The following is a 57,671-nucleotide window of genomic DNA, read 5'->3' on the forward strand; positions in this document are numbered from 1 at the left end:
TCGTTTGCGCATCAAACGCACCATAGTAATCGCCGACACCCGCATGGTCACGACCGACAATCAGATGGCTACAGCCATAGTTTTGACGGAATAGTGCATGTAGTAACGCTTCACGTGGGCCAGCATAGCGCATATCCAACGGATAGCCTGCTTGGATAACAGTATCTTGTCTAAAGTAGTTATCAATTAACGTTTTAATAGCTTCTTGACGGACTTCTGCTGGGATATCGCCAGGTTTCAATGCGCCTAATAATGAATGAATCAATACACCATCACAGATTTCAATCGCAATCTTGGCCAGATATTCATGTGAGCGGTGCATTGGATTACGCGTTTGGAATGCCGCCACTGTTTTCCAGCCTTTAGCATCCAAAATTGCGCGCGTTTCTGCTGGCGTTTTGTAGATTTCTGGATATAACGTTGGGAACTCACCTTCGCTAAGTACTTCAACACTACCGGCAATATTGATGGCTTCTTGGCTCAATACTTGCTGTACGCCCGGATGCTCTGAATCCGTGGTCGTGAATACTTGCTGACACTCATGTTCTTTATCGATGGTATAAGTCTCTTCTACCGTCAAGATACCCATGACTTCACCATCTTGAGCGACCAATGCTACTTTGTCACCTTGACTCAAACTATCCGCAGTTTCTTTTGGCGCAGACAAAGTGATAGGAATTGGCCAAAACAAGCCAGCGTTTTCACCGCTTTGCAGACGCATGTTGTCTACTACGCCCTGCCAGTCCGCTTGGTTCATAAAACCATTTAACGGAGTAAAACCACCGATACCAAACATGATTAAATCACCGCGCTCACGTGAGCTTAGAGTGATGGTCGGTAATGTGCTGGCAAGCTCTAATGCTTGATCGCGTGCTGCACCGTTTAATAATAGTGGCTTAAGCTCTGCACTACCGTGTGGAGGAACCAGCTTTGATTTGAATTGGGATTGGGTTTGGCTTTGAGTTTGAGACATATAGTTATTAAAACCTCTTATAAAAAGAATGGTTGGAAGAGATGAGCAAAAATGCAAAAGCGATTAAATGTACAAAACTGAGAAGAAAGCCGTCGCTAGATAATAAGTAGCGTACTAGCGACTGGGCATTAAATTTGATACGCATAGGCTACCTAACTTTCGTTATGAAAATTTATGCTGTGTTTGGATATGGATATGTCTGAAAGGAATTTATGTTTCTGGGTACAAGCTTATATGATGTATAGCTGAATTATTTACATTGCGAACGGCAATAAAACCTATTACACACGCAAATCATTTTCGTCGCTGATTTTAAGATTAAAAACAAAACTGAGATTACGTCATGTATCAATATAATTACGCTGACCAGACTTTGGTAGAGGAACGAGTTGCCCAATTTCGCGACCAAACCGAGCGGTTTTTGGCAGGTGAGCTGCCAGAAGAGCAGTACTTACCACTGCGATTGCAAAACGGCTTGTATATCCAGCGTTATGCGCCTATGCTCCGTATCGCCATTCCTTACGGCTTGCTTGCCAGCTATCAGCTACGCAAACTGGCCGAGATTACTCGCAAGTATGATAAAGGCTATGGGCACATGACCACCCGTACCAATATTCAGCTGAACTGGCCAAAGCTAGAAGATGTGCCAGATATTTTGGCTGAATTAGCCTCAGTACAGATGCATGCCATCCAAACCTCAGGCAACTGTATTCGTAACACCACAACGGATCCTTATGCGGGTATCCATAAAGAAGAAATTGCTGATCCACGTCCTTATTGTGAGATTATCCGTCAGTGGTCAACCTTTCATCCTGAGTTTGCTTTTTTACCACGTAAATTTAAAATTGCAGTGATCGGTACCGAAGCGGATCGTGCGGCAACGCAAGTACATGATGTGGGTCTGCACGTCGTTACCAATGACGCAGGCGAGCTTGGCTTTGAAGTGATCGTTGGTGGTGGCCTCGGGCGTACCCCTATTATCGGCAAAACGATTCGCAAGTTCTTACCTCGTGAGCATTTACTCAGTTATCTAGATGCCATTTTGCGTGTTTATAACTTGCATGGTCGTCGTGACAATAAATACAAAGCCCGTATCAAGATTTTGGTCGACAGCTTAGGCGGCGATCAGTTTGCCAAACTGGTAGAAGCTGAGTGGGAGGCGCACACCAAAGACGGTCCGCTGACCTTGACGGATGGCAATTTTGACACCGCTGCCAGCTATTTCAGCATGCCTGATTATCAGTCATTTGATGCGCTCGCAGTACAATCAGAGTTGCAAGCACAATTGGCAGACAATAAAGATTTCGCTGATTGGTATAAGCAAAACACCGTGGCACATAAGGTGGACGGTTACCGTGCGGTCGTGATCTCTTTAAAAGCCGGACTGGTGGACGGTCGTTATGTGCCATCAGGTGACTTGAGTGATGCACAAATGGATGCGCTTGCCGATTTGTCTGATCGTTATAGCTTTGGTGAATTGCGCGGTACGTATCAGCAAAATCTGGTATTCGCTGATGTGCAAACCAATGAGCTTTATGAATTGTGGCAGCAGCTATCAGAATTGCATTTAGCGCGCGCAAACATCAACACCCTAACGGATATGATTGTCTGCCCAGGTTGGGACTACTGCTCGCTTGCCAATGCAACGACGCATAACATCGCTGAACAAATCGAAAAGCAGTTTGATGATTTAGATTACTTGTATGATCTTGGTGATATTCGCCTAAACATGTCAGGCTGCATGAATGCTTGCGCCCATCATCACACAGGTGATATCGGCATCTTGGGTGTGGACAAAAAAGGCGAGCACTGGTATCAGATTAGCCTTGGCGGTAACTCTAGTAATGACGCCAAATTGGGCAAAATCTTAGGAAAAGCGGTGCCAGCGGATGATGTGGCCAGCACGCTACAAACCATTTTAGATGTGTATCTCGATATACGCGGCACTAACGAACAAGATGTTGAGGGTTTTGGTGACGTGATTGACCGCGTTGGTATCGCCCCCTTTAAGGAGAAGGTCTATGGCTAATCATCATGTGCTTGATAGCCATGGCGCAGACATCAGTGGCGAAGATACTTGGCAAGCGCTAGCGACAGCGCAGCTGCCTGACGGTATCGCGTTATCAAGCCTGACCTTGCTTGAGCTGTTACACAAACAAGAAAAAGTTGATGTACTTGTCCCACTAGCAGATTTATTAAATGCTGATGGCAAACTGGCAAACGGTTTGCTAGAGCAAGTATTGGATATCCTCAAGCAGCACAGCAGCCGATTGGGTGTGTGGATCACATCCAACACCGATGCTGATGATCTGCCTGATGTAAAAGACTTTTTATTGACGCAAGACTTGATCGTCATTCATGTCCCAAGTTTTGTAGACGGTCGCGGTTTTAGTTTTGCACAGACCCTGCGTCAGCTTGGTTATGAAGGTGATATTCGCATGGCAGGCGCGTTTGGTCGTGATCAAATCGCTTATTTGCTGCGCGCTGGTGCGACCAGCTTTGTACTCAATGAGCATGATGCTAAATCTGATATTAGCCAAGCCTTCACTGCCCTAGCCAGTAGCTATGATGGTCGAGACGCTTCAGCATTACCGATGTTCTCAAAAAACTGATTTTATTATTCACTATCAAATCGCTATTTTTATATTAACAATTATTAAGGAATGTATTATGAGCCAATTACACCCAAACCTAGATATCGACCAAGCAAACCAAGATTTGCAAGGTAAATCACCTGAGCAAATCGTTGAGTGGGCATTGACGCAAGCCAAAAACCCAATCATCACCACCAACTTCCGTCCTTATGAGTCAGCGATCTTGCATTTGGTTGCCAAGCAGCGCCCTGACATCACGGTATTGTGGGTAGATTCAGGCTATAACACCGATGCGACCTATCAGTTTGCCAACAAATTGATTCGTGATCTTGATCTCAACGTCGTGACGTATATTCCAAAACAAACCGCTGCCCATCGTGACGCCACCATGAATGGCATCCCAGGCATTGACAACCCGCAACATGGCGAGTTCACTGAACAAGTGAAACTTGAGCCATTCCGCCGCGCCCTTGCTGAGCTAAAACCAGATGTGTGGTTCAATGCTATTCGTAAAGACCAAACTGAGTTCCGCCAAGGTCTTGATGTACTTAGCTTATCAAAAGACGGCGTACTAAAGGTAGCGCCATTGTTTGAAAAAACAGATGCTGATCTAGACGTGTACTTAGATGAGCACAACTTGCCAAACGAGCATGACTACTTTGATCCAACGAAAGTAGAAGAAAGCCGTGAGTGTGGCTTGCATACTCAGCTGTAATTTCAGCTGTTTATGAATTTAAAAAGCCCTTTCTTTTATTTAAGAAAGGGCTTTTTTCAGTTTTTCATTGGACTTAAAACTTTTTTTCTACACGTTTACCTTGTCTATTAATATAGAACCATTCACCATCTTTTTTGACATAGGCGGTACCATCTTTAAAAGGATCAGTAAATGGAATGTCATCATAGTCTAATTCAATTGCTACATCACCATTTTTGTCAATAAATCCATGCTTACCGTTATCATAGACAAGTGCTAATCCGTTAATGAAGGGGAAGACCATTGCATAGTCTAGCTCTTTGACTACTTGATTCGACCTATTAATGATCATAAACTTATCATCATTATTAACGACGGCTAAACCACCTGAAAACCAAGTCACACTATAATATTCAATGGGTATCACGATATTATTTAGCCTATCTATAAATCCGAACTTTTCATTTTTTTCAACCGCTGCTAGGCCTTCTGTAAAGGAAATAGTAGAATCATATTCATAAGGAATAACTAACTTATTATTAATATCAATGTATCCATACTTCCCTTCGTTCTCAACTGCAGATAAACCCTCATTAAAACCCATTAAATCATCGTACATTATCGGAATAATTATCTGTCCCTGTTTATCAATGACTCCTCTTCTATTATCTACCACAACCACAGCTAAACCATCTTCAAATGGATAAGTAAGGCTGTATTTGAGAGGTATAACAACTTCACCCTGCATATTAATGTATCCGGATAAGTTGTCCTTATGAACACTTGCTAGACCTTCTACAAAAGCAATTGGAAAGTCATACTGTGTTGGTATTTTTATCACACCTTGCTTATCGATGAATCCATACTTACTACCTTTTATTACGGGCGCGAGTTCACCATCAAACTCACAGTGTTCATCAAATACAACCCCATTTGGTAACTTATAACCTTCAGCCAACGCGCATTCTGCTAGTACATCTGAACTAACTAGCAACCCTAAAATCAGTCCGAAAAAGACAGTACTTGATTTTTTTAGTCTATTAAACGTATTGTTTTGACTCATTATGATGCCTTCATAATTGTTCTGAATTAAAAAATATAAAATTATGCCCTTCTAAACCTCTAGTACGCCTATCATATCTCATAAAATCTATTCCCTTTCTCACAAAAAACCATCATTAACATGACAAAAACGAATATACTAATGCCAATTCACTAGGTGAGAGTGTGCCTGTGATACCTCATAATGGCGACATTCCTTATATCTTTTCTACCTTTTATAATAAACAATTAAATATATGGTGACATTATGAACACCTTCCCGCTATTTTTTAAATTAGAAGACCGTAAAGTGCTTATCGTGGGCGGCGGCGAAGTGGCACTGCGTAAAGCGGACTTGCTCAGCCGTGCAGGCGCCTGTATCACTATACTTGCACCCGATATCAGCCACGAGCTACAAGCCTTACTCACTGACAGCAAACATGAATTTATCTATGAGAACTATAATAAAACCTATATGTCAGGCGCACGGGTAATCATTGCCGCGACTGACGATGAGACGCTGAACCACCAAATTCATGCAGATGCGACTGAGCTAAACATTCCAGTCAATGTGGTCGATACCCCGCATTTATGTGACTTTATCTTTCCAGCCATTATCGATCGCAATCCCATTGTGATTGGTATCTCATCAAATGGTAAAGCGCCAGTATTGGCACGTCTATTACGGGCACGCCTTGAGACATTAATCCCGCAAGGCTATGGAAAATTAGCCAAGCTGGCAGGTGAATTCCGCAGTGAGGTAAAAGCCAAGATACCAACGCTTACTGGCCGTCGTCAGTTTTGGGAGCGCGCATTTGAAGGCCAAGTCAGTCAGCTAATGTTCGCCGGTAATGAAACTGAAGCGACTGCACAACTGCAAGCTGATTTGGATAGTACTGCCGCTGCTATCAGTAAGAAAAGCGACGATGTAAATGCGGTAAAAGAGTCAGACATGATTACTGCTACTCTATCTGATGAGTCAGAAAAAAGCTTACCAGCCGTTGGTGAAGTCTACATTGTGGGCGCAGGCCCTGGTGACCCAGAGCTGTTGACCTTTAAAGCACTGCGTCTAATGCAACAAGCAGATGTGGTGTTTTATGATGCTTTAGTCTCACCGCAGGTCTTAGACTTATGCCGCCGTGATGCTGACAAAGTATTCGTCGGTAAAAAACGCAGCAATCATACAGTTGCGCAATTAGGCATCAATGAGCTGCTCGTCAATCATGCCAAACAAGGTCGCCGTGTGGTGCGCTTAAAAGGTGGCGATCCATTTATCTTTGGACGTGGCGGCGAAGAGATAGAGAGCCTACGAGCACATAATGTACCTTACCAAGTCGTACCAGGCATTACTGCTGCCAATGCCGCTGCTAGCTATGCAGGCATTCCTTTAACTCACCGTGACCATTCACAATCAGTGCGTTTTGTGACGGGATTTTTGAAGGCTGGTGCACCCAACAGTAATTTTGAGAACTTTTTAAATACTGATGAGACAGTCGTATTTTACATGGGTCTGCACTCGCTGGCACGTTTGACTGAAGGCTTGGTTGACGCTGGTCGTAGTAGCAAAACGCCGATTGCTATCGTCTCTAATGCGAGTATGCCCAATCAGCAGGTATTGACAGGTACGCTTGCAACGATTGTTGCCAAACAAGAACAAGCACAATTGCCAACGCCTGCCCTCCTAATTATGGGCGACGTGGTCAGCTTGCATCATGATTTGGCTTGGTATAATTTACAAAATCAGCAGCACAGTCAAAATAGCGATGATATAGCTAAAAATTGGTTGCGTGAAGGGTCAAGAGGTGAAGCAGTAAAACAACCAATAGACCAACAAGCGCACGCCCTATCGATGGTCGCAAATCTTGCAACACAGCAAGGAGATGGTCTGGAGCAATTGATTGTTGACTAGCGCTTACTGCTAACCTGCAATAAGAATAAAACCCTACCAGTATATTATTGGTAGGGTTTTCTTTTGGCAACAGCGCAAATCTCAACGATTCTTGCTAGAATGAAGACTTTCTACTGCTCATACTTATAGTCTACTTATGCCCATATCTGATGCTAGCTTGCCTTCTTCTTTAACCACGCAAATGAAACCTTTGACCATATTGCATACCTCAGACTGGCACTTGGGGCGACGTCTGTATGGGCGTCTTCGTTATGAAGAGTTTGAGTCCTTCCTGCATTGGCTACAAGACACCATCAGCGCGCAAAAAGTAGATATATTGATTGTTGCGGGTGATATCTTCGACACCATGACCCCAAGCAATAAAGCCCAAGCGTTGTATTATGAGTTTTTGGGTAAGGTCTCGCGCTCCTGCTGTCAGCATGTGGTTATTGTCGCAGGCAATCACGATTCACCAACATTTTTAGACGCGCCAAGCAATGTGCTTAAATTTTTGAACGTACATGTAATTGGCACGGCTTGTGATGATTTGAATGATGAAGTATTAGTCTTGGGTGATGACGACAACAACCCCCATTGTATTATTGCCGCTGTGCCCTATCTGCGCGATCGGGATGTGCGTAGCAGTAGCGCTGGCGAGTCCGCGGATAGCAAAGACGCCAATGTTATCGCTGGTATTTGCGCGCATTATGACAATGTCGCAGACATTGCGAAGGCTGAGCAAGCCGACTTAATCAAAACGCATCAGCGATATATTCCTATCATCGCGACAGGACATCTATTCGCGTCTGGTGGCAAAACAACCGAGGATGATGGTGTACGCGAGCTATATGTCGGATCACTAGGTAAAATATCCGCCGATATGTTCAATGATGGTTTCGATTACGTGGCACTTGGGCATTTGCACGTGCCGCAGCGTGTTGGCGGTCGTGAGAGTATTCGCTATTCAGGCTCACCCATCGCGATGGGTTTTGGAGAGGCCAAACAGCAAAAGCAAGTATTGCTGGTACAGTTTGGTGCTGCAGAGCATTTTAATAACGACATTTTAGGGTTAAACGTCGCACCTGATAGTATTACTCCTCATGCTATCGATACAGCTGCTGACATTGAAGTCGCCCAAGTGAAAAAATCAGTAGATAAATTAGCAGAAAAAACCGCTAAAAAAGTGTCTAGTCAGGAACTGCCTTTCATGGATGACTTGTTTGGCTTTGATGAGCCATTAGAAGATGAGGAAGTTAAAAAATCTACTGTCGTAGAAAATACTCCTATTCAGCCTGAGCAATATAAAAGCATTCGAGAAACTTCTACTGACGCCGTGAATAGCAATAAAATTCTACATCGCGATGACGCTAATCAGATGCAAGTAGTATCCCTACCCATTCCAAAGTTCCAACAATTGGCGCAAATATCTGGTGACCTAACCACAATTGAACAAACCATTCAAGCGCTTACACAATCGGACTCTATTTGGCTAGAGATTGTCTATACAGGTGACGAAATCGTCAGTGATTTGCGTGAGCAAGTGCAAGCAATGGTAGAAGGGTTGCCATGTGAAGTGCTTAAGATAAAAAACACTCGTACTTATAATAAAGTGCTCAATCAGCAGCAAACATCTGAGAACTTGCAGGACTTAAATGAGATGGAAGTGTTTGAGCGCTGCTTGACGATAAATGATGTGGCTGATTCTCAAAAAGACTTATTGCGCGATGCCTATGGTCAGATACTTTATAACTTACGTCATGAAGACAAACAGGCAGAATAATAAAAGCGGCATATCATGACCACACTTCCTTATTTTTCTAAATTTTTCGCAGTTGCGGCTATTACTAATACTAAGACTAAGACTTATCCATGCGCCTAATCGAACTCAGACTAAAAAACCTCAACTCCCTAAAAGGTGAATGGCATATTGATTTTGCTGATACTGCCTTTACCAATGAAGGCATCTTTGCTATCACTGGGCAAACAGGTGCTGGCAAGACCACCATATTGGATGCTATTTGCTTAGCGCTATATGGTGAGACGCCAAGGATTAATAGTATCAGTAAGAGCAGTAATGAGGTGATGACGCGGCAGACGGCAGAGTGTTTCGCTGAAGTAGTGATTGATTTGAATGGTGATCAGTATCGCTGCCGCTGGGGACAGCGCCGTGCTTACAACAAAGCAGATGGCAATCTGCAAGATGCGACTCATGAAATTGCTAAGATAAACGTTGGTGACTCGTCAAAAGAGGATGCGCTGTTAGAGAGCACCTTAAAACATACCAAAAATAAGATCATTGAACTGACTCGGATGGATTTTCAGCAGTTCACTCGCTCTATATTGCTGGCTCAGGGTAGCTTTTCAGCATTTCTAAAGGCAAAGGCTGATGAACGCGCAGATATTTTAGAGAAAATCACTGGCACTGATATTTACGCTACCATCTCAACACAGGTTCATGATAAGAAACGTACCGAGGAAGAAATTCTTAATAAGCTGCAATACGGTTTAGACGGGTTGATGCTTTTAAATACCGATGAAGAAAGTCAGTTAAAATCGGACTTGCAGTCATATCAAAGTGCTCAAAGTGAACAGCAGCAGACCATTCAAGATTTGGCCGAAAAGATAAAGTGGCTAGATAGCGTCACAGAATCAAAAGAAAAACTGAATACTTATCAAAATGATCTAGCGCAGGCTCAGCAGGCTCAGCAAGACTTCATCCCTAGTGCCAAACGCTTAATCGCTGCTAATAAAGCGTTGGAGATTGATAGTCAGTTTGGTGAGTTATCATCTACCCGCAAGCACGTTAACGAATTAAGCCGAGAAAAAGCGCAGCTCGAATATGACTTACCTAAGCAGCAAGCACTCACAAAAAGCGCTCGCACACAGCTAGAGAAGCAACTAACACAGCGTCAAGATGCAGAAAACACAATGCAAATTGCACGGCCTAAAATTCAGAAAGCACGTGACCTCGACAACGAGATTGACCAGCAACGTCGCGCTTTAAACGATACACGTGTCAGACATGACACACTTCAGGCAGACGCTGAGCAACTGCTTGAAAATATTGCCGCGCAAAAAAGCATTGCCATAGATAAAGAAAACCAAAGCGCGCAATTGACCGAAAAACTTACCGGTACGGATAATTTAAGCTATTTAGACGGCGATATTGCCATTTTTGATGAAAAGTGCAGTCGCCTAAAAGCGGTAATATATCAAAATTCAGTGCTTTCGCAAGACAAGATACGCCAAACACGTGAATTAGAAGAATACAAAACCGCATTGGTAGTACAACAGCAACGCCAACAAGCACAAAGTGATAAAAATGAAGTCACCCAAAAGCAATTAATCGCACTAAAAAAAGCACAAAGCGAGCTGATTCAAGCGCAATCGGTCACACAGATGCGTGAGACACAAGAGCAGATAGACAGCACTAGCCAGCAGCTCGATCAGCTGCGCTTTCATGACCAGCAGCGCCGTGACCTTAACGCACAAGTGATACAAATCACCAGTCACATCGAGCAGCTAGAGAGTGAAATCAATGGCTATGAAAAGTTGATTACAACGAAAAAAGCAAGCCTCAAAAGTACGCAAGAAAAGCACCAAGACAAATTGAATCAGCTACAACTACAACAAAAGGTTGCGGCGCTAGAGAACTATATTGCCGATTTACAAGACGGTACACCTTGTCCTCTATGCGGTGCGCTTGAGCACCCTTACGCTCAAAATCACCCGCACCTTTTACCCGATGACGAAAACTCCCAATTAGCGCAGTATATTAGTGTTTTAGATGAACAAATTACCGAGCTGAATAAAAGCATCACTGCCCAGCAGATTGAGCAGGCAAGTAAACAAAGTACGCTTGCGAGTAAAAAAAATCAGCAAGCCGAACTCACTGCGCAAATACAGCAGCATGATACCGCCATAACAGAACTGCTGTATGTCATCAGCCAGCAGATGAATGATGAAAACTTAGCTAACAGTACTATTGCCAACTTGATACAACCGTTACTGGCGTTGGGTAGTGATAACGATATCGTGCCAGTGCTTACCGCCAGCAAAAACAAATTAGCGACATATAAAGACCGTATCAAAGATTCGTTAGCACTCTACGACAGACTTCTTGAAGATATGAGCCGTTTGCGTAAGACGCTAGAGACGGCGTCACAAGACCAGCAAGTACTAGCAAATGATATCACTGAGCAGAGATACAAAATCACCATTACCGAAAGTAATATAACGAGTATTGATAATAAAATCACAGAGAACTTTGCTGAACTACAAACGCTCATTACCGCCATTTTGCAGCGTATTGACCCTTATGCTGCCAGTAGCTATCCGACAGAGGCGCTGAGCACCTTGCAACATGCGCCCGTGAACCTACAGTTGTTATCGGCTAGCATTAAACAACAAAAAATTCTGAGCAATGCAGATTATGATAGTTATCTTGAAGAACTACGTCAGCAGCGCCGCGCCCTCGTACAGCTAAAAGACGCTTTCGCTGAAGATAAGGACAAACAGCAGACAATACAGACCGACCTTGAACGCATAAAAGCATATATTGAGAATAAAGAAGCACAGCTCAAAAAAGATACCGATTCGCTTAACAGTCTAATGCAAGCGAAGAATAAACAAATAGCTGCACTAACCCAGTTTCAAGACGAACGCGCAGAGGTTTTTGAGGCGGCCGACCTAGAAGCAGCTGATCGTACGCTTAGAGACACGCTAGAGCAAGCACAAGAGGCGCACAGTATTGCCCAACGACAACTGGATAAAGAGACGTATAATTTGCAACAACTCATAAAGCAGCAAGAAAACTTAGCCAATCGTATCGAAGCAGCTACGCAAACCTTAGAAACGCAACATACCGCATTTAATAACGCACTTGCCACCTCCAGCTTTGATGCGGAAGCAGAATTTTTGGCGGCGCGCCTGCCCATAGATGAGCGTAACGCACTTAGACAGCAGCAACAGCATATCGATTATGCCCTAAAGCAAGCGCAATCTTTATTGGATGCAACACAAAAAACACTTGCAGATAAACAAGCCAATCCGCTGACAGTAGACGATAGAGAAACGCTTACCCAACAGCAATCACAAGCCCAAGATGAATTTAACAAACGAATTGAGTCAATCGGTGCAATCAGTCAGCGTCTAAAGGACAATGAAGACAAAAAAACCACCCAACAGGCACAGCTTGATGCTATCACTGCTCAAAAGGACAAACTGCAAGTTTGGCAACAATTGCATAAATTGATTGGTTCATCTGATGGCAAAAAGTTCCGTACTTTTGCTCAAGGGCTAACCTTTGACCTTATGGTCACTCACGCCAATACGCAGCTGCAAAAAATGAGCGATCGCTATTTACTGGCTCGTGATGATAATAGTCCACTTGAGCTGAATGTCATTGATAATTATCAGGGCGGTGAAATTCGCAGCACTAAAAACCTCTCAGGCGGCGAAGGTTTTATCATTAGCCTAGCATTAGCACTAGGGCTATCACAGATGGCCAGCCAAAATATACGTGTGGATTCGCTATTTTTGGATGAAGGGTTTGGTACGTTGGATGAGGAATCTTTAGACATTGCACTTGATACGCTGACCAATCTACAGCAAGAAGGTAAATTAATCGGGGTGATATCCCATGTTCAGGCGCTAAAAGATCGCATTTTAACCCAAATAAAGGTCGAGAAGCTCTCGGGCGGATTTAGCCGAATTAGTGGCCAAGGGTGTCATAAAGTCGTCAGTGAAAAAGCATCATAAGTTAGGTTAATCACTGTACTACTTAATACATTCAATTAAACCATTTCGTTTAGACAATAAAAAACCACCGAACATGAAGAACGGTGGTTTTTTTATGAGACAGTTTCGGGTTGATATTACTTAGTAACTAAACCACTAAGCTCACTCATCAATACTGACAACGTTGAAAGACCGATTTGACCTTCTTCATCGTTGCTATGTAGCTCATCCAACTTATTCATCTCTGTGGTGACTGCTGCAAGCTGATCGACGTGTCTTGCTCTCCATTCACTAAATGCTTGCTTAGCATCTGGTTTGGACAGTACCGCATCCATCAATAAGCGCAAGCTGCGTGACAACTCGTTCACTAACGCATGGCGTGCACGGCGATCCCAATAATCTTGCTGTGGTAGGTTCGCAATATTTTCCATCATCCAGTCTAACTGTAATACTTGATAGGCTTCAAAGTATAAAGTTGCAATCTCATCAACAGGACGCTCGTATTGCTCAGCAAGCAATGCAGCATCGAGCGCATCGACATGGTACGGTAGCATCGCAAATAGCGTAGCATCATTATCAGACAGCTCTTTTTGCATCAAGCGTTTGGTATCTTCTTGCAGATATTGGGCAAACTGCTGCTCGATAAAGCCACTTGGCTTGGTCAGTTTTTCTACACTTTCACTAAAGCGGCTAATCATATCAGCGACTTGCAAGTTTTGACCAAAGGCGTTGATAAACCAGACCACACCGCGCTCAAGTGAATCACGTAGACGTAGCTCAAGGTTCAGCAGTAATGTGGCCTCAACTTGATTGTCTAATGCTTCAAGTGCTTTCCAAGCACGCGATACGTTGAATACATCACGGCTAATCGCATAACCACGTACGATAGTGGCTAGTGATTGATCGGTTTCCTCAAAAAGACGGAATAGCGCTTCAATACCTAAACGGTTGACCACACTGTTGGTCAAGTAAGTACTGATAATCTCGCGATGCAAACGATGCTCAGTCATCTCGTCAAAGAAGCGTGACGCAAGCTCATCTGGGAAGTACTTACGAAGCTCATTGATAAAGTACGGATAATCTGGTAAATCAGATAAGAGTAGATTGTCATAAACCCACATTTTACCATAAGCCAAGACCACTGCCAGTTCAGGATTGGTCAGACCAGTATCCGCTTTTTGGCGCTTCGCAATCTCTTCATCTGATGGTAGATACTCAATCGCACGATCCAGACGCCCTTCACTCTCTAGCATCTGAATAAAGCGCTGATGATCACTCAGGTTAGCTGCTGCACGGATATGGCTCAGCTCAATCGCTTGTGGTTGCAAGTAGTTTTGACGCAGTACCAATTCTGCTACGGTGTCAGTCATACTCTCAAGCAGCTCATTACGTTGCTTCAGTGTCATATCGCCTTGCTCGACCACTTTGCCAAGTAGGATTTTGATATTGACTTCATGGTCCGAGCAGTTCACACCGCCTGAGTTGTCGATTGCATCTGTATAGATACGTCCGCCCGTTTGAGCGTACTCGATACGACCTTGCTGGGTTAGACCTAAGTTACCACCTTCACCAACGACGGCTGCACGTAGCTCATTACCATCGATACGCAGCGAATCATTTGCACGGTCGCCCACATCAGCATGCGTTTCGTTTGCACTTTTGACATAAGTACCGATACCACCATTCCAGATAAGATCGACAGGTGCACGTAGTAACGCACTGATCAAATCATTCGGTGCAAGGCTGTCTTCACTGATATCGAAGAGCGACTTCATCTCAGGACTGATAGCGATGGTTTTGTCTTGGCGCGAGAAGATACCACCACCTTGACTAATCAATGATGCTTCATAATCTGCCCATGAGGAGCGTGGTAGCTCAAACAAGCGTGCGCGCTCAGCGTACGAGGCTGCCGTATCTGGATTAGGATCAATAAAGATATGCAAATGGTTAAAGGCAGCAACGAGCTTAGTATGCGTTGATAGCAGCATACCATTACCGAACACATCCCCACTCATGTCACCAATACCGACAACGGTAAAGTCATCACGGTTTTGGATGTCCATACCGCGCATACGGAAGTGACGTTTGACCGACTCCCAACCACCGCGAGCGGTGATACCCATTGCTTTATGGTCATAACCTACTGACCCACCTGATGCAAAGGCATCATCTAGCCAGAAGTTGTACTCTGCTGCTAGCGCGTTGGCTATATCAGAGAAAGTAGCTGTACCTTTGTCTGCTGCGACAACCAAGTACGGGTCGTCCTCATCATGACGTACCGTGTTGGCTGGCGGGACGATGTTGCCATCTACAATATTGTCTGTGACATCAAGCATGCCGCGTAAGAATGTCTGATAGCAAGCGATACCTTCTGCTTGGAACGCCTCACGACCATCAGCCATGCTCTTGGTTTTTACAATAAATCCGCCTTTAGAGCCTACAGGGACGATTACTGCGTTTTTGACCATCTGTGCTTTGACAAGGCCAAGTACTTCAGTACGGAAATCTTCCATACGATCTGACCAGCGCAGACCACCACGAGCGACTTTGCCGCCACGTAAATGTACAGCTTCGACGCGTGGTGAATACACAAATATCTCAAACATTGGCTTTGGTTTAGGCAAGTTTGGAATGTCTGCTGCCAAGAACTTAAATGACAGACGATCTTTGCGCTGACCATCACTATCGACTTGATAGAAGTTGGTACGTACCATCGCATTGATCAAATCTAAGTACCAGCGCAAGATACGATCTTCATCCAGGCTATCCACATCTGCTAACGCAGCGGTGATTTGCTCTTGAATGGTAGCAGCCTTTTCTTGACGTTCTTCTTCGCTATACTTAGGATTCATACGTGCGTCAAACAAACTACCTAACGCGACACTGATATCACTGTTTTTGACCACAGTTTGCTGAATATAAGCACTAGAGAATGGCGCACGTGCTTGCAGCATATAGCGAGACAATGCACGCAATACGACGACATCATAAGTATCGAGCTTAGTCGTTAATACCAATTCATTAAATGAATCGCTTTCAACACGACCTGCCCAGATTTGTTTTAGGCTGTCTTCGAACTGACCACGTACTACTTGCATATTGACCGTATCGACATGCTCTAGGGTCAGTTCATACTCTTGCATCCAGATAGGCTGCTCTGGCAAGTCAAACTCATAAGTCTGTGCTGAGATAACTGACACACCAAAGTTTTCAAGTATTGGTAATACTTTTGACAAGATAACCGGCTGCTCGCGACCGTATAGCTTTAGGTGGAGCTGGTTACGTGCATCGCCTGTCGACTGGTATAAGTGCCAAAGCATTGGTTGCTCTGCGGTCAGTCCTGCCAGACGCTTCGTGTCTTCGACTGCGGTACGAGCATCAAAACGCTCTTGGTAGGCAGCAGGAATATAGTTTAAGAAGCGACGATTTAAAGCATTGGCTTGTTGTTCGCCCACATTGTCGAGTAGCATTTTTTGATAATTATCATCCCATGATTGCATGAGTGCTGATAATTTGGCTTCAAGTGTAGCGATATTGACGTCATTTACTTGGCCAGGCACGGTACGTACGTGGACATGCACACGAGCATGCGCAGATTCGTTAAACTCAGTGGTAAACCCTGAAGACATACCGTTATAGGCATCTTTTAGGACGTTTTGTACTTTGATACGTAGCTCGGTATTGAACTTATCACGCGGGATATAGACCAAGCACGAAACAAAACGCTGATAATGGTCGATACGGCTAAATAGACGTAAGCTCTTTTTGTCTTGTAGTTGAGTAATGCCCGAAACAATTGGATATAGCTCTTCGACGCTGGCTTGGAACAAATCATCACGCGGTAAGGTGTTAATCACATGCATCATCTTGTGATGGGCATGACCGTCACGTGGCAAGTCTGCCATCGCCATAATCTTATTGGCTTTTTCTCGCAATAGCGGTATTTGCTGTACAGTCAGCTGATAGGCTTGTGACGTAAGCAAACCGATAAAGCGGTATTCACCAATTAGGTTGCCGTTATCATCGAACTTATGAATGCCCAAAAAGTCCATATATACCGAGCGATGTACAGGTGACACACGGCTTGATTTAGACAGCATTAACACGCGTGGCTCAGTCAATAATTGCTTTAAGCCTCTAGGCAACTGGCTAAAGCTTTCTGATAGCTTGTCTTTTTCAGAACCACGTAATAGCCCAAGTCCACTGTTACCAATCGCAAATAAATCCAAATCGGTCGGCTCAGAAGTCATTTCGATAGACTGACCACCTTCTAAGCGGTATTCACGATATCCTAAGAATATAAAGTGATCGTCTAAGATCCAATCTAAAAATGCTTGGATTTCTTGTTGTGAGTAGAACACTTCTGGTAGCGGCTTAGTCGAAAGCTCAGTTTTGATGTCGTTTAACTGCGCACGCATCTGTTTCCAGTCGCCAACGACCGTATCAAGCGTGTCAATTTTTGACATCAGCATTTTTTGCAGTGCTTCCAAGTCTTCGTTGTCTTGGTAAGCAATTTCACAATGAATCAATGACATATGTGAAGTGGCACTTTCATGTGCGCCTTCGATATGGGTGATATCACCATTGTCATCACGCTCAACACTGATAATGATGTTGTAAGTACGATGAACATCGATACCTTCAGCTTCTAGGCTCATCAAAATCGTATCAACTAAGAATGGTCTATCATAAGCTGCGATTTGAATGACAGTGTGCGAGCTGTGAAAGTGCTGCTCTTCTGCTGCTGGGTTTAGTACTGTCAGCTGCGGCTTGCTGCCGTTGTAAGCTTTGAGTAGTGTAAAGTGATGTAGCGCCATGCCCGCCAGGTCAGCATTACTAATCGCCTCTGCCGTTTCTTGATGCAGCGGCTGATAATAGCTATGAATAAAATGATCAAATAGTGATTTGTCTTTTTGTACATAACTGGTAGCAATATCGCTTATCTGGCTAATGCGCTCTTTTGCGATACTGAGGGAATTTGGCATTTCCTGCGTCCTTTTTTTATAGATTTGGTTTAACATTTATTTATTTAAGTTTATCGATTTAGATTGACTACTGTTACTGCATATTCATCATTGGTGCAACGGTGCAGTATTTCCATTCACGCGACTTATTTTATTTTTATAACAGTTAGAAACTTTCTCCTTTTTTGCTCTTATTTTTTAGTAATATGTAGCCATCAGAATTTAATACTACCAATATAGTGAAGTGTAACGCACATAAGGCGCGAGCTAAAGTGTACAACATCATTTCATGAATCAGCGATGTGTCGATAACCTTTACTAATGAGACAACGCGGTTTTAGACATCGATATGGATGATTCGGTGCTGGCAGGCGGATACTCATGGTAATTGAAGGCGTTTTTTTGTTAGAATATGCCAACATATTTAAGAGCGTACGACTCGCTCACTATTAACTTTAATGCTAAGGGCAAAAGGTATGATGAATATTTTGGTGGTTGGCTCAGGTGGTCGCGAACACGCATTGGCATGGCAATGTGCAAAAGATGACAATGTAAAAAATGTCTACATCGCTCCTGGCAATGCTGGCACCGCCCTTGAGCCTAAATGCCAAAACGTTACGCTAGAGTCTACCGACGCTGACGAGCATAGTGCTGTTATCGCCTTTTGTCAAAATAACGATATCGACATGGTAATTGTTGGTCCAGAAGCGCCTTTGGTTACGGGTATTGTTGATGCTTGTCGTGAAGCAGGTATCAAAGCATGGGGCCCAACAGCATACTGTGCACAGTTAGAAGGCTCAAAAACTTTTGCTAAAGAGTTCATGGAACAAAACAACATTCCAACCGCTGCTTATCAAGGTTTTACCGACGCAGTCGCTGCAAAAGCCTATGTCGATGAGCAAGGCGCGCCTATCGTTATCAAAGCAGATGGTCTTGCTGCAGGTAAAGGCGTCATCGTTGCTGAAACGATCGAACAAGCACATGAAGCTATCGACGATATGTTAGCGGATAATAAGTTTGGTGATGCTGGCAGCCGCGTGGTTATCGAGCAGTTCTTACAGGGTGAAGAAGCCAGCTTTATCTGTATGATTGATGGTGATAACATCTTGCCAATGGCAACCAGCCAAGATCACAAACGTGCTTTTGAAGGTGATACTGGTCCAAACACTGGCGGTATGGGTGCTTACTCCCCTGCTCCAGTTGTTACCAGCGATGTTCATAACAAAGTCATGCAGCAAGTGATTCAACCAGTAGTCGATGCCATGAAAAACGCAGGCCATCCTTATACTGGATTCTTATATGCTGGTCTTATGATTGATAAGGCAGGCGACCCGTATGTCATCGAGTTTAATTGCCGTTTTGGTGATCCAGAAACGCAGCCTATTTTAATGCGTTTACAGTCATCAATGGTCGATTTGGTCGCACAAGGTTTGGTAGGTCAATTACCTAGTGAAGCAAAATGGGATGCGCGCCCTGCTCTAGGTATCGTTGTCGCATCAAAAGGCTACCCTGAAACTTCATCTAAAGGTGATGTGATTGCTGGCTTGCCAGAACTAGATCCTAACAACGACGAAGCTGTTAAAGTTTTCCATGCTGGCACGGCATTTTCTAATGATAATGATAAAGAAGTCGTCACAAACGGCGGGCGCGTCTTATGTGTGACTGCGCTAGCAGATAGTATTTCTGATGCTCAGCAAGCAGCTTTAGCAGTCACCGCTGCTATTAGCTTCGATGGTGCGCAGTACCGCCGTGATATTGGTCATCATGCCATCACTCGCGAAAATGCTTAGCAGCTAAGGCATCCTAAGAGACATATTGAGTAACGTCTTGGGCAACATTTTAGATAATGCGAAGGTTTCGCTCAATATGTTTGATTAATAGTATTTCTGTATTTTATAGCTCTACATCACTATTTGACCTAGCATCATGCTAGGTCTTATTTTTTAGTATCTTTTTAATACTAATCTATTGGTTATAAATAGATTTTTCTAAGTTTTAATAACAAGTGACCTTGCTAAAAAATTCTAGCTATTTATCAATCATACTCAAACTAGTAAGCACCTATTTATCAATAGTTACCGCTAGATATTAGCTTACAAAGTAACTATCAATGGCCAGCTCAGGCTCATAAAACCAACGCGCTTTATATGATACAATTTTGTACCTGTGCATCACGTCTCCCTTGTATTGTAGGTTTCGAACCCGCAAATCAATACCAATTGGATGAATGATTATACTTATGGCAAATGATACGTCTAAACCTTTTAGCAACAAGCAATCAATCGATAGCCTAAAAACCTCAGGGTTTGATCGTCGTATGTCGATTGCAAAAACTTCTTTGAATATTGGTCGTCGTTGGGCGGGTAATAGCGTGTCTGGTATGTTCTTAAATAAAGAAGCACGTACTGCACGTAATCAGGCATTTATGGAAACTCAGGCAAATTATCTGGCATCAGAGTTAGGTAAATTGAAAGGTTCGGTCGTCAAGATTGGTCAAATGCTAGCGATTTATGGTGAGCATATACTGCCGCCAGAGATTACGCGTGCTTTGCAAACCCTTAATGATGACACGGCGACATTGACTTGGCCGACGATTGAGCAAACATTACGCCAGTTACTGGGCAACAAACTAAACGAGCTAGACATTGATCCTGTCCCCATCGGAACTGCTTCTCTTGCTCAAGTTCACCGTGCGACCGTACTCGCCACTGGCGAACAAGTTGTGTTAAAAATTCAGTATCCGGGTGTGGCAGACGCTATCAACTCTGACCTTGCCTTGTTCAAAAGATTGTTAAAAGTAAGTAATATCGTTCCCCAAACACGCGCACTCGACGCTTGGTTTGAGGAAATACGTGACCTACTCCATCACGAAGTCGATTATGAAGCGGAAGCGGCTACGACGGAGCGTTTTTACGAGCGTTTAATTGATGATCCGCGCTATATCGTGCCTAAGATTAATCGTACTTATTCTAAAAAACGCCTGCTATGTATGTCATACGAGCCTGGTATAACTGTAGTCTCAGAAGCATTACAATTATTACCTCATGAACGCCGAAATGCTATTGGTCAAGCAGCCATAGAAATCATGATGCAAGAGATTTTTGTATGGGGTGAGATGCAGACCGATCCCAACTTTGGTAATTACTTGGTGCGTGTGAGCGAAAACGAAGAAGATATCGATAGATTGGTTTTGCTAGATTTTGGAGCGATTCGTCAGTTTGATGGTAACTTATTAACGATTGCCCGTGGTCTACTACGCGCAGGATATCGCCATGATCAGCAAGCAATGAGCCTTGCTATGAAAGGATATGACTTTTTCGATAGCATGAGTAATAAAGTACGTTCAGATATTGCTTCGTTATTTTTGCTTGCTACCGAGCCTTTTAGTGACCCTGAGAAAAATGCTAATATCCCTAGTGAATGTTTGGATGAGCAGAATCGCTATATTTGGGCCAACAGTAAATTACATTCACGTCTATCTACTACGGCCACACGTGCAATGCAGTCCTTTGAATTTAATCTGCCACCAAAAGAATTCATGTTTATTAGCCGCAAGTTTATTGGTGCATATACTTTTTTGACTGTTTTAGATGCGCATACCAACTCTAACAGCCTCGTAAAACCTTATTTGTAAACCGTGCAAGTTTTGAGCCGTCCTTTAGTGACGGCTTTTTAATGTTTTAATTTTATTTGCTTAGGCTATTTTATATCTAATATTACTAACTTTACTGTGTATCACTGACATAAGCCTTATACTTACCTAGGCTATTATTTTTCGCTTATAGCACTTACTTGCCAATCGTCAAATCTTGTCTTATACCACTTTGGCTTACGAATACTTAGCTCCCAACACACCTCTTGTCGGGCAAGATATTTCACTTCGAAATGAGTGCGCTGACTGGTCGCTGGTACTCGAGAACGTGTTGATGGTAGACACCACACTTTAGTTGCTTGGTGTTCTGCATTGTCCATATAGGATTCAATATTGGTCACTAATATCACTTCTCCGCCCACCTGCAAGCGTGATAAGAGAAACTCAAAAAAAGGCATGTTCAGCCATTGCTGATTTGGATTGTGCTGTTCAGGATTGGGATAAAGAATGAAGATTTTAGCCAAGCTGTTTGGTTTGATTGCATGCACTGTCCATGCAGTCGCATCCGCATGAATCGCATCTAGGTTTGATAGATTTTGTAAAGTGGCTAATTTTGAGAATGCTTCAAATTTATTACGCGTGCGTTCAATGGCTATCAGATGCTTGTCAGGATTTTGTGCGGCAAAGCTAAGTGCATGCTTACCCTTCCCTGCCCCAATCTCTAGCATTAACGGTTTTTCATTTTTATTGTCATTAATAATATTTGGAATAATAAAGTCACGCGGTGCTGACAGTTTTTGTGGTTGAAAGGCACGCTCTTGCTGATGCGTGAGATCAATATTGTCGGTCATCTACTATCCTTAAAGCATTTGTCTTTTGTCATTATTCGGCCCCATGCTATTATATAGTCAATCCAATTGAATAGTAATACAGCGACAGCAAGTACGCCTCGTTTAGTCGTAATTTAAATGACGGATGCGTTTTCTGCTCGTGCCATATGCAACCAATACTAATAACATTTAGGACATTGCTCTTTTCTTATGACTGACTCTACTGCAAATACGCCCCCAAAGACCTACCCTTGCCCACGTTGCGGTACCCAGACGGCCTGGCAAGACAATAAATATAAGCCGTTTTGTAGCAGTCGCTGCAAGCTGATCGACTTAGGTGCTTGGGCAAACGAAGATTACACCTTACCTGCAGAAACCACGCCTTTTTCTGACGAGCTATAACCCACACTTTTACTCAATTATTATACCAAGGATGCTTTACATGTCTGCTACTTACCTGATGCCCACTTATAATCGTCAACCAATCAGCTTTACACGCGGTGCAGGCAGTTGGCTCTATACCAAAGATGACACGCCTTACTTAGATGCCTTAACTGGTATCGCGGTATGCGGCTTAGGACACTGTCATCCACAAGTCACTGACGCGATTCAGCAACAAGCAGGTACGTTAATTCATACGAGCAACTTGTTTGGCATTGATTGGCAAGAGCGTGCTGGAGAGATACTATGTACCGCCGCCCAAATGGACAGCGTGTTTTTTGCCAATAGCGGCGCCGAAGCCAATGAAGCTGCATTAAAACTGGCACGTTTATACGCGTACAAACAAGGTTTTAAACGTCCAAAAGTTATCGTAATGGAGCAATCGTTCCATGGTCGTACGTTATTATCTTTGTCAGCTACTGCAAATCCAAAAGCACGTGAAGGATTTTATACGCTAGATGAGGACTTTATTCGTGTGCCATTTGGCGATATCGCTGCCGTCAAACAAGCTGCTCAAGAACATGATGATATCTGCGCTATCTTTGTAGAGCCGATCCAAGGGGAAGGTGGCCTAAACACTGCAGCTAATGGCTTTACTTATCTTGAAGAGCTGCAAGCGGAATGTGACGCTCATAACTGGCTATTTATGCTGGATGAAGTACAAACAGGTAATGGCCGTACGGGTAGATATTTTGCTTATCAACACAGCAATGCTCGCCCTGATGTGTTGACGACAGCCAAAGGTCTAGGTAATGGTTTCCCAGTTGGTGCGTGCATGGTACGTGGCCGTGCCAATGGTCTGTTTGGCGCTGGTAGCCACGGCTCTACTTATGGTGGTACACCATTGGCCAGCCGTGTGGTACATAGCGTATATGACGTGCTAGCAAATAGTAATATCATGGAAAACGCAGTGACTGAGGGTTTATTCATTAGAGAAAGTATCGTTGATACATTTGGTCAACATGGCGTTAGCAGTCGCGGTGCAGGTATGATGATTGGTATCGCGCTACCTGAAGATATGGATTGTAACCAACTGGTAGATCGTGCCCGTGATGAGCAAAAGCTGATCATTAATGTGACGGGTGGTCATGTTGTACGTTTGCTGCCACCACTTAACATGAGCCGTGATGAAAGCACACAAGTTATTGAGCGTTTAATTAATTTATTAAAGCCATCATTTTAAAGCAGGCTTCAATATTAGTAATAGACAATAAAAAAGCCTATAGATGATTCATTATCTATAGGCTTTTTGCTAACTGCTAACTAAAAACGTTTCGTGCGTAGTGAGAACAACACTTAATTTGCATGGAAGTATTTTTTTAGTACTTCTAGACAACGAGTGATTTTGGCTGGCTGTTGGTCGCGATTTAAAGTGACCGCATATAGCACAAAGCTTGGTAACTGATAGCCAGTCAACACTTCTACCAGCTCACCACTCTCAAGCTCTTTTTTGACGTCCATTTCTAACATTCTAACCAAACCGTGACCTTCTTTAGCCAACGTCGTTGCCATGAATACGTTGTTGGTATAAATACGTGAGTTCATTTTGACACGCGTTTTTTTACCAGTTTCAGTCTGAATCATATCGATCTGATTGGCATCTTTCATGATCTCAATACAGATCAGTTGATGCTCAGCCAAATCTTTAGGCGTATTTAGCTTACTGTGCTGACGCAAATACTGAGGTGAAGCAACCAATAGTTGGCGTACATCGGTCAATGGATGACTGCTCAGACTAGAGTCATTAATCGATGGACTCATGCGAATAGCAATATCTATACGCTCATCAATCATATCAATATAATGATTGTCGGCTAGATAAGTGACACTAAGATCATCATGTGCCGCCATCCACGTAGAGAGTGCTGGCAGTATATGATTAACACCAAGCTCAGGAGTCGTCGATACACGCAAGCTACCTGCTAGCTCATCACGCAATTGATTAACTTTGATACGCCCTTGCTCTGCTGCACTGACGACATCTTTTGCCGCTTCGTAAAAGCTCTCACCAGCTTCTGTTAAGCTTAGCTTACGAGTTGAGCGATGTAGCAATACCACGCCAAGCTCGTTCTCTAACGAACGAATTTGCTGACTGACTGCACTGGTTGTAATACCTAGCTCACGTGCTGAGCCACTAAAAGAGCCATGTCCGACCACACTGGCGAACACAGCCATACCGCGTAAATTATCCAACATATTCTCACCTAAACGTCATTTCAGTTTTTAATATAACTTAACCATTATAACGACTTTACATTCATCTTATCGTTATCAAATGGTTCTCTCTTGTTTGATAAATATATTTTGACCCGTAATAAAAACAAAAATATCAAGGTGATATATTGCTATCACCTTGATATTTAATATAAAACTACGTTCAATATATAAATATACTTTTAGATATTTTGAGCAAACACTGCTCTAAAATCTTAATACAGCTGTACTTTACCCATTTTACCCTCACCACGTTCAGTTAAATACTGCATTACTGGTGTTTTTAGTAATTTCGTTTCAGCAACGGTTTTCGCTTGCTCTAAACGTTTTTTCTGTCGGCGCTCTGGGGTTTTATCTTCGGTCTGCATAATACTACTATCAATTTTCAAGTCAATGTCAGCTTGCGTAAATTGCTGTTGTAGCTTAGCTGCCAATTGCTGAAAAGTGACCTGCAAATGCTTACTATCAACACTGGTCAAAAACGTGGCTTTGCCATTGCATTGACCAGTCATTGTACCTTGTCGTGCCAGTGCTAGCTCATCTTGTGCCAATACCTCGCTTTCACGAGCAGTTTGCAACCAGTAGTCCCACTTTTCTGGGTTCCACTCGCCTGTCAGTTCTTGAGGTGGACAACGCAGCAATGTGCGTGGATCTTCATCAGAGTGTGCTGTTAACTGAGAATCATTTGCGCCAGGCTCAACAACTGGTTCAGGCTCAACAACTGGTTCAGGCTCAACAACTGGTTCAGGCTCAACAACTGGTTCAGGCTCAACAACTGGTTCAGGCTCAACAACTGGTTCAGGCTCAACAACTGGTTCAGGCTCAACAACTGGTTCAGGCTCAACAACTGGTTCAGGCTCAACAACTGGTTCAGGCTTAGCACTAGTCACTGACTGCGCTAAATTGTCATTATAATCAATACCGCTTTGCAGCTCATCGTGACTTGAAGTCTGATAGTCAACACTATAAAGCTCTGGCGGCGGTGCTGACGCTTCATTTGCAATAGCATCTGGAGCTGATGTCGAAGAAACTGGTTCTATAGCTGGTACTTTTGTAGCAGACCCATCACTATCATAAGTATTACTCAAGACTTCATCTACTGGCAATGGACGAAACGCCAGTAATCGTAAGGTGCACATCTCAAGCGCTTGCATCGGTGTACTTGCAAGCTTGACACCTTCACGGGCTTGTACAACAATCTCATAATACAGCTGCAAGACATCAGGGCTGATATGCTGAGCTAGCGTATAAATGTCTTTTGCTTGTGCCTCATTGACATTGAGAGCGACCTCAGGTAACAGCTGAGTCAACGCCAATTGATGTAATAGCTCAGCGAGCCCATCAAACATACTAGTCGCATCGACCATTTGCGCGCGCATTTGCTCAATATGAGCAGCAACCGCAGACTTATCATGATTATAAATATCTGTGATTAGACGCACTAAGTCAGCAGCATCAATAAGACCAAGCATTGCATTGACAGTAGCATCATCCAATGCGCCTTGGCCAAAAGCAATGGCTTGATCGGTCAATGATAGAGCATCACGTACAGAACCTTTGGCTGCACTTGCTAACTGCCAAATAGCTGGCTGAGTATAGCCTACCTGCTCTTTAGTCAAGATATTTGCCAAGTGCTCGCTAAGTAACGTTTGTGGTAATGGGCGTAGTACAAACTGCAAGCAGCGCGAAATAATCGTAATCGGTAACTTTTGTGGATCAGTCGTCGCTAATAAAAACTTCACATGCTCAGGTGGCTCTTCTAGCGTTTTAAGTAACGCGTTAAAGCTGTGCGTAGACAGCATATGTACTTCATCAATCAGATAGACCTTATAACGCCCTTGGCTTGGCGCATAAGGCACATTGTCTAACAGCTCACGCGTATCTTCGACCTTGGTACGAGAAGCGGCATCAATCTCAATAAGATCAATGAAACGCCCCTGATCAATAGCAACACAGTTATCACATACGCCGCAAGGGGTACTGGTAATACCTGTATCACAGTTCAAGCATTTAGATAAAATACGCGCAATCGTCGTCTTACCCACACCGCGTGTACCTGTAAACAGATAGGCGTGATGCAGACGATTGTAATCAATCGCATTAATCAACGCTTGAGACACATGCGTCTGCCCAATCAACTCATGAAAGTTTTTTGGTCGGTATTTGCGAGCTAAAACTTGATATTGCTGCGTCATAAGAAATGCCAATGTAAATAATACAAATATAAAGGAAGCGTCGGGTTAATGAATCATACTATGTTCAGATTATAACTGAGCTTGAAGTTGGGCCAGTCGGTCATATAAACGCTGAGTACTTTCATCAATCAATGAGCCTGCTTGATGAAATATATCTAGATAAACCTCAGTGTTTACACTGTCTTCACATGGCCGAAACTCTACGCCCAGTAAAAACAAATCGTCCATTACAGGCTCCTGTAACTGGACATTGGTATCTGACAATAAATCTTTATAAGAGAGCCGAACATTCTCTGCGCTCAGCGAACTGCTATCGTCTTGCGCATAAAACACCATGAGATAATGGCGTCCAAATACATGATAAGAATGCTCATGACGGACATAACCATTCCAGCGCGAGTCTTGATCCATGGTTCTATAAGCTAAGATTTTTTCTACTAGACACGCATAGGTATAGATTGACTCATCTACCAAAATATCAACCTGCTCATTTGGTAAAGGTCTACCCGCTTCATAATAACGCTCAAGAACACTGTTAAACAGCTTGAACCACATCCCAGTATTTTTTTGCATCTCAGCCATTAAGGCATCGGCATACACAGTCTGATTTGGCTCTACTGCTTTAAGTAAGCGTAATTCAACTTGCTCAATTAACTCGTTATCGATTAGCTGCTCTTGCACCCTAATCGCTCTTTGATGAAAGTCAGGTGATTGTAGAAACTGTTTAAGCAATGTTGATTCGTTTTGAAATGATGCAAAGCTAGACAGTTGACGACGATGGAAATCCAAAAAGGTTGTTAAATCACTTGGCGTCACTAACTGATTAAGGATATCAACGAAGTTTTGATGACTAAAGACTTGTAGGATACTTTGCTCATCATCCAAGTCTAAAACACAGTCTTCTGCAAAAAACCGACTGCCATATTCGTAGCCAACTGCATAAGATGAATGGCCCGATTGATCGTCTTGATGATTAATAGACAATGACGTTAAACCGATAAAATAAACCGCTTTATCAGTTGTCACGGTATTTCTATCTACAATTAGGCTATCGTTTTTTTGATAAATCTGAGCGTGGCGTTTGATAAGTTGGTTAACAACTTCTTTTCTCCACTCACGAACTCTAGGATTATCCACTTCTTGTCTATTCGCTTGCATCACAACCGTATTGACGAGCAGATAAATAGTAGCGCCAGAAAACTCAAAAACAAAATCATAACCCTGAAAATGATCAGAGTCAGTGATTTTGTCATCAGGCAACTCATACAATGATAAAAAACATTGCTGAATCATTTTTTGCCATGGCGCATGTGATGCTTGCTGAATATCCATAATACCTCTATAAACGATATTTCACAAAAAAGCTGATACCCATTCTGTGAAAATGAGCAAAAGCTTTTTATGCTGAGTTAAGTATCAGTTTGGATTTATAGCAAGCAAACCCACATTAGCTATCTTGTTTGCGGCGCATATGCGGGAACAAGATCACATCACGGATACTAGCAGAGTCGGTAAATAGCATTACTAGACGGTCAATACCAATACCCTCACCGGCTGTCGGTGGCAAACCATAAGACAATGCTTCGATATACTCTTCATCGAAATGCATGGCTTCATCATCGCCAGCGTCTTTTTCAGCGACCTGACCACGGAAACGCTCGGCTTGGTCTGCTGGATCATTAAGCTCACTGAAGCCATTGGCCAACTCACGACCACCAACGAACAGCTCAAAGCGATCGGTAATCTCAGGATTGTCATCACTACGGCGCGCTAGTGGTGAAGTCTCAGCTGGGTACTCAGTAATGAACGTTGGCTGACGCAGTTGATGCTCAGCCGTTTCTTCAAAAATAATTGTCTGTAGTTTACCCACACCAAACACATCTTTGACTTGCTGCTTAAGTGTCGTAGATGCATATTCTGCTAGGTATTCACGATCATTGATACGTGTCATATCAAAGTTTTCAGCATATTTTGCAATCGCATCAGACATTGACAGACGAGCAAATGGTGCTTTTAGGCTAATGGCTTCTTCTTGATACGTAAGCTCTGTTGTGCCCAACACATCTATTGCTAACTGATTAAACAGACGCTCAGTCAAATCCATTAAGTCATGATAATCAGCGTAGGCTTGATAGAACTCAATCATGGTAAATTCAGGGTTATGACGGGTTGAAACCCCTTCATTACGGAAACTACGGTTAATCTCAAATACTCTTTCGAACCCACCAACAACCAGACGCTTAAGATAAAGCTCAGGCGCGATACGTAGATATAAAGGCATGTCTAATGCATTATGATGTGTCTCAAACGGACGAGCTACTGCACCGCCTGGTATCGGATGCATCATTGGCGTTTCGACTTCCATAAAACGTTCATTGAGCATAAATTGACGAATACCACTAACGATCTGACTACGAACCATAAAGGTATTGCGAGTCGTCTCATTGGTCATCAAATCAAGATGACGATTACGATAGCGCGCCTCGACATCAGCCAAGCCATGGAACTTGTTTGGCATTGGACGTAGTGATTTGGTCAGTAGCGTAATTTCTTCAATATGCACATACAAATCGCCTTTACCTGAGCGACCGATGTAGCCTGACACCCCAACGATGTCACCCAAATCTAGTGATTTAATGCTCGCACGCGTTTCCTCATCAAGCTCTTTACGTGCTACATATAACTGAATACGGCCTGTCATATCTTGGATCACGATAAACGAACCACGGTTGAGCATGACTCGACCTGCCACGTTGACCTGTGTTTTTTCACCATTTGCTGCTTTTTCTTCAATTTCCTGCTTTGAGACACCATCAAAAGCCGTCTGTAAGTCTTGCGCATAATCAGTGCGTTTGAACGTATTAGGATACGGCTGTTTACCTGAAGCACTGATATCGTCTAGCTTGGCTTGCAGTTGTGCGATTAGCTCGTTAGCATCTTCTACGACTGGGGTTTGATCTTGGTTCTGATTATTGTGCTTTGACATAACACTCTCAATATTTTTAGGTAATTAAATGGATAAACGAAAACAGAAAAATTAAATCAATACTTATTATTATAAGAACAGACATGGTGATAAAAACGATAAAACTGTTGGTACTCTTAAAGACTAGCTACTAGTCATTGCCACCGATACTGGCCATCAAATCAGCCTGATGCTCACGCAGTAGTGCATCAAGAATCTCGTCCAAGTCGCCTTCCATAATGGAGTCGAGTTTATATAAGGTAAGGTTGATACGGTGATCGGTCATGCGGCCTTGTGGAAAATTATAGGTACGGATACGCTCTGAGCGATCGCCACTACCGACCAAGTCACGACGTATAGAGTCCGCCACATCGACCTGTGCTTGCACTTTGGCTTGTTGAATTTTAGAGACCAGCATTTTCATAGCATGCGCACGGTTTTTGTGTTGGCTACGCTCTTGCTGACACTCTACCACGGTACCCGTTGGAATATGCGTCAAACGTACGGCAGAGTCAGTCGTGTTCACGTGCTGACCACCCGCGCCGCTTGAGCGGAAAGTATCCATCTTGATATCAGCAGGATTGATATCGACGCTATCATCAATCTCAACTTCTGGCATGACCGCAACCGTACAAGCTGATGTGTGAACACGACCTTGGCTTTCGGTCTCAGGGACACGCTGTACACGGTGAGCGCCCGATTCAAACTTTAGGCGACCATATACACTGTTGCCAGATACGCGAGTGATGATTTCTTTATAACCACCATGCTCACCTTCATTTGCAGAGAGCACTTCTAGTGTCCAGCCTTGGCTCTGCGCGTATTTTTGGTACATACGGAACAAGTCACCAGAGAAAATCGCTGCTTCATCACCGCCTGTCCCTGCACGAATCTCCAAAAACGCTGGTACTTTATCGTTGGGATCTTTTGGTAGCATCATTAGATTGAGCGCTTCTTCCATCTCTACGATGGTATCACGCGCACTCTCAATCTCATCGATCATCATCTCTTTCATGTCAGGATCTGTTGCATCGGCTAGCATCGCTTCTGCATCAGCTTGATCCGTTTCTGCACCCACGTAGTTTTGCCACAGCGTCGTGATCTCCATCAAGTCGCTGTGCTCAACAGACAATTCACGGAACTTATTATTATCACTAATGACACTAGGATCTGATAATAAAGCGGTGACCTCTTCATAACGGTCTACCATCTGGTCTAAACGCAGGCGTAAGGATTCTTTCATAAAAGGACTTTTAATTAGATAAGAGGAATAAGCCCGTGATTATAGCAAATTTTTTGGGGTAAATTAAAACCTCTAATCATTCTTGTTGATATTGTCGGTAATCTCGATGTTATCTTCTCCAACATCTCTGTTTATATTTAGATGTCACAGCTTAATTTCAATAGCAAAAACAACAGACAAAAAAATAGCTAAGAATATTCTTAGCTATTTTTATCAAAACAAGTAGTCAAAGTATTAGACCTTGCGAACTAAGACCGATCCAATAGAGTAACCTGCACCAAATGAGCAAATAACGCCCAGATCGCCTGATACTAAGTCATCTTTGTGGCGATGGAATACAATCATAGGACTCGCTGAGCTGGTATTGGCAAATTCAGCAATAACACTCGGAGCAATCGATTTATCGGCATCTTTACCAACCACGGTACGTAGAATCAAATCCAACATATTGGCATTGGCTTGATGCAACCACATCATCTTAACATCAGATGTTGGGATGTCGTTTTCTTGCAAGTGCTCAGTGATAATCTCTGACACTTTCGGACAGACTTCACGGAATACTTTACGACCGTTTTGCAAAAACAGCTTGTCAGTGACCGGTGCTTTGATATCTGGATACATTTCAGTCTGTGCTGCTAGATACTCTGAGCGATCCATAAAGCCATATTCGTTTTTAATGTTGGTCGAAAACTGAGTAAATAGCTTAGAGTTTAGAATCTCATAACCTTTTGGCGTATCTAATTCTTCAACGATAGAAGCAGTCGCTACATCACCGAAGATAAAGTGGCTGTCACGGTTGCGCCAGTTTAGATGCGCTGAGGTAATCTCAACGTTGACCACAGCAATACGCTTGGCCAAACCAGAGATGATAGAACCATGTGCTTGTGACAGACCAAACGTCGCCGCACTACACGCAACGTTCATATCATAAGCAAAGCCGCCAATCATACCAATTTCGTTTTGGATTTCGATGGCAACCGCAGGATAAGTACGTTGGAAGTTTGAGCAAGCAAGGATGATACCATCTAAGTCGTTGGCCTCAAGTCCAGCATCAGCCAAAGCGTCTCTCAGTGCTGCTGCACCCATTTCGGCCATGACTGACAACTCTTCGCCCAAGTTACGGTAAGGGATAACTGGCGCCATGATTTCAGTATTTAAGATACCTTCTTTTTCCATCACATAACGTGATTTGATACCAGATACTTTTTCGATGAAGGCAGCTGAAGAAGGCTCAAGTGCCGTCACTGTCTCTGCAGCTATCTCTTCAGCATGTTCGGTATTATAGTTTTCAACATACTGGTTAAATGACTCAACTAGCTCTTCGTTACTAATGCTGTAAGGTGGGATATAAAGACCAGTGCCTGTGATACAAGTCGTCATGATAAGCTTCCTTGTCTACTACTGTGGTGCTTGGAATAAGCATAAATGTGGAAATAATAGCCATTCAATTTGAGTGAATAACTGTAAACTTAAAATCAGTGTGTTTATTATGCCTGAATATTATAATTTTTCTAATACTTTGTTACAAATAACCTGTTTGTTGCCATAAATAAGCAAAGACTGGCCGCATTTTTCGGTAGCTACGTTATAATTGGCATCATTTTATTCTGTACTATTTGTCGAACGATCTTAATTATTCAGAACATTGACACACGCTCATACTTAGGAATGCTAATGGCAGAACTTCTCAACTGGTTATTTGGTCAATACGCTGACTACTCTACGATATTCATCGTCCTTGAATTGATTGCTGTTGTCTTCGGTGTGGCCAGTGTCTTACTCGCCAGCAAAACCAATATTCTAGTCTTCCCTATCGGACTGGTCAGCACTGCTATATTTGTGTATCTACTATGGAAGTGGCAGCTGTTTGGCGATATGTTTATCAATGCTTACTATACCGTGATGAGCTTGTATGGCTGGATTAACTGGTCAAAGAATAAGAAAAACCAGTCTGTTGAGCACAAGCAGTCAAATGCCAATAACGTCCGTATTGAGCATTTGCATGCAGACGACATCCCTATCCTCTCTGCTTTGGCAGCAGGAACGGTAGCTTTTGTAGGATTGGTTTATTATTTCCGTCCAGTGATTAATAATGGCTTTAGCCTAGACGGTGCGGTACTTGGACTCCATTTATTTACTTGGGTCGATTATACTGACATGCTCACTACCGCTTTATTTTTGATGGCAATGTGGCTCATGGCACGGCGTAAAATCGAGCATTGGATACTCTGGATCATCGCTGATGCGATATCGGTACCGCTATACTTTTATAAAGGTTTTACTTTTACCGCGCTACAATATGTAGTCTTCACTCTTATCGCAATCTGGGCATACTATGAATGGCAACGACGCTACCGTATACAACCTCGAGCAGCATACGCCTAAATCTGTCATCAACGTCGCGGTCTTAGGTGCAGAAAGTACGGGTAAGACGACATTATGTCGTGATTTGGCAGCTCATTTTAATAGTTCTTGGGTGTCAGAATATATGCGCACCTACTTACAAGCAAAGTGGGATGACGAGCGCCTGACTTGTACGTGGGAGGATCTCCTACCTATCGCACAGGGGCAAATTACACTAGAAAACACCCTAGCCAAACAAGTTGCTCAGATGCCTCATGCTAGCCAGTATTTGTTCTGTGATACCAGCCTGTTTGAGCTAATGGTTTATTCCTATTGGTATTATGGCGACTGCCCTACGGCCCTTGAGCAAGCAGCATTGGCGCATCACTATGATTTGATATTATTGACTGATGTTGATACGCCTTGGGTGGCTGATGACCTGCGAGACAGTCCGCACCTACGTGATGAGATAAGTTCTTATTTTGCCAGTCAATTAAGCAAGCATCAAAAACCATTTCAGCGTATTGGTGGCGATAGAAAAGAACGCGTTAAGCAAGTAGTAGCGAAGCTCGCTAATATAGACAACATATTGCCTGACTAAAGCTAAACAGCTATACCCAAAAACTTATTCATATTTGTTTCTTTAAGACTTTCTTGTCTTTAAAAATTTTTTGTATTTGAAACCTAAGAGATACCCATGCTAAAGAAGTTTGAGCTTTATTTAGAAAAAACCATATTTAATAGCCGCTGGATACTGGCGCCTTTTTATCTAGGATTAGTGCTAGGCATTATTTTATTATTTATTAAGTTTGTCCAAAAACTATGGTATATGTTCGCTGACATTCTCACGGCCTCTGAAGCCAGTGTGATTGTAGACATATTGGTATTGGTTGATATCTCTCTGGTTGCCAGTTTATTGCTTATCATTATATTCAGTGGCTATGAGATTTTTGTTTCAAAAATCGATACTGGCACCCATGATGATCGTCCTAGCTGGATGGGCAAAGTAGACTTTTCTGGCCTAAAGCTCAAAGTTATCGGAGCGATCGTTGCTATCTCGGCGATTGACCTTTTGAAATCCTTTATGGATATATCTAGTGGAATGAGTGAACTTGATGCTGACAAGCTCATGTGGAAGGTCATTATTCATATGACCTTTGTATTGTCTGGCTTGTTATTCGCTATCATGGATAAAGTCGTTGGCGATACTAAAAAACACTGATGCCAGAAAGCACTGATATCAGAAAATACTGATATCAGAAAACACTAAGGCTTATTTTTTCCACACACTCTCCATCGTTCTTACATATTTTTTCTTTATCTCTCCTCTATGATCTTCTTTGAACCTACTGACTGTTATATGCACAGTTTTGGAATAAAGATTCATATGAGGCACTCTTATGCAAAAAACACTATTCACCAAATTGACTATCATCGTGGGGCTCTGCATTATTTTTGTCGTCGGGCTCATGATGTTTCGCACTGTCATCGCTGAACGACAATATTATGCACAATCAGTGGTGAAGGAAATCGCCCAGCAGCACGTCAATCCGCAAGAAGTCATTACCCCTTTCATCATTATTCCAACCACCATAACGCCAGAATGCTCAATAGTAGGCGATACCGATGCCGCTAAATGCAAATCCGCTTATTCATCGACGCTAACGGTCTTTGCTAATAAAACTAGCGCCACTCAAGACCTTGAAGTCAGTACGGACACCTATCGACGAGGGATTTATCATGCCACTAGCTATAACGGCGCGTTAAAATTCGATCAAAGTTATACCATAAATCAAACCCTACAACGCTTAATAGCAGATAACCAGTCGGTGAGTAACGACTCAAAAACCCTTAGCACAGCTAACAATAGTACCAATGGCAATGGCAACACAAAAACAGAAAAGACCGATATACACTGGAATGACGCTAAGTTTATTATTCCAGTTTCTGATTTGCGCGGTGTGGCAACCTTACCAACAGTAACGATCGACAAGCAAGCCATCAAAGCAACCTATCCGCAGAGTGCCATGCTTAATGGCTTAAGCTATGTTGAAGTATCGTTGCCCAACGATGTTTTGAATCGATTAACCACAACGAGCGCAAGCCAGCAAGAAAAAACAAACCTTGTGGCTGAAAATCTGAATAGCGAACCACTAAATACGCAAAGTTCTAACATACAAACGCCTATTAGCCAAAACCCAAACCATCAAGACTTAGACGGTCAGCAATCAGATAATAGTCGTCATCAAGCGCTTGATATTGTGGTGGACTTGCCTCTCTCAGGTATTAGCACCTTAAATACCGTGCCAACGGGGCAAAACTTTGAGCTATCTATGCGCAGCAATTGGCATGCCCCAAATTTTATTGGCAGAGCCTTGCCCAATGCTAAAACATTCACCTCAAAAGGCTTTGAGGCCAAATGGCAAAATCAATATCTAACGGTCGCTAACAATCAAAATTTATCAAAGTGTGTCAGCACTGCCAACAACCAATGTATGGTAGCCAGTAGCGCCGTGCTCGATAGCGCTGACCAAGATGATGAGGCTATCACAGCAATAGAAGGCATTGTCACAGCAGAGGGTAATATCGTGTCCAATAGCGACCGAGATGTGCGCTTAAGTAGCTTTGGAGTGAGTTTCGCGGAGCCAAATGACGTGTATTTACAAACAGAGCGCACGATGAAGTACGCACTGCTATTAATTTTGGTGTCGTTCGGTACATTTTTCTTATTTGAGGTGATCAAATCCAGCCGTATTCACCCTATCCAATACTTATTGGTCGGTTGTGCACTGCTGTGCTTTTACGTCTTGTTGCTACCGCTGGCCGAGCAAATCGTCTTTTGGCAAGCCTATATGGTAGCGGCCAGTGCTTGTGTTGGGCTTATTGGCTGGTATAGCTATTATGTATTTGGCGGTTTAAAACGGGCAGTAATCTTTACCGCGACACTTGCTGGGCTATATGCTGCGTTTTTCGGTATTTTAAGTACAGAAGATCTCAATCTATTACTGGGTGCGATATTCTGCTTTGTGATACTTGCCTGCGTGATGGTGATGACTCGCAAACTTGACTGGTATAAAGTGACATAAATGATGAGAGCCATGCGCTGTATAAAGCAAGTCAGACAAACTGTCAGTAAATGAGAGGTTTTTATCTGATAATTTGAAAAAAATTGGCTGCCTTAGCTTATTAACTGAGCTAAGGCAGCCAAGTAGTAATATTATTTGACGATATGATTGTTTAACGCTTTAACCCAATTATTGCAATTATCCTCGCAGCGCGGGCAACACTGATTGGGGTCAGAGATTTCATCAACGTAACCGCAATACATACAAGCATAATAAACACCTGCCTCTACTTGCTCGACTGGTCGGTATTGCTTAGGGAAAAGCGGCATCCCGTAGTCTGTCTTTTCGGAGGTGTGCAACAAGATACTAAAATTGCCATCAGCTTCGAGCAAACCGACACGCACTTGACCTAAATGCTCAACCCCTTGTTGACGCATTTCAGCAAAAAACTCATCGTGTGACATTTCCCCCTGTTTAATCTTATCAAGCACCAGCATGCCATCTTCTACAATATACATTGAGCGCCCCTCTAGCAGGTCCTCAAAAGGTTGGAACTTCATCATCGCCCAAGTACAGAGCCTATAGAGTGAAATGACCGTACCCATGATGAGTACCGCTTGGATAATAGGCAGGTCTTCGGTGAACATAGGGTCACCTGCAATAGAGCCCAACGATAAAATAATGGTCAGCTCAAAAATAGAGAGCTGACGGACGCCGCGCTTACCAGTGAATCGCAAAAATGTGATAATTAATACAAACATTACAGTGACACGTATTAAAATTTCTACGGCAAACAACCAAGTTGTGTCATAAATAAAAATACTTGCCCAATTCATACTATCTTTCCTATTTATTTATCTGATTATTGTGTTTAATGAGTGTTGTTCAAATAGTTCGTTTGATGCGAAGCACATCATCCCTATTTTTAGGACTTATCGTCAATACAACTATCGTTATTCTGCTTTAAAAAAGACTTTTTACCATAAGTACGACAAAATATCCTGTCCTGTGAGACAGCTATAGATTAGATTGATAAGTTATAAACCTATTATCTTTGCTAGAAAAAACGATCGTTATAACAGCGTACCTTACGACCTAAAACTAAAATCCTATGCTTGCCTGTTTTGTGCCATTTATTCATTGTAGGAATTACTTTTGAAAGCCACTATTTATACCATTATTGCGTTAATCGCCTTTGCCGCAAACTCCCTGTTTTGCCGAATGGCATTGGCAGAAGGCTATATCGATGCTTGGAGTTTTACAATCATTAGGCTAGTTAGTGCGACGGCCTGTCTAGGCATTATCATGGCTATACATGCTTACAGACTGCGACGCCAAACGTCTAATCATGACGAATCTACTGTCCACGCTATATTAAATGACAAAGGCAGTTGGTTAAGTAGTCTCAGCTTGGTGATTTATGCGCTGTGCTTTTCAATTGCGTATGTAGAGCTGGATACTAGCACTGGGGCATTGATTTTGTTTTCAGCGGTTCAGCTGACGATGATTGGCTGGGGTATCTATAAAAAAGAACAGCTCAGCGCGCTACAATGGTTGGCGTTTGTCGTTGCAGTGGCGGGGTTTGTATATCTGATGTTGCCATCCGCTGCCATACCGTCACCATTGGCTGCAGCGTTAATGGCTATGAGCGGCATAGCTTGGGGAGTATATAGTATACGCGGCAAATCATGTGTCTCACCGCTGCGAGCGACAGGGTTTAATTTTGTGCGTAGTTTAGTCGCTGTGCCTATACTACTACTGGTAGGTATGACGTATCTAGATGACTTAGGTTTGAAAAATATCAATTTGGATGGTATTACCATTGAAGGTGTACTACTCGCCTGTGCATCCGGAGCGATCGCCTCAGGGTTGGGCTATAGTATCTGGTATACAGCGATGCCACTATTGAAAAACACACAAGCCGCTATCGTTCAGCTATGTGTCCCTGTGATTGCTGCGTTGCTAGGTGTGATATTTTTATCTGAGCAACTAACTTTGCCATTTATAGTTGCAAGCACAGTCATTTTGGGCGCGGTCTTGGTGTTTACCTTAAATAAAAAAGTACCGGTATAAAATAATGCTATTAACAACCTATCATTAGCTAAACTGCTCAGAAAAAGTTCCAGCTTATGATTCTACCAGACAACATAAAACGCCCCGACTCTTATAAATCGAGGCGTTTTATATTCGAGTTATTATTTTAATATTGCTAGTCTACGGTCACTAGTCTTTAAACAACAGTCTGTACGCAACAGCCTTAAACGACGGTCACTTCTAGACGAGTATCGACATTGCCGCGAGTAGCATTAGAATACGGGCACACCTGATGCGTGGCTTCGATCAACTGCTGCGCCTGCGCTTCATCAATACCTGATACTTCTACAGACAGCTCTATTTCTAAGTTGTAGCTACCGTCAGCTTTCATACCGATACCTACTTGCGCAGAGGTTTTTGAAGCGGTCACAGGCAATTTCATATGCTGTGCAGTCATGCTCAAAGCGCTATCAAAACAAGCCGCGTAACCCATTGCAAAAAGCTGTTCTGGATTCACGCCTTCTTTGTCTTGCTCTTGAAAAGATACCAAGTCAAATCCTAAAGAACCATCGTCTAATCCAGTATGGCCAGAACGTCCACCAGTAGCGGTTGCACGCGTTTTATAAAATATTTTCATGAGTAATTATTCCTTGTTTCATATTATTAGAGGTCGTACTTACGCTGTTGCGATGAGATTATTATAGAATCCTCTGCATTTATACGTTAGAACAAACCTCTATAACTCTTGCCTAATCCTACAAATATTTATACTATCAGGCAACTCTATAAAATAAGCACTCGTGATGAATCAAACGACTATTGACCAACTTTTAGCAGTACTACCTAGAAATAAAACCATCGAGTCCGCTGTTTCAGGCTTGTTCTTTTACTGCGCGGACAAACCAAGCAAAGCCGTAAGCTATATTCAAGAGCCAAGTATTTGTATTGTATTGCAGGGAGAACGCGAGATTTATTTGGGTGCTGACTGTCAAAGGTTTGACAATAGTAACTTGATGTTCTGTCCAGTTAATATACCGCTAAGTATGCATATCAAACACGCTTCGATAAAAAACCCTGTCATTGTTTTATCAATGAAATTAGATTTAGCTATGATTAGAGATGTATTAGCGCAGATACCGACCACAGACCCAGTAGTAGGCAGTCATTTAGGAATAAAGTGGCACTTAGATGACACCATAATGGGCGCGTTTGACCGATTGATACGCTTGCTTGATTATCCAAACGATATTGATTTTCTGTCTTCTTTGATTCAACAAGAAATATACTATCGCCTACTCTTGGCTGAGCAAGGCAACAAACTTAAGCAATTGGTCGTTAGCGGTAGCCATACACACCGCATTGCCCAAGCGACTGACTGGATAAAGGCACATCTAGATGAACCTATTATGGTTGAGAGCTTGGCTAGTAGATGCGGCATGAGTGTCTCAGGGTTTCATCAGCATTTTAAAGAAATAACCCAGCTGAGTCCGTTACAGTATCAAAAAAGCTTACGTTTAATGGAAGCCAGACGCTTAATTAAGATGCATGGGGCGCAAATATCACAAATAGCGATGCAAGTAGGCTACGAAAGTCCTAGTCAGTTTAGCCGAGAATATAAGCGGTTTTTTGGTCTGAGCCCAAGCAATGAGTTGTAGTTATAATTTTATTTTCTAATAGAATAAATTTAATTCGCTTAGGCTATTTTCTACTATACCTATGAAACTCTTCCCAAAAAAACAACATTTTTAAGTTGAATAACTTGTGAAGTATTTCAAATAAATAGAAAAATTGGTTGACGTGACCATATATTCGTATTATAACATATTGTATATATTTAAAATAATGAATGTATAGGAGCAGCTTTACTCTGTGTACGATCGATGTAAAGCGATCAATAGAAAGCTTAGGGAGGAGATAACATGATTCGTTTAAGCTACACTCTCAAATGCTGGGCACTTGGCATCACGTTTTTTACAGTGTTCTACTTTATGGTAGTCATGAGTGACCCTGGCTTTAGTAAGTACATTTATATGTTAGCTTTCAGCACTTTGCTATTCCCTATCGCTAAGCGTGCAGTCGATGTCATGACCGATTTTTTCGCACCAGATATTGAATTGTTCAATGGATTGTTACCATCACTTTTAATCAATATTGTGATTTGGATACTTACTCCATTTATCGTCGCATTAACTGTGATTGCCTATATACTTTATAGCATGGGTGTATTGACAGAAAAGATTAGCCATTAGATACCAATCATTAAGTGCCAATTATCAAGTACCAATCATTAAATACTAGACATTAGATACCAGTCGCTAACTATCAAACATTAAGCCTTAATAGCTCATAGAGAAGATAGTTTGCAAACTATCTTCTCTAACTATATATAGCTACTAAAACGATCAATAGATTTAACTTACAACGGCTAATTGCTGGCTTTTTTGCCAACAAACTGTACTACAGCGCTAAGCCCTTGATGGCGCTTTCCTTCTGATACCATACGCAACTTCTCTACACCAGTCACTTCGTTCAGCCCTACAAGCTCATTTTGAAAGTTCTTTAAAGTGCCAAAACGTTCCCTTTGACTGGCAGGTAGTCCACCGACTGCCTCTGTTTCAAGCTGTCGTTCTGTATAAGCTTCGACGATAAATACGCCATCTGGCTTGAGAGCAGTGCCAACTTGTGCATGTACATATTGACGTACCGTTTTGGGCACGTGTGCCCAGATAGAAACTATAGCGTCCCATTTATCCTGACCAAAGTTGTAATCTGCTAAATCAGCTACTTGCGTGATAATAGCTACGCCTCTATCTCTGGCCAACTTGTTCGCTTTGGTCAGACCTACTTCGGACTTATCCATCGCAGTTACCTTGAAGCCTTGCTCAGCTAAGAATACTGCATTCCTACCCTCGCCCTCTGCTAGACAAAGTACGTGTCCACCTACAGGTATCTGCTCAAATGTCTCTCTCAAAAAATCATTAGGTTCGGTACCAAATGCGAACTCTGTGCCGCTATAGCGTTCATCCCACATCCTAATAATCCTTTTATTTGAGATTGATATCCAATTTAGTAGGTAACATATGGCATGTAGAACACATAGTAATAAAGCACACATCATAAAATTAATGCGCACTCTATAATATAGCGTACCATACAAACCTAAAACTTAGCCTAACTCACCTTATCCCACATCTTGCTTAGACGCTTGGGCGATACTGCCATACGAGTTTTCATAGGCTGGGCAAACAGTTGAATACGATACTCTTCCACCATCCAACGATACTCACTGATAGCTTCTTTATCCGCACGTCCTGCTAGCCGCTCCATATGCAAGTCAAGCGCGTAGACGCCATCAAGGTCAGCGTCGAGATTGTGCTCCAGACGCTCTAGTCGAATCTGTAGCGCTTCAAGATAGCGTGGGTACTGTTGCCAGTGGCTATAGTCCATCCGATAAACAAAATCTGCCAAATGTAAGTCTTCTAGCTGATCTTCGATATCATCGATAGACTCACCAAATATCTCACGATCTAACATCAATAACCCTTGGCGAATGCGCTGCCAACGAGTGTAGACATTCTTAAGCGTTTTGATGACGCTTTGACCAGTTAATAAGAAGTTATTCACTACCACTTCGAGAGTTTGGGTATACTCTTCAGAGGTAAACGGTAGCTCCTCGCTCAATCCAACTGCGATGTCATCGGCGCTTTCTGGTAAATTCTCAGAATGATCAAATAAGACGTAGTGCTCTTCGAGAGCCGCGTCTAACGCAGCATCTATAACGATCGTTTTAAGTTTATCCATGTCGCCAAGTGGCGCAAATGCCAGTTTAAATATACTATCGATTTGGCTCGTTAGCTGCTTTTTCTTTGCACCAAGTTTGCCTTTTATTAAAGTCAGCACCCCGATACGATGTGCTTGAAGTGCTGCATTGACATCAGTATATTGATGAATCGATACAGCTTCTCCCGCTTCATCAGCGACGAGCGCTGCAAACTGTTTCATCACCACACCTGCACTATGATGATTTTTGCTGAAAGCAAAATGCTCAGGAAACTCAGTATGCACGCCTTGCTGTTCATTTACCGCTTGACTGGTCTCAGATGCATGACGAATCTGTAGGGTTTGCAGATCACGGCCTTTTTCGATGATACGGTTTTTCTCATCGACCACGCAGATTTGTGGCTGCAAATAACGATCAATCGTAGATGGATTGAAGTTCTCTGGTGTCACCGACATGATACCGCGACGATGCAATGCCTGACATAGCTGTTTCAGCAATCCTTGTCCACCCTTTGGCTGCAACTCATCAAACAAACTGTCTGCAGTATTGGGTATCGGTACGATTTGACGACGTATCTCCTTTGGCAGTGACTTGAGCAGCTGCAATACCAATTCATAGCGCCAACCGGGCACACCCCACAGTAGCTCAATCGCGTCGAGCTGCGGTAATGCGGCAAGCGGTACACGTATGGTCACACCATCATCATCGCTGGCCGGATCAAAGATATAGCGGAGCGGCAGTTTTAAATCGCCCAGCTTCCACACTTCTGGAAAGTCCCCTGTGGTCGGCGCTTGGCTATTAAGCACATCTTCATCGGTGAAGAATAGATGCTTGGCATCATGCTTTTCGACTTCTGCACGCCAATCTTCAAACGCTTTGCGACTGGCAACGTGCTCAGGGATTTTCTTATCATAGAACTGATAGAGAGTCTCTTCATCCACCAATAAATCACGGCGACGCAGCTTGTCCTCGATACGCTCAACATGAGCAATCTTATCCATGTTATGTTGCAAAAATGGTGCATTGCGACCAAAGTTACCCGTCACCAAGCCATCACGAATAAATATCTCTCGTGATTCAACTAAATTAACTTGCTCATAGTTAGTCAGCTGCTTACTAATAATAATCAGCCCAAACAAACTAATCTGTGCGTAAGCTTTGACGCGTCCTGTTTTCTTGGACCAATGTGGTTCGAAATAGTGATATTTCAGCAAGTCACCTGCCGCTGAAATAATCCATTCTGGTTCGATTTTGGCAACAGTACGCATAAAGACTTGTGAAGTCTCCACCATTTCAAATGCCATCACCCAAGGGGGTATTTGTTTAAACACCGTACTGGCTGGGAATATCTTGGCCTTTTGCTGACGCGCAGCCAAATACTCACCGCGGCTTTCAGTCTTATGCGCGATGATAGACAATAAACCCGTCAATAACGCTCTATGCAGATTGGCATATTTGACCGCTTTTAGCTCTTCATCTTCGATCGCTGTCGGATCATTGACAGCCACATTTTTATCAGCAGCTTTTGATTCATTGACATCAGTTAATTTCAGCTCAGTGACCATTTGTACCAATTGACGGTGTGTCTGATGCCATTCACGTACACGTGGGAAGCTTAAATAGTTTTTCTTAGCAAACTGCTTACGCTGATTACCAGACAGTTTATTGCCGTCTTCATCTTTTTCAAACAGCGCCTTCCATAGGCTCAGATAAAACAAAAAGTCAGAGTCGTCTTGACGGAAGACCGCATGCTTTTGATCCGCTTGTGTACGTTTATTGGCAGGACGCTCGCGTGGATCCTGTACAGCAAGCGCGGCCACAACGATCAGCATTTCACGAATACAATCAAAATCAGAACCAGCCACCAGCATACGTGCCAGCCTTGGATCGATTGGCATACGTGCCATTTTCTGACCAGTCGCTGTCAAACGTAGGTGATCAAGCCCTTTTCTCGCTTTTGGCTTGTTAGCTTTGTCTTGAGCAGCAATGTCTTTCTTAGAAGTAATAGCGCCCAATTCATCTAGCAGTTTATGACCATCAGTAACCAATCGGCTATCAGGCGGCTCAATGAATTCAAAGTCATCCACACTACCTAGACGTAGATTGGCCATTTGCAAGATTACTGACGCTAAGTTAGTACGTAAAATCTCAGGCTCAGTAAACTCAGGGCGGCCACTAAAATCTTCTTCACTATAAAGACGAATACAAACACCTGGAGCAACACGCCCACAGCGACCTTTACGCTGATTGGCAGCTGCTTGTGAAATTGCTTCAATCGGTAAACGCTGTACGCGTGAGCGATATGAGTAACGCGAAATCCGCGCAAAACCCAAGTCAATAACATAACGAATACCCGGTACGGTTAATGCGGTCTCAGCAACATTGGTCGCGATAACAATACGGCGACCTCGACCCGATGGTTGAAAGATACGCTGCTGCTCTTCATAAGTCTGCCGTGCAAACAATGGCAGTACTTCTGTATGGCGAGGGCCATGACGCTCAAGCACTTCCTGCGTCTCACGAATCTCAGCTTCAGTTGCAGCAAATATCAAAATATCAGCCTGATCGGCGTGACCTTTACTCTGCGCGTCGCTAAAGCACTCTTCGACCGCAGCAACCACAGCGCGCGGCAGGTTCTCTTCAAAATCATCGTAGCTGTCATCTTCTGAGCTGTTCACTGGCTCATCTGTCAACGGACGATAACGGACTTCTACTGGAAAGCTACGCCCTTCTACATTAAAAATAGGCGCAGGAACTTGCCGTTTGAGCTTATTGTCATAACGGCTGAAGTATTCACTAAAGCGCTTAGTATCGAGGGTAGCTGACGTAATAATGACTTTTAAATCTGGGCGCTTGGGCAGCATCTTTTTGAGATAACCCATAATAAAATCGATATTTAAGCTACGCTCATGCGCCTCATCGATAATAATCGTATCGTACTTACTCAAAAACCGATCATGACCCAACTCAGCGAGCAGAATACCGTCCGTCATGAGCTTTACAATAGATTGCGCTGTCCCTTGCTCATTAAAGCGAATCTTAAAACTGACCGTATTACCTAATGGCTCACCCAGCTCTTCTGCGATACGGTTTGCCACACTACGAGCAGCCAATCGTCTCGGCTGTGTATGCCCTATCTGCCCTGTAATACCGCGCCCTGCTAGCATTGCAAGCTTAGGCAACTGCGTCGTTTTACCAGAACCCGTCTCACCAGCAACGATAATAACTTGATTATCGATAATCGCTTGTACTAAGTCTTCTGCGCGTTGGCTAACAGGCAGATCCAGATTTAGCTTGGCAGGTAAATCACTTGGAATACTATTGATACGTGCCTGCACAGCTTCTTGAGAACGCATTTTTATTTTCTCGTACTGAGCACGTTTTTTAGCGAGTACATCATCTAGCTTCTTTTCTTGCTCAGAATCATGATTAGATTTTTTATTCTTAGTCACAGCAGCACGTGCCAGCTCACGTTCAAGACGGCTTAAGTAATAGCTATCCTTGGCAAGTACTGGTAGATCCGCCAGTGGTACTGCTGGCTTCTTAGTATCTTGAGTTTCATTTACAGTAGATGTATCTGAATCGCTGTTTTCAGGAATATTGGGCTTAGAAGTATTGGGCATATTTGCTTAGGCTATTTATTATGTAGAATTGGTTAGATTATGGGGGTAATTGGGGTATGATTCAAGTTAGTCGAGTCCTGATTGCTCTCGTAAGCTGTCCATTAGGTTTATTTAATCAAGCGTGTATTGAGTTACTTTTATGAAATTTAGATAAATCTATTATAGCGCCAATTTCTTTAAATTCTTGATGCTTAGATAGCCGACGTACTCTTTGTCTTCTTTAGCATTCAGCTCATCTGTATCACTAATAGGCTCAATCGAAAGCTGAACATTGGAGATAAGATCATTTACGTTATATATGTCATCTATATCTACTGCAAACTTATCATCAATATGAGAAGCTGCATTGAAAGGTGACGTTTTATCTTTAAAAGTAGATTGCTTATAAAAATCACTTTTTTTTGCTTGTTTGATCGCGTCAGCTTGGTTAGGTGCAACGATGAGTAGCTTATAATGGAATTCTTCAAAACTGTCCTGCTGATAGCCACCTAGATTGATAAAGAATAACTTTAAGTCAGCAGCAGCCTTTAATTGCTGACTTGGTTCAATTAACTTAATGGCATAACTACCCACTTTGGCAATCGCTCGATACGAATCAATATGCCATTTATTTTTTACCTCAGGCCAATGTTCATTGATATCTCCTATCAAGTCACTCACTTGACTGGCTGCACCAAAGAAAATATCGTGTTGCTCAATCAGACGGCCTTTAGGACGGCCGCCCAATTGAACCATATATAGTGTTAGCATAAAACATTACCTTCTAAACAACCTTAGTGACAACGACTGTTAAAGCGTTTTAAATATTCTTTCAATTACTTATCGGATTATCCGTCAAAAACTGCTTTACAGCGTCAACGGTTGCTAACGGATTTTCTTCGTGCGGTACATGACCTAAGTTATCAAATATCTTAAGCTGACTATTACGTATATCTCTATGAAATAACGCGGCGTTTTCTACAGGAATAAGATCATCTTTTGCACCCCATAAGATTAAAGTCGGTATGTCGAGCTGCTTTATTTGGGCTTGATCACTGTCATCATCAGTCTCATTTAGGCGACGACTCAAAGCCTGCCGATTACCTTGGCGCAAGGTCAATTCATAATATCTATTAACCAAGGCATCGTTTACTTTGCTATTGTCTGCATACACACTTAAAACGCTTTTTTCGACGACACTTCTGGGTAGGATACGATTTAAAATTGGTGACATCATTGGATATTTAGCAAGCTTAAAACCAATAGGAATATGTTTGGGCGTTGCTGGATAACCAACTGAGTCTACCAATATTAACCGATCGACACGCTCAGGATACAAAGCGGCGGTGCGCCACGCTACCTTGCCTCCTAATGAATTACCGGCTAGCGTGACACGGTCCAGCTTCAAATGATTGAGTACTTCAATGACAAACGCCGCATAATTTTCGCTGCTATATCGCTTGCTCTCGTCCACATAAGGACCAGTCAAACCGAACCCTGGCAAATCCATGCTCACGACACAGTATTGATCAGACAGCGCCTTGGTCCAACCTTCCCATGTATGCAAGCTTGCCGATGTACCATGCAATAAAACGATTGTTTCAGGTTGATTCTTTTCAGCTGTATTGCCACGATTTACATGACAATTAGCTGACTGCGATACATGCGCTTGCATACCTTGTATGTTTATAAATTCGCTGTTGGGTAGTTGCCATTGTTTTAGCTCAGCGATGGTACGATCAGGTGCCCAATATTTTGCTATAAATACCATTAACACGGCAATTGCGCCTAGTAATATCAGAACAGTTGCTTTTAATAAGTACTGTGTCATGTGATCAAATCCATTTAATAAGATGACGTTAATAATAAACATTCTATACCGCTAGCTCGTATGATAAGCGATAAAAAACCCCAACGTTCAATTTGTCTTGAACATTGGGGTTTCATTTATACTAAGCAGATATGACTAGGATTTTAATGACTACTTGATTATATCAAGAAAAAGTACGCCCATAGCCCGATAACGATAGTAGCAATGATGTTTAATATGATACCTGTACGAATCATTTCTGTTTGCTTGATCAAACCTGTACCAAACACAATAGCATTTGGCGGTGTGGCAACTGGCAACATAAACGCACACGATGCACCAATACCGATGACCAATACGAGCACCTCATGTGGCAAACCCATCTGCTCTGCAATAGCGGCAAATACAGGCACTAACAATGCTGCCGAGGCAGTATTGGAAGCAAATTCTGTCAAGAAAATAATAAATGCTGAGACTGCCATCATCACAATGATAAGTGGTGCAGAAGACAGCGCAGTTGCTACAGTTTCCCCTAGTACCAAAGACGCCCCAGATACTTTCAAAATTGTCGATAGCGCAATACCACCACCGAAAAGCATGAGCACACCCCAATCCGTATTGTCTGATACTTGCTTCCAAGACACTAGCCCTAAGCTCACTACTGCTGCCGCTGCTGTTAGTGCAACGATAGCATCAGTATCCGTGATATCTAAAGCTGCTCCGATCTTTTTGGAGAATATCCAGCTCAATGCCGTAACGATAAAGACGATGATAGTGACGATACGTGGCTTGTTCCAAGCAATCGGCGCATCATCAACGAGGACAATAGTACGATTTAGGTTCGGCTTTAGGAACACATACATCGCACCCAACAATAATGGTAACAGTACCAACATCATTGGAATACCAAACTTCATCCAGTCTACAAAGGCAATATCGAGTGCTTTTGCAGCAATGGCGTTTGGCGGCGAACCAACAATCGTACCCAAACCACCCAGACTTGCTGAATAAGCAATACCTAATAGTACAAATACAAACGTACCGCGGTCTTTTTCACGATCAACTTGCGTCAAGATACCGAGTGCCAACGGGAGCATCATCGCAGCCGTAGCGGTATTTGATATCCACATCGATAAAAATGCCGTCACACCAAATATCAAAAATACAGCTGTACTCAGTTTGCCACCAGACATCGATAGAATCTTTAGTGCGATCTTTTTGTCTAGCTGCTGCACATGCAATGCTGCTGCCAAAGCAAAACCACCAAAGAACAGATAAATAGTAGGATTGGCAAAGCTTTGCAGACCGATTTCAGCATCGAAGTCTGGTATGCCAACCAAGGCACCGATTACTACGACAAGTAGCGCTGTTATGGTGACGTGCACAGCTTCTGTAAGCCAAAGCACCCCAATGAAAAACAGGACTGCGAGACCTTTATTAGCATTGATATCGAACGGCAACACATTATAAATAATCAACGCAATAATCGCGGCAATAGCGACCACAATTAACCCTTTTCCTGTACCTTTTGGGAAGGTATCAGTAAATAAATATTCATTACCATCATTAGGAAGATGGCTATCTAGCTTTTGCTCTGACATAGAATGTCCTTATTGAATCAAAGACGGTGTAAGAAACCTAAAAATAAAACATAAATTATCGGTTAGTGTATTTTGATAAACACATTACCATTGAGGTAAATCTAATTATCTGCAGACATCACTTGAGATATATACGTCGAAACTCGCTTTTCTGCAACTTATGCTAGTAATCCGTAAACTTAGTCGCTAACCACGTGATCAGCTTTATTATTAGTTGCATGGTTGATTGCAGTCTCAGTTACACATAGTCACTAAACAAGTGTACTCTGTATATGTACAAGACTATGACCACATTGCATACTAGGTAAGTTAAATAAAAGCCAAGCGCTAATAAATGCGAACGTCAACGAATAAAGATTTAATTAAAACATCTCTATTAAGAAGTAAATAAAAACACTGGAGTACTTTATGACAGACTCAAATAAAACGGACTCAACGACCAAAATGGCACCAAAAGACATCAATCAAGATGGCCTAGCCAAAGAAGATCAACAACGTACTGACGACTCTATGCTCGATATGATGCAAGGGATGCATGAGCACGAAGATCATAAAGAATAAGACCAAAGCATGTTTTGATAGCTCGCTATTCTACACCTAAATAAACATGCAAAAAACCAATACAGTTAATAATAGGCACGATAGGCGTTTATCACTATGATAAGCGCCTATCTTTTTTTGGTTCTCTCACCTCTGGCAGATGATCTGAGACATAGTTGTATACAAATGCTGCTGTCGATACAATGGCGATGGGAACAAACAAAGCATCATAGCTGACTTTTGCAAACAAGAAAGCGCCTACTGCGCTACCACCGCAGAAACAATACCAGATAATGGCTTGAAACCCTAAGGTTGGCTTACTAATAGAACGACCAGCAAGCCAATTACCAATTGCCGCCCCCATGTCTGAGGTCAGCCCTGTCAAGTGGGTGGTCCGAATGACCGCCCCACTATAAGTTGCCACCATCGCATTTTGCAGTCCACATGCCATTGCTGCTGCTAATTGCCCTAAGTAATCATGCTGCTGATACAACCAATAGCTAACCAACAGTAGTGCTGCTTCTAGATATAGCGCTCGTCCATAACGACGACCGAGTTTCAATGATGTCTGTCCAATGACAAAGCCGCTTAGTATAGCCCCTGCCAAAAAGGACAGCAACAAGGTACCAATATATAAAATACTACGCGCGTCTGAATGAGCGATTGCCGCTGCAAACAAGCTCACATTGCCCGTGACGTGCGACACTGATAAGTTGGCAAACCCCATTAACGCCGTCGCATTCACGCAACCAGCACTAAAGGCCAATACCGCCCCGCCCCATAGTATCCACTTTGGTAACTTGGTTATCATATCCCTCGTCCAAAGGCACGCAGCCAAAAAGCACGTAGCCAAAAAGACTCATAGTATAACTAGAAAAGACAGCCATTTGGCTGTCTTTTCTATTATCAAACGAATCATCTATAACAATTACTGTGCTGGTTCATCAAGCATCATCAACTGCTCGCTGATAGCAACTGTATTGAAACCCGCATCAACGAACATAATCTCACCTGTGATACCAGATGCCCACGGCGACAATAAGAATAACGCAGCGTTACCTACTTCTGTCTGTGTGATATTGCGTTGTAATGGCGCAATTTTTTCGCTGATATCGAGCATTTTACGGAAAGATTTGATACCACTAGCCGCTAGCGTGCGGATAGGACCTGCAGATATCGCATTAACACGGATACCTTCACCGCCCATAGACGTTGCTAAATAACGAACACTGGCTTCTAAACTGGCTTTTGCCATACCCATGACATTATAGTTTGGCAATACTGAAATGCTACCTTCATAAGTCAGTGTCAACATAGAACCATGGCGCATCGCTAGTAATTCACGAGCCGCTTTAGCCAATGCAACGAAGCTATAGCTAGAGATATCATGCGCGATGTGACTGCCTTCACGAGTCGTTGCGCTAACAAAATCCCCATCCAACTGATCCATAGGTGCAAAACCAATGGCATGTACCACACCATCAATACCGTCGCCCCAATGAGCAGTCACTTGCTTAAAGCACGCAGCAATTGACTCATCAGAAGCTACGTCACATTCTAGAACCAAATCTGCTTCAAATTTTTCAGCGGCCATATCGACGCGTTTTTTGATTTTGTCATTCGGGTAAGTCAGAATTAGTGATGCCCCTTCGCGGTGCAGCGCTTCTGCGATAGCCCAAGCGATAGAGAGTTTACTTGCGATGCCAGTTACGACAAATCGTTGTCCTTGCAATAGCATAAGATTTCCTTTTGAATCAATCGAGATGATTTAGAATAAGAATTTATTTAGAGTAATTAGAAGATTGAGACTACTAAATAGTACAAATGAAAAGATGAGTTATTATACACGAATTAATTTAAGTAAACAGTCGTAAACTGTATTTGGTTCTTGTTATTAGATCGACTGATACAAACAACTAATAACGTCAAAATGACTAATAGCAACTTATCACTTGAAGTAGTATCGACAATGAGAGTTTTTCGTGAGTTATTAGATTGCATTTTAGCATCAACGCTTCAAGATAAAATACTCAGGCTATAGTAGTTTGCTTATTTTATGAAAAAATCGCACTTCGAATATTAACACTACAACCGTTTCGATTAAGCACCAAACGCTCCTTTATTGATTAAAGACTCAACTGCTAGCCACAGCAGTATGAAGTTCAGCAGATTTCGAGTATAATCACAGCCCTTCCCAGCTTGCACAATTTTTATAAGAATCCTCACATGATAGGATTCAACGTTAAGCTACACCCACATTTTGGATGGCTGCCAAACTTATGAGTAACACCCCCATCATAACCCCAGATTATAAAGAAAGTACCGAATCCTATCGCCAACTGATTGCTTCAACTGGCGAAGACTTAGATCGTCCGGGTTTGCTAGATACGCCTGTACGTGCTGCAAAGGCCTTTGCCCATCTGACCCAAGGCTATCATCAAAGCATTGAAGAGGTGGTCAATGATGCGGTTTTTCCATCGACCAATCGTGAGCTAGTACTGGTACAGAACATTGAGTTTTATTCACTGTGTGAGCATCATATGCTACCGTTCCATGGTGTCGCTCATATCGGCTACTTACCTGACGGCCAAGTACTGGGGCTATCGAAGTTTGCCCGCATTGTCGATATGTTTGCCCGTCGTTTGCAGATACAAGAAAACCTAAGTGAGCAGATTGCACAGACCATCATGGATGTTACTGGCTGCCGCGGCGTCGCAGTTGTTATGGATGCATCACATATGTGTATGATGATGCGCGGTGTTAGCAAACAACATTCAACCACGCGTAGTACCGCGATGCTTGGTGAATATCAACATAATAATCAAGCCCGTAATGAATTTTTAGGGGCGGTACCTAAACGTCAGCCAGCGTTTTAATTGGCTGTTAATTGATTAGGCTGTTGTTAATAACAACTAAATAAAAAGGACGCATATGATGCGTCCTTTTTATTTGGTTGAGTGATAGGAAATAGCACTAACCAACTGGTTTTACATCATCTATCCAGTCACCATAACCAGCAGCTTCCATATCTGCAAGCGGAATAAAGCGGAGAGCTGCTGAGTTCATGCAATAGCGCTTGCCTGTCGGTGCTGGACCATCATCAAATACATGGCCCACGTGTGAGTCCGCGTAACGGCTACGAATTTCAGTACGGGTTCCAAATATTCCTCGATCTGGCTTTTCAACCACTAGGCTAGTATCCAATGGGCGAGTAAAGCTCGGCCAACCCGTACCAGACTTATATTTATCACGCGAAGAATACAGTGGCTCACCAGATACGACGTCTACATATAATCCAGGCTCCTTATTATCCCAATACTCATTATCAAAGGCACGCTCAGTACCTTCTTTTTGAGTGACCTTGTACTGAATATCACTAAGGGACTTCTTTAGCGCATCTTGTGAAGGTTTTACAAATGTATCTGGGTTAAAACCTTTGCTTACTTTGCTATCTGATGTGTTATTTGACGTCACTTGCTGTGTGCTGTCTGCTTCGGGCGTAAACTTACTAAAATCAAGCTCATAGTTTTTACCATAGACACTCTCGATAAATTGATAGCGACCAGAATTGAAGGTATAGGCTTTATAGCGTATCGGGTTCTTTTTATAATAATCCTGATGATACTCTTCAGCAGGATAAAAAGTGCTAGCAGGTACAATCTCGATCACTACTGGCTTGTCATACACACCAGATGCTTGCAGTGATTGCTTGGCCGCTTCTGCGATTTGCTTTTCTTGCGCATTATTATAAAAAATCGCTGGACGGTACTGTGTGCCACGATCAACATACTGTCCTTTATCATCAGTAGGATCAGCGATTCTCCATAGCGCCTGTACTATGCCATTGTAAGTAATCTTCTTAGGATCATAATACACCTGCGCCGCTTCTGTATGCCCAGTACCACCTGCCGACACCTGCTTGTAGGTTGGGTTTTCAGCGGTGCCACCCGTATAGCCAGACACGACTTCTACCACGCCAGGGATTTTTTCATAACCTGCTTCAACACACCAAAAACACCCACCCGCTACTGTGGCTACTGCCAATCCTGGTGTAGTCGGTGCATATGGGTTAGCGGCAGTTGTGTTCTTTACAGTAGAGCTGTTTTCAGTTGATGCGCAGCCTGCGTAAATCGCACTACTCGCTATGATAACTAACCCTATAATTCTAGATGGTAATATGCGGTTCATGAAAATCTCCTAAGCGTAATACCCTTTAAATATCCTAACGCTTTTGTATCACTGAAACATTCCTATACTGTTATATATTTACAGTTTATTAAGATATTTTTTAGCAACTGGGTTTAGAGCGTGTCCTCAATTCAATCGATAGTCATCTAAATGGGTTAAAAATGGCTAAATCTTGCCAAACGGTGTCAAATAGCTGACTAATATCTCGATATTATCTGCGCTATTTTCCTTGTTTGACTGCAATTTATCTCATTTTTATCACCATTTTTAAAATGAAGACACGCCCTAATCATAATATAAATTAAACGGTTGTTTGATAACGATTATATATTTTAGTATGAGTTAACTATGAAAATAAGACGGAAACTTTATTAGCTCAATACATTAAAAAAGCCCATTCTCAAAAAAGTAATGGGCTTTTATTTATCGTAAGGTTATCAATGTAAACATAGAATTATGAAGATTTTTGGCTATCTTTATCAGCACGTTCGTCACTTGTCTGCTTAATCTTCATTAGAATTTCTTTCATTTCAGTTGCTGACAGATAGGTTGGCACGGCATAAGTATCGCTGACCTCTTTTGCTGCTGCCTTTGCGATATCATTAAAGTCGCTGGTTTGCATACCATTGACAGTTGGATCAATATTTAGATCTGCAATCAAGTCTCTAACTTGCGCAATCAGGTTATCTGCTATCTCACTATCGCCATTAGCTGCTTGACCATTCTGTACCATACCAGTTCTTTTCGCTAGTGCAGCCAGTCTCTTTTTGCTCGCTTTTCGATTGACGTCAAGCACATAAGGCAACACGATGGCATTGGCACGGCCATGCGGAATACTATAGTAAGCGCCTAACTGATGCGCGATAGCATGCACATAACCCAGACCTGCTTTGTTAAAGGCTATCCCGCCGTAATGAGCAGCGATACCCATCTGTTCTCTTGCTTTTAGATTGCCACCGTCTTTATAAGCTAGGGGTAGATAATGCATGACAGACTTTACGGCAGAGGCTGCATAGTAATCTGTCTCTACGCTGGCATTAGCACTCATCCATGCTTCTAGTGCATGGGTCAATACATCAATACCAGTATCTGCTGTAATATGGGCTGGCATGCCTTTCATGATAACTGGATCAATCGCTGCGGCTAGCGGTACCATTCTTGGATCGATAGACAGTGCTTTCTGATGCGTTTTATCATCCGATACTACTGCGCCAAGTGTCGCTTCTGAACCCGTGCCAGCCGTCGTTGGTACGCAGTATAGCGGAGTCGCAGGCTTTCTTGCTTTAAGAATACCGATTAGCTGCTTTGGCTTGCACTTGTTGCCTTGAGACATGGCTATCATTTTAGCCGCATCGATTACTGAGCCGCCGCCAATGGCTACGATAGAGTCACAATTGGCTTCTATAGACTGACGTAGCCCTTCTTCAACTACTTTAAAAGTAGGATCTGGCGTAATACCGTCATAGATGTGATAACTGATATTTTTCGCATCTAGATAATCGGTAACTTTTGCAGGTATGCCCAGTTTGTTGAGCACTGTATCCGTGACAATAAACACATTGGTATTGCCTTCATTGATAAGCATATCGCATAGCTCATCGCAGGCAGTCTCACCAACGAATAACATTGGTCTTCTGATAGGTATCACATAAGATACTGCTTTTAATACCTTTGCCCGAGTCTTAGCGACAGCCAAATAACCAGCATGCTGCAAGCTGTTGTTTTTTACCAATTTAGTAATACTGTTTTGTGTTTTCATGAGCACAAAAATCCTTTTTAATGATGGTTTTAACTGCAATAAAGACCGTTTTGGGCAGCCAGTTAAATATTACTAATTTACGAGCGCCAGAATGTATAAAGATACGTATCACAGCATTATAAAATGGGCAGCTCTCCAAAATTATTGTACCACTGCTTTTTTCAATATGTCGCTATTATTATGAACTGCGATGTGTCAATTTTATACCAAGCCGCTTATTTTAGTCGCTTAATTTGATTGATCAATCTAAGTGGCTACAGTAAGTCGTTTAAACTAGTCAGTACTTGCTTTTAACAGTTGCTGAGTATAAATATGTTGTGGCTGATTAAAGAGATCTTCTGTACGTCCAGACTCTACGCAAGTGCCTTGTTTTAACACCATAATATGCTGACACAGTGCACGTACTACCTTGAGATCATGACTGATAAAGACATAACTGATTTCTAGCCTTTCTTGTATTTCACGTAATAAACTAACTACTGTTACCTGTGTGGTACTATCGAGCGCAGAGGTCGGCTCATCCAATATAAGTAAGCTTGGTTTCATAATGAGTGCACGCGCCAGTGCCACGCGTTGACGCTGACCACCTGACAGCTCATGAGGATAATGCTGCGCAAATGCTAAAGGCAGATGTACCGTAGCGAGACTATCTAGCACCGCTTGCTGACGGGCGACCTTAGCTACGCCTTGTACTAACAATCCTTCTTCCACGATTTGCATGACCGTCATACGCGGATTAATACTGGCAAATGGATCTTGAAATACCATCTGTATCTGCGAGCGGAATTTACGCAGCGCTTTTTTGGACAATGCTGAGATATCTTGATCATTGACCACTATCTGCCCATTTACACGTGCTTGGTTGCTCAGTAGTTGGCTAAGCGCCAGCGCAATGGTGGTTTTGCCAGAGCCAGACTCACCTACGATACCCAATGCCTGACTTTTTTGCAGTATCATATCGACATCTTTAACCGCATCGAACCAGTGCTTAGTACCACCAAACAGACCTTTTTCAATTGGGAACTGTACGTTAAGGCGTTTCACTTCTAGTACGCTTGATTGTTTATCTGCGTTATCGTCTTCTATGGTTAATGCTTGCCCAAAGTCTTGCTTGATAAGTGTGCGAGTATAATCGGCTTTAGGCTGATCAAATACCGCGGAAGTTTTACCCTGTTCAATCGTTTGGCCTTGGCGCATAACGATGACTTCATCACTATAGCGCCTGACCAGATTGAGATCGTGACTGATTAATATCATCGCCATATTGTGCTTGCGTTTGAGCTCATCTAGTAGCACTAAAATCTCATACTGCAAGGTAACATCGAGCGCAGTCGTTGGCTCATCAGCAATTAGAATATCAGGCTGCTGAGCCAATGCCATGGCAATCATCACTCGCTGACGCTGACCACCCGATAACTCATGTGGGTAACGGTTCAACTTGTCAGCAGGATCTGCAATATTGACATCATTTAGCAAAGCAATGCTGGTTTCTTGCCATTGCTTCTTAGGCACGCCAACTAGACGCAACGATTCAGCGATTTGTTTGGCGACCGTATGCAACGGATTTAGTGCGGT

Annotated in this window: 41 protein-coding genes (2 of these 41 cut by a window edge); 19 read left to right on the forward strand and 22 right to left on the reverse strand. The window is 42.8% G+C overall.

Going from position 1 to position 57,671, the window contains the following annotated elements:
* A protein-coding gene (gene sat, locus ACS8FA_RS21840) for a sulfate adenylyltransferase (protein ID WP_439267193.1) crosses the window boundary here: on the reverse strand, positions 1-973 show its 5' portion. Its footprint begins 290 nt before the window's first position; 973 of the gene's 1,263 nt are visible here — the first part of the coding sequence; it begins with the start codon at positions 971-973; its stop codon lies beyond the left edge, outside the window.
* Between the two features lie 343 nt (positions 974-1,316).
* Between sat and ACS8FA_RS21845 the strand changes: the two genes are divergently transcribed.
* The 3 genes from ACS8FA_RS21845 to ACS8FA_RS21855 are packed head-to-tail and all read left to right on the forward strand — an operon-like array spanning position 1,317 to position 4,282.
* Positions 1,317-3,002 carry a nitrite/sulfite reductase gene (locus ACS8FA_RS21845; protein ID WP_439267195.1) on the forward strand — a complete coding sequence of 562 codons (1,686 nt, stop codon included), beginning with the start codon at positions 1,317-1,319 and terminating at the stop codon, positions 3,000-3,002.
* Positions 2,995-3,585 (forward strand): DUF934 domain-containing protein, encoded by a 591-nt coding sequence (locus ACS8FA_RS21850; RefSeq protein WP_439267197.1) that lies wholly within the window; start codon positions 2,995-2,997, stop codon positions 3,583-3,585. Before ACS8FA_RS21845 ends, ACS8FA_RS21850 begins: the two co-directional genes overlap by 8 nt.
* Before the next feature lie 58 nt (positions 3,586-3,643).
* Entirely contained in the window at positions 3,644-4,282 is a 639-nt protein-coding gene (locus tag ACS8FA_RS21855; RefSeq protein WP_101205909.1) for a phosphoadenosine phosphosulfate reductase domain-containing protein, read from the forward strand.
* A 73-nt stretch (positions 4,283-4,355) separates the two neighbouring features.
* Here the strand turns inward: ACS8FA_RS21855 and ACS8FA_RS21860 are convergent, their stop codons facing one another.
* The gene (locus ACS8FA_RS21860; RefSeq protein WP_439267199.1) at positions 4,356-5,324 is read right to left on the reverse strand and encodes a WG repeat-containing protein; all 969 of its coding nucleotides are present in this window, start codon (positions 5,322-5,324) and stop codon (positions 4,356-4,358) included.
* 246 nt (positions 5,325-5,570) lie between these two features.
* Here ACS8FA_RS21860 and cysG point away from each other — a divergent pair, with 246 nt between their 5' ends.
* The 3 genes from cysG to ACS8FA_RS21875 all read left to right on the forward strand — a co-directional run bounded on the left by cysG (position 5,571) and on the right by ACS8FA_RS21875 (position 12,950).
* Positions 5,571-7,211 carry a siroheme synthase CysG gene (gene cysG / locus ACS8FA_RS21865; RefSeq protein ID WP_439267201.1) on the forward strand — a complete coding sequence of 547 codons (1,641 nt, stop codon included), beginning with the start codon at positions 5,571-5,573 and terminating at the stop codon, positions 7,209-7,211.
* Between the two features lie 136 nt (positions 7,212-7,347).
* The gene (locus ACS8FA_RS21870) at positions 7,348-8,970 is read left to right on the forward strand and encodes an exonuclease SbcCD subunit D C-terminal domain-containing protein (protein WP_439267202.1); all 1,623 of its coding nucleotides are present in this window, start codon (positions 7,348-7,350) and stop codon (positions 8,968-8,970) included.
* Between the two features lie 89 nt (positions 8,971-9,059).
* Positions 9,060-12,950 (forward strand): AAA family ATPase, encoded by a 3,891-nt coding sequence (locus tag ACS8FA_RS21875; RefSeq protein ID WP_439267204.1) that lies wholly within the window; start codon positions 9,060-9,062, stop codon positions 12,948-12,950.
* A 116-nt stretch (positions 12,951-13,066) separates the two neighbouring features.
* Here ACS8FA_RS21875 and ACS8FA_RS21880 read toward each other — a convergent pair whose 3' ends face one another.
* Positions 13,067-17,914 (reverse strand): NAD-glutamate dehydrogenase, encoded by a 4,848-nt coding sequence (locus ACS8FA_RS21880; protein WP_439267206.1) that lies wholly within the window; start codon positions 17,912-17,914, stop codon positions 13,067-13,069.
* A 458-nt stretch (positions 17,915-18,372) separates the two neighbouring features.
* Between ACS8FA_RS21880 and purD the strand changes: the two genes are divergently transcribed.
* A complete protein-coding gene (gene purD / locus ACS8FA_RS21885; RefSeq protein WP_439267211.1) occupies positions 18,373-19,683 on the forward strand; it encodes a phosphoribosylamine--glycine ligase in 1,311 nt (436 codons plus the stop codon).
* Between the two features lie 449 nt (positions 19,684-20,132).
* The gene (locus ACS8FA_RS21890; RefSeq protein ID WP_201572515.1) at positions 20,133-21,527 is read left to right on the forward strand and encodes an ABC1 kinase family protein; all 1,395 of its coding nucleotides are present in this window, start codon (positions 20,133-20,135) and stop codon (positions 21,525-21,527) included.
* 134 nt (positions 21,528-21,661) lie between these two features.
* Here ACS8FA_RS21890 and ACS8FA_RS21895 read toward each other — a convergent pair whose 3' ends face one another.
* Positions 21,662-22,336, reverse strand: coding sequence for a class I SAM-dependent methyltransferase (locus ACS8FA_RS21895; protein WP_439267208.1), 675 nt, complete (start codon positions 22,334-22,336; stop codon positions 21,662-21,664).
* Between the two features lie 189 nt (positions 22,337-22,525).
* On the opposite strand from ACS8FA_RS21895, the gene ACS8FA_RS21900 reads away from it, so the two are divergent.
* Together ACS8FA_RS21900 and ACS8FA_RS21905 are read left to right on the forward strand one after the other, a co-directional pair.
* On the forward strand, positions 22,526-22,717 hold the full coding sequence (locus ACS8FA_RS21900) for a DNA gyrase inhibitor YacG (protein ID WP_057760289.1): 192 nt from the start codon (positions 22,526-22,528) through the stop codon (positions 22,715-22,717).
* 40 nt (positions 22,718-22,757) lie between these two features.
* Positions 22,758-23,939: an aspartate aminotransferase family protein gene (locus ACS8FA_RS21905; RefSeq protein ID WP_165596986.1), complete on the forward strand. Its 1,182-nt coding sequence runs from the start codon at positions 22,758-22,760 to the stop codon at positions 23,937-23,939.
* Positions 23,940-24,052: 113 nt separating this feature from the next.
* Here ACS8FA_RS21905 and ACS8FA_RS21910 read toward each other — a convergent pair whose 3' ends face one another.
* The 6 genes from ACS8FA_RS21910 to ACS8FA_RS21935 all read right to left on the reverse strand — a co-directional run bounded on the left by ACS8FA_RS21910 (position 24,053) and on the right by ACS8FA_RS21935 (position 32,753).
* Positions 24,053-24,952 (reverse strand): LysR family transcriptional regulator, encoded by a 900-nt coding sequence (locus ACS8FA_RS21910; RefSeq protein ID WP_057760292.1) that lies wholly within the window; start codon positions 24,950-24,952, stop codon positions 24,053-24,055.
* Positions 24,953-25,185: 233 nt separating this feature from the next.
* Complete coding sequence (gene dnaX, locus ACS8FA_RS21915) at positions 25,186-27,165, reverse strand: DNA polymerase III subunit gamma/tau (protein WP_522901994.1); 1,980 nt, start codon at positions 27,163-27,165, stop codon at positions 25,186-25,188.
* Between the two features lie 69 nt (positions 27,166-27,234).
* Positions 27,235-28,497: a hypothetical protein gene (locus ACS8FA_RS21920; protein WP_439265391.1), complete on the reverse strand. Its 1,263-nt coding sequence runs from the start codon at positions 28,495-28,497 to the stop codon at positions 27,235-27,237.
* 115 nt (positions 28,498-28,612) lie between these two features.
* Positions 28,613-30,151, reverse strand: a complete 1,539-nt coding sequence (gene lysS / locus ACS8FA_RS21925; RefSeq protein ID WP_102090341.1) for a lysine--tRNA ligase — start codon at positions 30,149-30,151, stop codon at positions 28,613-28,615.
* A gap of 130 nt (positions 30,152-30,281) precedes the next feature.
* The gene (prfA, locus tag ACS8FA_RS21930; RefSeq protein WP_165596982.1) at positions 30,282-31,373 is read right to left on the reverse strand and encodes a peptide chain release factor 1; all 1,092 of its coding nucleotides are present in this window, start codon (positions 31,371-31,373) and stop codon (positions 30,282-30,284) included.
* A gap of 234 nt (positions 31,374-31,607) precedes the next feature.
* Positions 31,608-32,753: a beta-ketoacyl-ACP synthase III gene (locus ACS8FA_RS21935; RefSeq protein WP_057760302.1), complete on the reverse strand. Its 1,146-nt coding sequence runs from the start codon at positions 32,751-32,753 to the stop codon at positions 31,608-31,610.
* A gap of 294 nt (positions 32,754-33,047) precedes the next feature.
* On the opposite strand from ACS8FA_RS21935, the gene pnuC reads away from it, so the two are divergent.
* From pnuC to creD, 4 genes are all read left to right on the forward strand, one after another.
* Positions 33,048-33,758 (forward strand): nicotinamide riboside transporter PnuC, encoded by a 711-nt coding sequence (gene pnuC / locus ACS8FA_RS21940; RefSeq protein WP_439265394.1) that lies wholly within the window; start codon positions 33,048-33,050, stop codon positions 33,756-33,758.
* Positions 33,709-34,317 carry an ATP/GTP-binding protein gene (locus tag ACS8FA_RS21945; protein ID WP_439265396.1) on the forward strand — a complete coding sequence of 203 codons (609 nt, stop codon included), beginning with the start codon at positions 33,709-33,711 and terminating at the stop codon, positions 34,315-34,317. Before pnuC ends, ACS8FA_RS21945 begins: the two co-directional genes overlap by 50 nt.
* A gap of 96 nt (positions 34,318-34,413) precedes the next feature.
* Entirely contained in the window at positions 34,414-34,938 is a 525-nt protein-coding gene (locus ACS8FA_RS21950) for a TIGR00645 family protein (RefSeq protein ID WP_101204361.1), read from the forward strand.
* Positions 34,939-35,116: 178 nt separating this feature from the next.
* On the forward strand, positions 35,117-36,802 hold the full coding sequence (gene creD, locus ACS8FA_RS21955; protein WP_439265398.1) for a cell envelope integrity protein CreD: 1,686 nt from the start codon (positions 35,117-35,119) through the stop codon (positions 36,800-36,802).
* 131 nt (positions 36,803-36,933) lie between these two features.
* Here the strand turns inward: creD and ACS8FA_RS21960 are convergent, their stop codons facing one another.
* Complete coding sequence (locus ACS8FA_RS21960; RefSeq protein WP_439265400.1) at positions 36,934-37,617, reverse strand: DUF421 domain-containing protein; 684 nt, start codon at positions 37,615-37,617, stop codon at positions 36,934-36,936.
* A 319-nt stretch (positions 37,618-37,936) separates the two neighbouring features.
* On the opposite strand from ACS8FA_RS21960, the gene ACS8FA_RS21965 reads away from it, so the two are divergent.
* Complete coding sequence (locus tag ACS8FA_RS21965) at positions 37,937-38,854, forward strand: DMT family transporter (RefSeq protein ID WP_102093024.1); 918 nt, start codon at positions 37,937-37,939, stop codon at positions 38,852-38,854.
* Positions 38,855-39,038: 184 nt separating this feature from the next.
* On the opposite strand, the gene ACS8FA_RS21970 is transcribed toward ACS8FA_RS21965, so the two are convergent.
* Positions 39,039-39,452 carry an organic hydroperoxide resistance protein gene (locus ACS8FA_RS21970; protein WP_160021698.1) on the reverse strand — a complete coding sequence of 138 codons (414 nt, stop codon included), beginning with the start codon at positions 39,450-39,452 and terminating at the stop codon, positions 39,039-39,041.
* A 166-nt stretch (positions 39,453-39,618) separates the two neighbouring features.
* Here ACS8FA_RS21970 and ACS8FA_RS21975 point away from each other — a divergent pair, with 166 nt between their 5' ends.
* Positions 39,619-40,470: an AraC family transcriptional regulator gene (locus ACS8FA_RS21975; RefSeq protein ID WP_439265402.1), complete on the forward strand. Its 852-nt coding sequence runs from the start codon at positions 39,619-39,621 to the stop codon at positions 40,468-40,470.
* Between the two features lie 264 nt (positions 40,471-40,734).
* On the forward strand, positions 40,735-41,064 hold the full coding sequence (locus tag ACS8FA_RS21980) for a hypothetical protein (protein WP_101205009.1): 330 nt from the start codon (positions 40,735-40,737) through the stop codon (positions 41,062-41,064).
* Positions 41,065-41,240: 176 nt separating this feature from the next.
* Here ACS8FA_RS21980 and ACS8FA_RS21985 read toward each other — a convergent pair whose 3' ends face one another.
* The 5 genes from ACS8FA_RS21985 to ACS8FA_RS22005 all read right to left on the reverse strand — a co-directional run bounded on the left by ACS8FA_RS21985 (position 41,241) and on the right by ACS8FA_RS22005 (position 49,609).
* A complete protein-coding gene (locus ACS8FA_RS21985) occupies positions 41,241-41,846 on the reverse strand; it encodes a class I SAM-dependent methyltransferase (protein ID WP_179798995.1) in 606 nt (201 codons plus the stop codon).
* A 140-nt stretch (positions 41,847-41,986) separates the two neighbouring features.
* Entirely contained in the window at positions 41,987-46,219 is a 4,233-nt protein-coding gene (gene hrpA / locus ACS8FA_RS21990; RefSeq protein ID WP_439265405.1) for an ATP-dependent RNA helicase HrpA, read from the reverse strand.
* A gap of 159 nt (positions 46,220-46,378) precedes the next feature.
* Positions 46,379-46,969, reverse strand: a complete 591-nt coding sequence (locus ACS8FA_RS21995) for a DUF1543 domain-containing protein (RefSeq protein ID WP_102091714.1) — start codon at positions 46,967-46,969, stop codon at positions 46,379-46,381.
* Between the two features lie 61 nt (positions 46,970-47,030).
* Positions 47,031-48,029 (reverse strand): alpha/beta fold hydrolase, encoded by a 999-nt coding sequence (locus ACS8FA_RS22000; RefSeq protein WP_439265407.1) that lies wholly within the window; start codon positions 48,027-48,029, stop codon positions 47,031-47,033.
* A 158-nt stretch (positions 48,030-48,187) separates the two neighbouring features.
* On the reverse strand, positions 48,188-49,609 hold the full coding sequence (locus ACS8FA_RS22005) for an SLC13 family permease (protein WP_394123515.1): 1,422 nt from the start codon (positions 49,607-49,609) through the stop codon (positions 48,188-48,190).
* Between the two features lie 408 nt (positions 49,610-50,017).
* Between ACS8FA_RS22005 and ACS8FA_RS22010 the strand changes: the two genes are divergently transcribed.
* Positions 50,018-50,170, forward strand: a complete 153-nt coding sequence (locus ACS8FA_RS22010) for a hypothetical protein (protein ID WP_166739249.1) — start codon at positions 50,018-50,020, stop codon at positions 50,168-50,170.
* A 94-nt stretch (positions 50,171-50,264) separates the two neighbouring features.
* Here ACS8FA_RS22010 and ACS8FA_RS22015 read toward each other — a convergent pair whose 3' ends face one another.
* Positions 50,265-50,960, reverse strand: coding sequence for a YoaK family protein (locus ACS8FA_RS22015; protein ID WP_439265410.1), 696 nt, complete (start codon positions 50,958-50,960; stop codon positions 50,265-50,267).
* Positions 50,961-51,077: 117 nt separating this feature from the next.
* Positions 51,078-51,887 carry an enoyl-ACP reductase FabI gene (locus ACS8FA_RS22020; RefSeq protein WP_201607220.1) on the reverse strand — a complete coding sequence of 270 codons (810 nt, stop codon included), beginning with the start codon at positions 51,885-51,887 and terminating at the stop codon, positions 51,078-51,080.
* A 541-nt stretch (positions 51,888-52,428) separates the two neighbouring features.
* Between ACS8FA_RS22020 and folE the strand changes: the two genes are divergently transcribed.
* Positions 52,429-53,025, forward strand: coding sequence for a GTP cyclohydrolase I FolE (gene folE / locus ACS8FA_RS22025; protein ID WP_439265412.1), 597 nt, complete (start codon positions 52,429-52,431; stop codon positions 53,023-53,025).
* 97 nt (positions 53,026-53,122) lie between these two features.
* Here the strand turns inward: folE and msrB are convergent, their stop codons facing one another.
* From msrB to ACS8FA_RS22040, 3 genes are all read right to left on the reverse strand, one after another.
* On the reverse strand, positions 53,123-54,337 hold the full coding sequence (gene msrB / locus ACS8FA_RS22030) for a peptide-methionine (R)-S-oxide reductase MsrB (RefSeq protein WP_439265414.1): 1,215 nt from the start codon (positions 54,335-54,337) through the stop codon (positions 53,123-53,125).
* A gap of 454 nt (positions 54,338-54,791) precedes the next feature.
* The gene (locus tag ACS8FA_RS22035; protein WP_439265416.1) at positions 54,792-56,096 is read right to left on the reverse strand and encodes an iron-containing alcohol dehydrogenase; all 1,305 of its coding nucleotides are present in this window, start codon (positions 56,094-56,096) and stop codon (positions 54,792-54,794) included.
* A 273-nt stretch (positions 56,097-56,369) separates the two neighbouring features.
* On the reverse strand, positions 56,370-57,671 hold the 3' portion of the coding sequence (locus ACS8FA_RS22040) for an ABC transporter ATP-binding protein (protein WP_439265418.1). It continues 378 nt past the right edge of the window; the window shows 1,302 of its 1,680 coding nt (coding positions 379-1,680); its start codon lies beyond the right edge, outside the window; its stop codon occupies positions 56,370-56,372.

Source organism: Psychrobacter sp. 1Y1, from assembly GCF_051847395.2.
Lineage (GTDB): Bacteria > Pseudomonadota > Gammaproteobacteria > Pseudomonadales > Moraxellaceae > Psychrobacter.

What these genes read in the sequence shown, in the direction of transcription:
- ACS8FA_RS21845 (WP_439267195.1), top strand. Translation starts at nt 1,317, where the DNA reads ATGTATCAATATAATTACGCTGACCAGACTTTGGTAGAGGAACGAGTT.
- ACS8FA_RS21850 (WP_439267197.1), top strand. Translation starts at nt 2,995, where the DNA reads ATGGCTAATCATCATGTGCTTGATAGCCATGGCGCAGACATCAGTGGC.
- ACS8FA_RS21855 (WP_101205909.1), top strand. Translation starts at nt 3,644, where the DNA reads ATGAGCCAATTACACCCAAACCTAGATATCGACCAAGCAAACCAAGAT.
- ACS8FA_RS21860 (WP_439267199.1), bottom strand. Translation starts at nt 5,324, where the DNA reads ATGAGTCAAAACAATACGTTTAATAGACTAAAAAAATCAAGTACTGTC.
- cysG (WP_439267201.1), top strand. Translation starts at nt 5,571, where the DNA reads ATGAACACCTTCCCGCTATTTTTTAAATTAGAAGACCGTAAAGTGCTT.
- ACS8FA_RS21870 (WP_439267202.1), top strand. Translation starts at nt 7,348, where the DNA reads ATGCCCATATCTGATGCTAGCTTGCCTTCTTCTTTAACCACGCAAATG.
- ACS8FA_RS21875 (WP_439267204.1), top strand. Translation starts at nt 9,060, where the DNA reads ATGCGCCTAATCGAACTCAGACTAAAAAACCTCAACTCCCTAAAAGGT.
- ACS8FA_RS21880 (WP_439267206.1), bottom strand. Translation starts at nt 17,914, where the DNA reads ATGCCAAATTCCCTCAGTATCGCAAAAGAGCGCATTAGCCAGATAAGC.
- purD (WP_439267211.1), top strand. Translation starts at nt 18,373, where the DNA reads ATGAATATTTTGGTGGTTGGCTCAGGTGGTCGCGAACACGCATTGGCA.
- ACS8FA_RS21890 (WP_201572515.1), top strand. Translation starts at nt 20,133, where the DNA reads ATGGCAAATGATACGTCTAAACCTTTTAGCAACAAGCAATCAATCGAT.
- ACS8FA_RS21895 (WP_439267208.1), bottom strand. Translation starts at nt 22,336, where the DNA reads ATGACCGACAATATTGATCTCACGCATCAGCAAGAGCGTGCCTTTCAA.
- ACS8FA_RS21900 (WP_057760289.1), top strand. Translation starts at nt 22,526, where the DNA reads ATGACTGACTCTACTGCAAATACGCCCCCAAAGACCTACCCTTGCCCA.
- ACS8FA_RS21905 (WP_165596986.1), top strand. Translation starts at nt 22,758, where the DNA reads ATGTCTGCTACTTACCTGATGCCCACTTATAATCGTCAACCAATCAGC.
- ACS8FA_RS21910 (WP_057760292.1), bottom strand. Translation starts at nt 24,952, where the DNA reads ATGTTGGATAATTTACGCGGTATGGCTGTGTTCGCCAGTGTGGTCGGA.
- dnaX (WP_522901994.1), bottom strand. Translation starts at nt 27,165, where the DNA reads ATGACGCAGCAATATCAAGTTTTAGCTCGCAAATACCGACCAAAAAAC.
- ACS8FA_RS21920 (WP_439265391.1), bottom strand. Translation starts at nt 28,497, where the DNA reads ATGGATATTCAGCAAGCATCACATGCGCCATGGCAAAAAATGATTCAG.
- lysS (WP_102090341.1), bottom strand. Translation starts at nt 30,151, where the DNA reads ATGTCAAAGCACAATAATCAGAACCAAGATCAAACCCCAGTCGTAGAA.
- prfA (WP_165596982.1), bottom strand. Translation starts at nt 31,373, where the DNA reads ATGAAAGAATCCTTACGCCTGCGTTTAGACCAGATGGTAGACCGTTAT.
- ACS8FA_RS21935 (WP_057760302.1), bottom strand. Translation starts at nt 32,753, where the DNA reads ATGACGACTTGTATCACAGGCACTGGTCTTTATATCCCACCTTACAGC.
- pnuC (WP_439265394.1), top strand. Translation starts at nt 33,048, where the DNA reads ATGGCAGAACTTCTCAACTGGTTATTTGGTCAATACGCTGACTACTCT.
- ACS8FA_RS21945 (WP_439265396.1), top strand. Translation starts at nt 33,709, where the DNA reads ATGAATGGCAACGACGCTACCGTATACAACCTCGAGCAGCATACGCCT.
- ACS8FA_RS21950 (WP_101204361.1), top strand. Translation starts at nt 34,414, where the DNA reads ATGCTAAAGAAGTTTGAGCTTTATTTAGAAAAAACCATATTTAATAGC.
- creD (WP_439265398.1), top strand. Translation starts at nt 35,117, where the DNA reads ATGCAAAAAACACTATTCACCAAATTGACTATCATCGTGGGGCTCTGC.
- ACS8FA_RS21960 (WP_439265400.1), bottom strand. Translation starts at nt 37,617, where the DNA reads ATGAATTGGGCAAGTATTTTTATTTATGACACAACTTGGTTGTTTGCC.
- ACS8FA_RS21970 (WP_160021698.1), bottom strand. Translation starts at nt 39,452, where the DNA reads ATGAAAATATTTTATAAAACGCGTGCAACCGCTACTGGTGGACGTTCT.
- ACS8FA_RS21975 (WP_439265402.1), top strand. Translation starts at nt 39,619, where the DNA reads ATGAATCAAACGACTATTGACCAACTTTTAGCAGTACTACCTAGAAAT.
- ACS8FA_RS21980 (WP_101205009.1), top strand. Translation starts at nt 40,735, where the DNA reads ATGATTCGTTTAAGCTACACTCTCAAATGCTGGGCACTTGGCATCACG.
- ACS8FA_RS21985 (WP_179798995.1), bottom strand. Translation starts at nt 41,846, where the DNA reads ATGTGGGATGAACGCTATAGCGGCACAGAGTTCGCATTTGGTACCGAA.
- hrpA (WP_439265405.1), bottom strand. Translation starts at nt 46,219, where the DNA reads ATGCCCAATACTTCTAAGCCCAATATTCCTGAAAACAGCGATTCAGAT.
- ACS8FA_RS21995 (WP_102091714.1), bottom strand. Translation starts at nt 46,969, where the DNA reads ATGCTAACACTATATATGGTTCAATTGGGCGGCCGTCCTAAAGGCCGT.
- ACS8FA_RS22000 (WP_439265407.1), bottom strand. Translation starts at nt 48,029, where the DNA reads ATGACACAGTACTTATTAAAAGCAACTGTTCTGATATTACTAGGCGCA.
- ACS8FA_RS22005 (WP_394123515.1), bottom strand. Translation starts at nt 49,609, where the DNA reads ATGTCAGAGCAAAAGCTAGATAGCCATCTTCCTAATGATGGTAATGAA.
- ACS8FA_RS22010 (WP_166739249.1), top strand. Translation starts at nt 50,018, where the DNA reads ATGACAGACTCAAATAAAACGGACTCAACGACCAAAATGGCACCAAAA.
- ACS8FA_RS22015 (WP_439265410.1), bottom strand. Translation starts at nt 50,960, where the DNA reads ATGATAACCAAGTTACCAAAGTGGATACTATGGGGCGGGGCGGTATTG.
- ACS8FA_RS22020 (WP_201607220.1), bottom strand. Translation starts at nt 51,887, where the DNA reads ATGCTATTGCAAGGACAACGATTTGTCGTAACTGGCATCGCAAGTAAA.
- folE (WP_439265412.1), top strand. Translation starts at nt 52,429, where the DNA reads ATGAGTAACACCCCCATCATAACCCCAGATTATAAAGAAAGTACCGAA.
- msrB (WP_439265414.1), bottom strand. Translation starts at nt 54,337, where the DNA reads ATGAACCGCATATTACCATCTAGAATTATAGGGTTAGTTATCATAGCG.
- ACS8FA_RS22035 (WP_439265416.1), bottom strand. Translation starts at nt 56,096, where the DNA reads ATGAAAACACAAAACAGTATTACTAAATTGGTAAAAAACAACAGCTTG.